Raw genomic sequence first — 57,671 nt, forward strand, 5'->3', positions numbered from 1 at the left:
GTAACACAGAATAAAAGCCTAGTTTGATTCCAGCCATTGTTAATAGAATCAGAAACGACGCACCAATAATAACATCGGGACTCACAATTAACACGTTATTTAACGATAACAATGTATTTTGTGTTTGTCTTTGTTTAATAGAATGAATCCAAATTGCCCCAAGCACACCAATAATGGTTGAAATAAGCGCAGAAAGCAAGGCAATAACGATTGTATTTAACACAATGATTAATAGCCTAGTGTCTCCGAATAGTTCTTTGTACCAATCCAAGGTAAATCCATCAAAATTACTCATTGTCCCACCACTATTAAATGAGTAATAAATTAAATAGAAAATCGGCGCATATAAAATGAAGAAAATGACAAATAGATATGCTTTAGATGACAGAGCAAGTTTATCTCTCATTTTTAGCACCTCGTTTCTTGCGGTTTCCTGTTAAGACCATAATGATTACCATGAAGATTATCAGGAAGACGGCAATTGTGGAACCCATGCCCCAATCCTGAGTGACGAGAAATTGTTGTTCAATAGCTGTACCAAGCGTAATGACTTTGTTCCCCGCAATTAACCTTGTTAGCATGAACAACGAAAGTGCAGGAATAAATACAACCTGGCAGCCCGATCTTACCCCTTGAATCGTTAGTGGAAAAATCACACGACGAAATGTAGTCCATTTTGATGCTCCAAGATCACGTGCTGCATCGAGTAGACTAGGGTTGAGTTCGTTTAATGAGTTGAAAATCGGTAATATCATAAAAGGAATAAATATATAAACAGATACAAACACAAAGCTAAAGTCTGTGAATAGTAATTGTTTAGAGCCGATTCCGAACACTTCAAGAAGTGCGTTTGCAGCTCCATGTGCCCCAAAGATACCAATAAAGGCATAGGCTTTTAATAATAGATTGATCCAAGAAGGAGCAATAATGAGCAGCAACCAAAGATGTTTATGCTTCGTTCTTGTAATCAAGTATGCTGTTGGGTAAGCAACTAATAGAGTAAAAGCAGTTATTAGAAACGCATACCAAAACGAACTCAACGTCATCTTTAAGTAAATCGGTGTAAAGAACGTCTTGTAGTTTACAAGTGATAAATTACCCTCGATATCAAAAAACGAATAATAGAGGACAAGAGTAATCGGTGCAATAACAAAAACAAGAATCCATAAAGCATAAGGGATAAATAGTAGATTTCGAGATAGCTTATTTTCCATGGCTTTCCCCGTCCACATAAGCCTCTAAGCGACGATCATATTCCTCTTCTGTTTCACCAAGACGCATAACATGAATTGCTTCTGGATCAAAGTAAAGCCCAATCTCATCTCCAACTTTTGCTTTTTTAGTGGAGTGTACGAGCCATTCGTTTCCGTCCTTGTCAAAGCCACAAATCTCATAGTGTACGCCTCTAAATAGTTGTGAATCCACAACCACCTGAAGTTTTCCATTTTCAGTAGAAGTAATTTGTAAATCTTCAGGACGGATGACAATTTCAACAGGCTCATTATCCGAAAAACCTTGGTCAACACATTCGAATGTTTTCCCAACAAACTCAACTAAGAAGTCATGGTGCATTTTTCCTTTAACAATATTGGACTCCCCAATAAAATCTGCAACAAATCGGTTAATTGGTTCATCGTAAATATCAATAGGTGTACCACTTTGTTGAATTTTTCCTTCATTAAGCACAAAAATCTCATCCGACATTGCAAGAGCTTCCTCTTGGTCATGTGTGACAAATATAAATGTAATACCAAGACGTTTCTGAAGGTCGCGCAGCTCATACTGCATTTCTGTACGAAGTTTTAAATCGAGTGCAGATAATGGCTCATCTAATAAAATGATTTCAGGTTCATTTACAATGGCACGCGCAATCGCAACCCGTTGTCTTTGACCACCTGACATTTCTTTGATTTCGCGACTTTCATAGCCTGAAAGATTAACGAAGCTCAAGGCTTCCTTTACTTTTTTATCTATTTCAAGTTGCTTCATTTTCTTAATCCGTAAACCGAAGGCAACATTTTCGAATACATTTAGATGTGGAAACAAGGCGTAATCTTGAAACACAGTATTAACCTGCCGTTTGTTGGCAGGAGTCGTGTTTACTTTTTTACCATTAAAATAAACCTCTCCATTTGAAGGTTCAATAAACCCTGCAATCAAACGTAATATCGTCGTTTTTCCACAACCTGAAGGACCGAGAAGGGTATAAAACTTTCCTCTTTCAATTTCAAAGCTAACGTTGTCAAGGACAGCTGGGTCATTGTCATATTGCTTTGTGACATTTTTAAATTGGATGATAGGTGTACTGTTCATAGCAACCCCCTTCTTTCTATATAAGGTAGAGTTTTAGTGCAATCCGGCATAATTATACACGAAACGGTAAAAATTTCAATAAAATTTGTAAGCTGCTAAACTAGAAAATTATACAAATTGAATTCAAAAACAGTCTAGGTAAAAAGAATTAGGTAAAAATTCACATTTTTAGAAAAAAGGATATGTTATTTGATTGACCTAAAAGATAAATAGAAATATAATTGAATTATAATTTAAAATTTTCGCTTTAGCGGAACAACTGAATAAAGTAAGAGCAAATTCATTGAAAGATGAAGACGCAAAACTATAGGGGCTAAAGTCCATAAATAAGTGTTCAAAGTGTCATTTTCGACTGACTATTGAAACATCCTTTAGGACATGCCAGCCAGTTGCCGAGTATAACTCGTATCGTAAAGAACGTAGATTAATCGGTGTTGATTAGTCTTTTTTTTGTACCTATTTGTCATATTTGTTGCTACTAAATAACTAGATTTTTGGAAGTGATTATATGGAAAAAACGATCCAGAATCTGAACGTACTGAAAAAATTAAGTGAACTAATAGAGATGGTTGGTTCTGAAAAAAATTTAATTTCTGATGAAGTTCGTGATTATTGTATAACAGCTTTTCAGGATACAGAAGAACAAAAAATAACGAGTACACTTTTAAATCAACTTCAACAAATGAATGAACAAATGGAAAACATGTCTTGGATGAACAAGCATTATCGAATCCTTCATGAATTTGCCCAAATCTGCAGTAAAACCTTAAATGAAAGTATTCTTCTCCAAAAGTCATATGAGATGGTTTCACGAGTTATGCCAACAGATGCTTTTTACATTGCTTTGCATAACCCTGGTGATTCTCACATTCAATTCATTTTTATCATGGACAATGGTGAACAGGCTCCGCCAAGTTTGGTGGAATTCGGTGAAAATTACACTTCTAAGGTTATTAAAACGAGAGAGATTGTCCATCTTAAACATTTAAATCAGAATATTGAATATGATACGAAGATGGGAGAAGGGGACGAGGATACAAGCTCGTGTCTATTTGTGCCAGTTGTCATTGATGATCAGGTAAAAGGTGTTATCTCGACTCAGAGCTTTAGGGACTTCGCCTATAGGAAAGAGCATGAGGAACTATTACAAATGATTGGGGCACAAGTAATTAATTCAATTCAAACAGCCAGATTATATGAAAAAATTTATACGATGTCTCGTACAGATGAATTAACTGGATTAAAGAACCATCGCGCTTTCCATGAGGAATTAGCGAGGTTAATCCATGATAAAAGTAATAAAATTACGGTCATGATGATTGATTCTGATGATTTAAAACAAGTTAATGATCGCTATGGACATGACATTGGCGATCAATATTTGAAGGTGCTTGCAGAAGGTATTAAATCGGTTTGTAACGACGAAATCGAAGGGTATCGATATGCAGGAGACGAGTTCATGCTCCTTATTAAAACCGATATTAAGAAGAGTGTTAAGGACATATATGCGACGCTAAAAGCCTACTACAATGAACATCATGTCTTAATTGAAAATGAAAAGGTTACCGTTTCTATTAGTACAGGTGTTGGTGTCTACCCTCAAAACGGGACAACCGTAGACTCTTTAAAAAAGGCTGCAGACAAGGCCCTTTATGTTGCTAAGGAAAGTGGAAAAAACAAGATGGTCATATCGAATTAAGAAAAGCTCATCCAATGGATGAGCTTTTTAAGTTGGGCTGGAAACTCGTTAACCTTAGTTAATATGAGCGATAATACCTTCTTCTTCATCTAATACCAGCTTTATTCCGGCGTAAGGATCTCTATTAAGAAATTCGCCAAGCCATAAGCGAATCGCTTCAATTAAATTCGCCATGATGAGGACCTGCTTTCTGTCGTTTACATAGACCTCTGCAGAAAAGCCGTAATCATCGTCATACATAAGCTCCACTTCAACTTCCTCAGGCTTTACCTGTTTTTTTAAGCCAATGTAGACACATACTGCATTAATAATTTCTTGTTCGGAAAGAATTAGCGTTGCCATGGATCAGCCTCATTTTTCTTGCGGTCCCGAATCATAACGAATACTTTTCGGATAATAACAATTAGAACATAAATTGCTATAACATTAATCATTAAGCCAAGAAATGAACCAAGCATACCCATTCCGCCTAATAGACCTCCGAATAAGAATCCTGCTAGACCCCCAAGCATGAGACCTTTCATAAGCCCACCTGACATAAGTCCGCCCTTAGGAGTAGTAGTCGTAGTGGATTTGTTTGTCACATTGTTATCATCTTTTTTCTGCTGTTGGAAGTTTGATTTATTCGTGTTTCCAATATTATTGTTGAATCCTTTTTTACCTGATTTATATCCTTTTGCTTCTACCGTTGTAAGGTTATCTTGGAAAACGAAGCTTCCAAGTGGTGAAAGAAGTAACGAAAGTGCAAGTAGCGCAGCGAAAACTTTTTTCATAAATGTAAGTACCTCCATAAGTTTATATTTATTTTTATATTATACCTTAATTTCCTTAAAAAGCTCTTTTAAACCACCTTCCTAATCTTACTACTTTATATACGATGAAACGGAGGATAGGTTTCGATTTATAAGAAAAATTATGTTGGTAAATTATTACTATATTATGAGAATTTGTAGGTAAAAAGTGGTTTCCTTATCCTAATGACTTTAAAAATGGTATAGTATATTTGAAGTATATTGAGTAACTCTATTTTAGCAACAAGTTCCAACCGTACTTAATGGTGGGATTCTTATTTTATGAATATACAATCTAGTTAATTGATTGAATAGAAGGCAGGAGAGAGGATACGAATGAAAACAGCAGTACATCTACAAAAAACATCCCTCATAGCTGATCTTAAATCTCTTTTTAAGGCAGGAGTTTTACTCGCGAATGTTCTACCTGTGTTTTCAGGATTTTGGTTAGCAATATATTTTACGGGTGCATCTTTCCAAGACAACTTAGGTTTGTTTTTATATACATTCATTGGCAGCACACTTGTTATGGCGGGGGCTCTCATCATTAACAACTGGTATGATGTAGACATAGATACAGTCATGGATCGGACAAAGAAACGTCCAACTGTGACTGGACACTTTTCGTTACAATTTGTATTGACCCTGGGAATAATCTGTACAGTATTAGGATTCTTTTTTCTGTTTTTCACAACCTTTGAAGCTGTCTTTTTTACATTTGTAGGCTGGTTTACGTATGTTGTGTTGTACACAATGTGGTCAAAGCGTAGGTTTACTATTAACACAGTGATTGGGAGTGTATCGGGTGCAGTTTCGCCGTTAATGGGATGGGCCGCGGTGGCACCAATTCAACATACAGTTCCAATTGTTCTCTTTTTAATTTTGTTTGTTTTTCAAATGCCCCATACGTATGCTATTGCGATAAGAAAGTATGATGAATATAAGGCTGCTGGAGTTGCGATGCTACCTGTTGTTCGCGGTTTTGAGGTGACCAAAAAGCACTTTTTATTCTGGGTCATCTGTCTGTTTCCATTACCTTTCTTTTTGTGGGATCTAGGAACGGTGTTTGTTGTACTGGCAACTTTGCTTAATGTTGGATGGATTATAGTAAGCATTAAAGGGTTTTCTGTCAAAGATGATATGAAATGGGCTCGATTGAATTTTCTTTATTCCGTTAATTATATTTTGCTAATCTTTCTGCTAATGGTGGTTGTTACACTGCCTAAATATCTCGGATAGAAATTGATTAACCTCGCTACTTTTATAGTGGCGGGTTTTTTTATCTTCAAACTTAATGTCACAAATTTCAACCCTCAATCGTCTTGATTATAAATAGATTGGTGGGAGTGAAATGTATGCAAAATACTGAACAGAATTGGGATTGTGTCATTATCGGAGGTGGCATTGCTGGCCTAATTGCGTCCATCTATTTAGCGCGAGCTGAAAAGTCTGTCCTTATTTTAGAAAAAGCAAAAACACTTGGGGGCAGGGGAAGAACAACGGTTAAAATGGATTCCTATTTGAACTTAGGGCCACATGCCCTATATTCTAAAGGATTAGCAATCGAAACACTACGTGAATTAGGCATTGAATTGGAGGGTGGCATTGTGCCGACGAGGGGGAAAATGATCCATAATGGCGAAATTTTTGATATACCTGCTTCGCCGTTTATACTGGTAACGAGCACTTTATTAAATTGGAATGCTAAAAAAGAGTTACTCTCTTTCTTCCTTAAATATAAGAAGATGAAAACAGATGGATTTAAAAATGTACCATTAGCTCAGTGGTTGCAGCATAGAATTAAGGATAAATTGGCAAGAAATCTTATTCTAATGCTTTCTCGGCTATCCTCTTACTCGGATGAGTCAGACCGGCTAAGTGCTGGTGCAGCAATAAAACAACTGCAATTAGGAAATGCGATGTACCTTAATAAGGGCTGGCAAAGTATGATAGATGCTTTAATAAATAAGGCGGTTGAGTTTGGAGTTCAGTTCCAAACTGTAAAGCATGTAAATAAAGTTACTGGCTCCTTTCCAGACCTATCGGTGCAAACAAATAAAGAAATAATTTATGCTAAAAATGTACTATCCACATCAAGTCCGCAGGAAACTTCAAAATTACTCAAAGAATATAAATGTACACCAGAGTTTATCAAGAAAGACTACATTCCTGTTCATGCAGCCTGCTTAGATCTCGTATTATCAAAGGTACCCAATCCGAATATTGACTTTGCAATGGGGGTAGAGGACCCCTTTTATTTCTCAAATCACTCGAAAATAGCAAAGCTGAGTAACCAAGATCACCAGGTAATACATGTTATGAAATATGGTATTTCCAATCAAGAAACTGAAAAGGAATTAGAAGAGTTTATGGAAATAGTTCAGCCTGGTTGGGAGGAGTTCGTAATCTATAAACGATATCTTCCTAGAATGACTGTTTCAAATCGGTTGGTTCTAGCCAGTAATGACGATGAGGTGTCTCCTTTGGTTAGTCAAATCCCAGGATTTTATATTGCGGGGGACTGGGTGGGAGATGCAATGCTTGCTGAAGCTTCATTTCAAAGTGGAAGAAAGGCTGCTCAGTTTATTCTTGAAAAATTTTCTATAAAGGTGGTGTAGCAATTTGTTGGATGAAGCGTTTTACAAGGAGTATAAGCCCCTCTTGTTTTCAATTGCCTATCGAATGATCGGGACTATTTCCGAGGCTGAGGATATCATCCACGATGTCCTCATAGATTTTGAGAAAACGAATTCTGATCAAATAATAAACATAAAAGCGTTTCTTTGCAAAATGGTAACAAATCGTTCAATCGATTATTTAAAATCAGCTCAAAAGCAAAGAGAAGTATATATAGGGCCATGGTTGCCAGAACCAATGATTATCGATGATTCCAATCCGGTGTACGCAATGGTTATACAAGATAATATTTCATATGCCCTACTTACGTTACTGGAACAACTTAGCCCTGTTGAACGAGCGGTATTTGTACTAAGAGAAGCGTTTGGATATGAATTTGATGAAATTGCTTCTTTTATTAACAAAGACGTAGTAAACTGTAGAAAAATTCTAAGTAGAGCAAGGAAGAAGATAGATTATAAGGATAATAGAAATAATAGGCATGTGGAAGAAGCAAAGCTGCAGCAATTGGTTCAGACATTTTTACTTGCCGCGACTACTGGAAATATGGAGAGGTTACTTCAGATTCTCTCAAATGATGCTATCCTCTATTCAGATGGCGGAGGTAGGGTGAAGGCTGCAGTAGTACCAATAAAAACGAAAGAGAGAGTTGCGCAGTTTATTACTGGACTTATCCGTAAGTTTGGTAGTGATGATGAATTGGATATCGGATTAGTCACTGTGAACGGACAATGCGGGATTATGATCAAGAGAAATAATCAACCTGAAAATGTGGTATGCTTTGAGGTAGAAGAAAGTCAAATAAAGTATATCTTTTCAATTCGTAATCCTGAAAAGCTTCCTAAATCATAAATTGATTCTATACTCATTAGCGCTAAGGAGATTACCAATGGATGACAAGTACTACGATGCATTATTACACGTGAAGACTGGTGGGGGGCAGAAGGGATTTAGCTCTTCTGTCCACTATCATCGCTATGAACCAACACCGTATGAAGGCCTCGATGCTCTGTTTAGGCATTATCAATTAAAGAAATCGGATAGGGTTGTGGACTTTGGTTGTGGAAAAGGAAGACTCCTTTTTTATATTCATCATTATTTTGGTTCAGCTGTGGTAGGTGTTGAGATTGACAAATCTTTATATCATGAAGCGAACGAAAATAAAGTACGCTATTTGAAAAAAACTGCTACACCAAAAGATGAGATTGAAATTTACCATTGTGCGGCGCAGGATTATGAGATTCATCCTCGAGATAATCGCTTCTACTTTTTCAACCCTTTCTCAATTCAGGTTTTCAAGCATACGATTTCAAATATTCTTCGTTCATTCGAACAGAATCCACGAGAAATAGAAATCATCCTTTATTATGGTTCAACAGATTACACGTATTTCTTGGAAAACCATACACCATTTCAACTTTTAAAAGAGATTACCATTCCGGTGATGTTTGAGAAAAACACATATGAGCGATTTTTAATGTATCGCCTGAGATAGGTAGCTTCCAACGAGCGGAGCTGCCTTTTTTGTATTGGAAAGGATGTTCACCAATTTGTCAATTTTCTTTTTTAAAGGGGTGGATTTTAATATAGGGAGGTTAAAATCCTTGCTGTATCAAGCCTTAGATGAGTTTTTTGTCATTTTTAAAGGATGAGATAATGAAAAATTTCTCGTCTTTTTTTAGTTGGTGTATCAAAAATTACACTCTATGTGTGATTCAGTTCACAACATTGAGAATGGTTCCTAATTATGATGTAAGTAAGAAGAACATAAGGAGGTTGAGTTGGATGGGAGCTTCAAAGGTTAACCGCAATAAAAACACAGTTGGGGAACAACAAGGACCACTAGTTGGAACTTGGATTTCAGTTGGTGTTGTTGGAGCAGTCATTCTTGCTACGTATATATTACTATTCGGCTTATTTATGGCTAGATTTTAGGAGGGGTAATAAATGAAAATGCATCGTGATGAAAAAGTATGGCTAACCATAAGCTTCGGTTTAATTATTGGATTCATGCTATTAACAGGTTATCAAACATTTGCATTGGAAATGGGACCACCAAGTGAAATGCAAACAATCGATCCACAAAAGGTTGATGAAACAGCTCCATTTGACAAACCAGGTGTTTACCAAGTTGGAGAAAATGAATATGAAGTGGTTATGACATTAGAAATCTTTAGCTTTAACCCTGGTAATATCGAAGTGCCAGCTGGCGCAAAAGTTAAATTTATCATGACATCTAAAGACGTTGTTCACGGATTCCAAGTGGCAGGTACAAATTTAAACGCAATGGTAATGCCAGGACATGTTCAAACAATTACTCAAACATTTGATGAACCTGGTGAGTATTTGATTTTATGTAATGAATATTGTGGTGCGGGTCACCAATTAATGGCTACAACAATTACGGTGAAATAAAGGAGGGGAGACCAATGGCAACAGTATTAAACAATTCAGATTTAACAATTAAAGAAAAAGCAAAGAGAGCCTTAGGTGTAAATCCAGAAGATGCAAAAATCTCAAAATCTTATTTATCAGTAGCATTTATCGCATTATTATTAGGTGGACTATTTGGGTTATTTCAAGGATTAAACCGTGCAGGTCTTCTAGAATTACCAAGTTGGCTTAACTACTACCAAGTATTAACAGCACACGGTCTACTGTTAGTAGTAGTATTTTCAGCATTCGTTACAATCGGTTATTTCTACGCAGCTCTTTCACATGATTTAGGTGGACTGCTACCTAAGGTTAAAAAAATGGCATGGGTTGGTTTCTGGACGAAGATAGTTGGTATTGTCCTCGTTGTAATTCCAGTTCTTATGAATGAAGCATCTGTAATGTATACTTTCTACCCACCAATGGCAGCACACCCAGTATTCTATATCGGGTTAGCATTAGTTGTAGTTGGTATTTGGATCCTAGCAGCTGGCGCATTTATTCAAGTAGCAACCTGGAGAAAAAATCATAAAGGTCAACATCTTCCAATTCTCTCTTTCTTTGCAACAGGCGTATTCATTTTACTAGTTGGTGCTACTTCATTCGTTGCAGTTGAGGTATTATTCTTAATTCTACCTTGGTCACTTGGCTGGGTGGACACAATTAATGTAATGGTTTCTCGTACATTATTCTGGGCATTTGGACACACAGCGGTTAACATTTGGTATTTAACAGCGGTATCTGCTTGGTATGTTATCATACCAAAAATCATCGGCGGAAAACGCTGGAGTGACACACTTACTCGTGTAGTTGTTATCGCATTAGTTATCATGAATATTACTGGTGGCTTCCATCACCAAATCATTGACCCTGGTATTAATCTATCAGTAAAATTCCTACACGTATTTATGAGTTTAGCAATTGGTTTCCCTTCATTAATGACAGCTTGGGCTATGTTCGCAGTATTTGAGCGTACTGGAAGAGCAAAAGGTGGAAAAGGTGCATTAGGTTGGCTTAAAAAGTTACCTTGGGGAGATGTTCGTTTCCTATCACCATTTATCGCAATGGCAGCGTTCATTCCAGCAGGTGCTGGTGGTATTGCGCAAACAACTAACCAACTGGATCAAGTTGTACACAATACAATGTGGGTTGTAGGACATTTCCATTTAACACTAGGTATGGCGGTAGTAATGACTTTCTTCGGAATTATGTACTGGTTAATACCACATCTTTCAGGGCGTGTATTAACAAAAGGAATGAATAAACTCGGTGTTATTCAAACGATAATTTGGACAGCTGGTATGGTTATCATGGCGATTACAATGCACTGGGTTGGACTTCTTGGCTCTCCAAGACGAACATCTTTCACAGACTACTTTGGAAGTGCACAAGCAGCAGGTTGGGAGCCATTCATGATGGTAATCGGTATTGGTGCAACATTATTACTAATCGGCGTAATTATCCAAGTATATGCAGTATTTAACATGATGTTCTTTGCACCAAAAGGTGAAACAGAATTCCCAGTCGCAGAAGTAGAAGAAAATGCTTCAAAAACTCCGTTCTGGACAGAACGTTGGGGACTATGGGTTGTGCTAATGGTTCTAGTAGTTGCAATGGCATATGTATTACCATTAACAGAAATGATTGTAAACGCACCTCCAGGATCACCACCATTCAAAACATGGTAATTAGAAAAGCGGAGGCGAGCGTTAAGCGACGTACGGACTGAGGCCCATACGAAGTGGGTCACACAGACGTTGCCACAGGACGTGGCGAACTTAGTCTGTGTTCCTTCAAGGAATAAAGGAAACACGGAGAGCGGAGCGAACCGATGTTGACCTTATCGTACGAAGGGTGAGGGAAGTCTCGCTAGTCGCTGCGAGCCGAAGCTGGACAAAAGGAAAAGCGGAGGCGCCTTGCCCAGAAACGAGAAAACTGGAGATTCCGACAAAGAGGCGTACTTAGCCTCTGCAGGAGGAATAGAAGTTTCTCGAGTTTCTAGGCGCCGAAGCTGGACAAAAGGAAAAGCGGAGGCGAGCGTTGAAGTAGGCATTTTGAGAGATAGCGAAAAAATGCTATCTCTTTCAACCATTAACATGTGAAAACTAGAAATAGGATGTGATTAGCGTGATCAAAAAAAATCGCACAACATTCGCTAACATCTTCATTTTATTATTTGGATGTGCGCTGTTCTATATGGGGACTGACGGGCTACAAGCATTTACTGCAGAAACAGCAAGAGTAAACCAGCTAATAGAAGAGAAGCCCACATTTCCAGATGTAACTTTGGAGGACAGTGAGGGGCGGACATATCCTATTTCTGAGTTTGAAGATAAATATGTATTCATCACATTTATCTATACAGCCTGTACAACAGTTTGTCCTCAGCTGGAAATGAATATGGCTCAGGTTTATGAGCAAATTCCTCAAGAATACATTGGGGAAGAAATTGTCTTTTTAAGTATTAGTTTTGACCCAACAAGGGATGACCCAGCAACTTTAGATCAATATCGAAACTATTTCGGGTCAGACGGTGAAACATGGAGAATGGCTAGGATTTCAAACGAGACTGAATTGCAGTCCCTTCTTGAATCATTTGGTGTAATTGTCATACCTGATGGAAAAGGGAATTTTGCCCATAACTCTGCTTTTTATTTGGTAGATCCGAATGGTTCCTTGATTGATGTTATGGACTATCGTGAAATTGATCAAGCGGCTTCCAAGGTTATTAGCATCTTAGATACTGAAAAGGGGGAATAGGCTTTGAAACAATTTTTGATCGGACTAGGACTATTAATCGTATTAGCACTACCCCCAGTTGCTAATTTACTTGAATCCATCATGATTATCCATATGCATATGCAAATGCCTTCGATTGTGATTGCTGGTTTCTTAATGGGAAAACTCTTTCAACAAAGGTTTCCGACGCTTTTTGAAAAATGGAACGAAAATGGAGTGCCTGGAATTTTGTTATTTACCGTCATTATGGTGTACTGGACAATCCCAAAAACAATGGATGAAACGTTAACCATTACAAGCATGGAAGTATTTAAATTTTTTAGTTTATCTTTATTAGCGGGTGTTCCATTACGAGATAGCTGGAAGAAACTAAGTGATCGAGCAAAGAATTTAGTTTTTATTTTTTTCACAGTGAAGTATTTGGGTATGGGAGTGTTATATATTAATACAAACATGCAACTATGTAATAACTACCTGGTAATCGATCAAATCACTCTGGGCTGGGGATTTATTACAACAGCAATTTGTATTGCCATCTATTTGGTATATAACAATTTTACAGATCAATCGATATATAAGGAATAGAGTAGAGAAGCTGCAACCTGCGGCTTCTCTTTTTTAAAAACTGGTAGTGTTCCAATTGACAACCAAAAAAATAAAGTTCAGAATAATAACAATACAAAAAAAGAAGGTGGAAAAGTTGGCAAAAAGGTTTGAAACGAAATTAATACATAGTACTGAAAAGGGCAAGATCCCAATTAGAAGTAAGGTAACACCAATCTATCAAACATCCGCCTTTACCTTTGATAGCCTTGAAGATTTAGAGGGTTACTTCCAAGGGGAAGGAAATTATTTATATTCTCGTACGGGAAATCCAAATCCAGATGAGCTTGGCCAAATGGTAGCTGCAATTGAAGGTGCACCAGCTGGGATTGCTACATCTTCAGGACTTTCTGCTATTTTTGCTGGTGTCCTATCAGTTGCCAAAAGTGGAGATCATATTGTTGCAGCAGAGGATGTATATGGAGGAAGTTTTCATCTATTACGAGAAGAATTGCATCAACTAGGCATTGAAACGACATTTGTTTCATTCACAAATCTTGAATTAGTAGAAAAGGCAATCCAACCTAATACTAAACTACTCTATACAGAGTCTATTACAAATCCACTTTTACGAGTAGAAAACCTACAAGCTGTAGTTGGACTTGCGAAACGGCATAACCTGGTGACTGTAGTAGATAATACATTTGCAACACCTTATCATTGTAACCCATATGACCTTGGCGTCGAGTTGGTTGTTCATAGTGCGACTAAATACATTGGGGGACATAGTGATGTTACAGCCGGTGTAGTTGTGGGAAGAGAGGACTTGGTTGCAAAAGCACGTGAGAAGGTGGTTAATATTGGTGCGAATGTGAGTCCTTTTGAAGCCTGGCTTACCACTCGAGGATTAAAAACGTTAGCAGTTCGTATGCAGGTACAGTCTTCAAATGCACGAAAGCTTGCCGACGCATTTAAGAATAACTCACATATTTCAAGAGTTTACTATCCTTTTGAGGAAGACGTTACTGGTTACGGCGCAATGGTTACTGTTGAACTTGCGCAGACTGTTGATGTGGAAGGATTTTTTAAGTCATTAGGATGGGTGAAAATAGTTCCTACTTTAGCGGGGGTAGAAACGACGGTATCACACCCTCTAAAGACATCCCATCGTTCACTACCACCTGAAGCGCAGGATGCTTTAGGGATTACAAACCATCTTGTTCGAATCTCAGTCGGAATTGAACATTCTGAAGATATCATTTCAGTGTTTGAACAAGCCGTTGAAAACTCTATTAAATAATCCAATTAGAAAGAGTATCCATGAAAGTGGATACTCTTTTGTTAGAATTTAAATAAGAGATTTTGTTTAAACAAACGTTTGATTGAAAGGTAAACCTGTCATCTTTATTCGGTGATTCGACCTATTTCTACTCATTTCCCGAGCAATAATTGTTTCCTAGTGTTGTAATTTGAAAATGAATGTAGAAATATAGATTTAGTGAAAAATTTTTTAGGAGCCAGGAGAACCGTCAAAGTAATGTTTACCTTGGTTTTTGAATTCCGTATTTTTTTAGTCTATATTGTAGGTTTTGGCGACTCATACCAAGAGCTTTCGCAGACTTTGTTATATTATATGAATAGCGTTCAAGCACATTTTTTAAGTATAGTGTCTCAGCGTCCTCCATATATTTGTCTAATGGCTGAATTTCGGTTAATTCAATTGCATGTGAGTTTAATTGTGTAATGCTGGAGTTTGAACTTATCTTCTTTCGGAAATGCATAGGGAGATGATTGTATGAAATCGCATCTTCATATGTAATAGCGTTTAATGCGCCCTCAATCATATGTTCTAACTCGCGAACATTTCCAGGCCAGTCGTATTCCAAAAAAGTCAGTAGGACCTTGTCATCAATCCTTTTTACATCCATACCAAATAGATAATTATATTTTTGCATAAAAGCATATGCGAGATCTTTTATATCTTCCTTACGTTTACGTAGTGGAGGTATAAAAAGGGTTACAACACTTAATCTGTAGAACAGGTCCTTACGAAGTCTACCTTCTGAAATGGCATCAACAGGGTCCTCGTTCATCGTGGCAATAATTCGGACATTCACTTTTTTATCCTTCGTATCACCGACTCTTCGAACGACCTTCTCCTGGATTACACGCAGTAGCTTGGCTTGAAGCGAAGGGTTTACTGAATTAATTTCGTCTAGTAGCAAAGTGCCTCCTTCAGCTTGTTCAAATAGTCCAGGACGGTCAACTGCTCCCGTAAATCCACCTTTCTTCGTACCAAATAAGATACCTTCGATTAGACCATCTGGTAATGCCGCACAATTTTGAGAGATAAAAGGTGCAGAAGACCTGCTGCTTTCATAATGTATACTTTGGGCAAAAAGCTCCTTTCCAGTTCCGGTATCTCCAATAATGAGAACCGAGGAACTTGTACGAGTAGCACGTTTGCTGGCCTCAATGACCTCTGAAATTACGGTGCTATCTCCTATAATGCTATCGAACGTGTAATGTGTATCACCTCTGCGATTTATATTATCACGCATTAATTTCTCAATTTTAGTAATATCACGAGCAATTTCCATCGCCCCAATCTGTTTATGGCCGTCCATTATCGGGGTTGTATTATTGATGGTAGTGATTTCTAGTCCGCGATTATTGTAATAGGTCTGTTTTTCGTTTTTTAAGGGATCTCCTGTTTTAAGAACTTGAAGTAAGGTGCTATCTTCATTTTTATGAAAGGAAAATACATCTACAAGTCTTTTGTAGAGAACGTCATTTTGATTCATACCCTCTATTTGTGCCATTTTTTGATTGTAGATAATTGTTGTACCTTCAGAGTCTACAACATGTATTCCAACGTCAACCTCATTTACAACCTGTTTTGCTGCTACGATTTCGACTAATTCTCGTTGTGTCAAAGTATCACCGCCATTTTTTACTTTCATTATAAGAGAAATAAGGAGTAAAGCAAAATATTTTTGCCTCCAAAATTAGTTGGTGAAAATATTTTTTGCTATTTTACGCAAAAAAATTTTGCTCATTTTAAAAAATATGGGGAAAAACTCAGATGTAATCAGGCATTAAGGTAAAAAAACAACAAAAGGGCAGCTTTCAAGAAGCTTGGCATGATTCTTGCATAATATAGTAATAAAGAAGCAATTCTTATAAAAGGTTTAAATAGGATTTGGAGGTTGTTTAAATGAATCAGGCTAAAACCAGTTCGACAACAATAATTCAGCAGACGGAAAAGTTTGGTGCAAATAATTATCATCCGCTACCGATTGTGATTTCAAAGGCTGAAGGTGCATGGGTGGAGGATCCCGAGGGTAATAAATACATGGACATGTTGAGTGCATATTCAGCGGTTAATCAGGGTCACCGCCATCCGAAGATTATTCAAGCCTTAAAAGACCAAGCGGATCGGGTAACATTAACTTCACGTGCTTTTCACAATGATCAGCTTGGGCCTTGGTATGAATTAATATGCAAAATTACCAATAAAGAGATGGCTCTACCAATGAACACAGGAGCCGAGGCTGTAGAAACAGCAATTAAGGCAGCACGTAGGTGGGCTTACGATGTAAAGGGCGTAAAAGAAAACCAAGCAGAAATCATCGCGTGTGTAGGAAACTTTCATGGTCGTACGATGACTGCAGTTTCTTTATCTTCTGAAGACGAATATAAGCGTGGTTTTGGTCCAATGTTGCCTGGAATTAAGCTGGTACCGTATGGTGACATTGCTGCACTAAGAAATGCAATAACTGAACATACAGCAGCTTTTCTTTTTGAACCCATTCAAGGTGAGGCAGGAATTATCATTCCACCAAAAGGCTATCTGAAACAAGCTTTTGAGACATGTAAGCAAAACAATGTCCTGTTTATTGCGGATGAAATCCAAGCGGGTCTTTGCAGATCTGGTAAGATGTTAGCGTGTGATTGGGAAGAAGTAGAGCCTGATATGTATATTTTAGGAAAAGCATTAGGCGGTGGGGTGTTCCCGATTTCTTGTGTCGTAGCCAACAAGAATGTGTTAGGTGTATTTAATCCTGGTTCACATGGTTCTACTTTCGGTGGTAATCCAATGGCTTGTGCTGTATCGATTGCGTCTTTACAGGTGTTAATCGATGAAGATTTGGCACAACGTTCTCTGGAACTCGGGGACTACTTTTTAAATCGATTAAAAGAGATTAAGAATCCAATTATTAAAGAGGTTCGTGGTCGTGGTTTGTTTATTGGTGTAGAGTTAACAGAGGCAGCTAGACCTTATTGTGAGGCATTAAAGCAAGAGGGACTGCTATGTAAAGAAACACATGAGACTGTGATTCGATTTGCTCCACCCTTAATCGTAACAAAAGAGGAATTGGACTGGGCAATTGAACGAATTGTGAAGGTTTTAAGCTAAAGTTTCTAAAAAAGGATCAATAGCTGATCCTTTTTTGCCTTACTTATGGCTAGACTGGCTCACGAGTCAGTGGAAGTGTTAGACAGTGAATGCCGCCACCTAATTTATAGAATTCAGAGATATCAACAGGAATAATTTCAATTCCGTTTGCTTTAAGTAATTCCATCGTTTTCACTCCAGAGGAGGGGAAAATAAGTCTTCCAGGTGAAACCGGTAAGACATTTATGGTCAAGGGGGGATCTTCTGGGTGAACATGGAATAATTCAATTTTTCTTTTATGAAGTTCATCTATAAACCAATATGGAAGTAGAGCTTTATTTATTAGTGCTTTATCACGGTCAATAAGGAGAAATGCTTCATCAAGATGAATGATAGTTGATGGCAAGTCTACGGTTATAAGTTCAATATTTTGTAGTGAGAGTATGTACTGCAATTGCTCAATCCCACTAGGACTTACACGTTCAGAACGACCGATAATGGCCGTATGTTCATTTAGCATCGTAAAACTTCCACCTTCAACAAATCCATTACCTTGAATGCATCCTAAAATGGGTATTCCTACTTTAGCAAACGTTTGTGAGGCTAGACGTGTTTCACCATATCGAATATAAATAGCTAGTCTGGATAGAATGACGCCACTTGGTATAACCATTCCTAAATCTCTAGTGAAGGTCCTTTCTGGAAGGTCTTCCTGATTTCCCTCAAGATAAATAACCTCTATGCCTTCGTGCTCTAATGCTTTAACTAGCTTGTCGTGTTGATCTTGTAAAACAATTAGATCTACTTTTTGGTTTTTTTCAAGGTCTTCTGGTTGTGTACCCTTGATATATTTTACCAATAATGGACCAGATTCAATATCCTTTGGATTCTGTTTTAGGTTTAGTACTTCTTTTCCAGGCCGATGCATCACAACCTTGGTTAATTTTCCTACATCATTGGTAACGCCCCATGACTCTCTCCATACATCTTTAATAAGGGTATAGTCGTGAAAGGGCTCCTGCACAAGGTTGCGGGTGTGTTTTTGATTTGCTTCTTTCATTTAATTCCTCCTTACTTCAATCCATTATTTAAAAAAGCCCCATAGATTCAATCATGGGGGCTTTATCGGTTGTTTACTAATTTAAGGCATTTCATCTTCTTTTACTCTATTTTTAAAAGCTTCATGTGAGACAATCCCTTCCATTTGTTCGAATTGACGACTGTGATCTTTTTCTTCACTAGTGCTGTTCTTTGGGAAATTGCCAGGATGGCCTTTTTCTTTGTGGTTAAAGTTTTTTCCGCGTCCCATATTCATGTCTCCTTTCAGATTCATTCCTCCGTAGTTTTTGCATTCCTATGGTTTGTATGTATTCCGTCTTATTTGGTAAATCGAGGAAGGGTCAAGAAAAACCATGCAACTCCTTTTCATCGATGTGTGAAGAGGGGTTATGTCCCCAATCTAGCACAGAAAATCCAAACAATCCCTATATGTCCTAGGGGGATTTTTAAGTACAGGTTCTCATTGAAATAGGTTAGACTAGTAATAATGTTTTAATGTGAGGAGTTTTAAAATTGAACCAAAAAAATGCACAATACTACATATCAAATCTTGGACTTGAACCACACCCCGAAGGTGGCTTTTATAAGCAAACTTTTATATCAGATATGGTGACCCATACGGAACAAGACAAGGAGAGAAGACTCTACACGAGTATCTATTTTCTGCTGAGATCTCAAGATGTTTCCCATCTACATAGATTACAATCTGATGAACTCTGGTATTACCATGGTGGCAGTTCTTTAACAGTCCATATTATCGATGAAAAAGGAGACTATAAAGAGGTGAATCTTGGTCTGCAACTTGATCAAGGAGAGGTCCCACAAATTCTCGTACCAAAACACTCCATTTTTGGATCATCAGTTAAGGATAAAAATACTTTTTCTCTTGTTGGCTGTATGGTCTCTCCAGGTTTTGAATTTGAGGACTTTGAATTATTTACTCAGGAAGAATTACTGCAGGAATATCCTCAACATGAGGAGGTTATTCGTAAACTTGCGTATAAGAAAAAGTAGATGCGAATACTAAAATTATCGTTCCTCGATATATAACAGCAACGATTTCAGAGCAAATTTCCAATTCAAACAAACGCTTGAATGAAATTTGAATTGCCTATTGGCATTGAGATAGAACGCTAAACAAACGTTTGATTGAATTAATTAGTGTAAAATGAAACAGATTTTTTAAAAATTATATCCAAATACTATTAAAAATTGCCTTTTCCACTGATGTTGGTAGGGCATTTTTTAATGATTTAATGCGTTTATCATGTAATGGGAATTCTTGAGAAAAAAGCCGAACTTATTTTACATTAGATATAGAGTGAATTTTCTAAAAGATGGAGGGGTTCGGATGAAGAGGAGAACGGCAGAACCATATAAAATTAAGGCGGTAGAACCATTAGCAATGCTGACCTATGAGGAAAGAAAAGAAGCTTTGAAGCGAGCAGGGTACAACACATTTCTCATTGACTCAGAGGACGTGTATATCGATCTATTGACAGACAGTGGAACAAGTGCAATGAGTGACCGCCAATGGGGAGCATTAATGGTTGGCGATGAAGCCTATGCAGGGAGTAGAAGCTGGAAAAAACTAGAGCAGGCAGTCAGGGAGATATATGGATACAAGTTTGTGTTGCCAACCCACCAAGGACGTGGTGCAGAAAATATATTATCACAATTAAAAATAAAACATGGTGATGTGGTACCTGGGAATATGTATTTTACAACAACGCGTGCACATCAGGAAATGAATGGGGCAAGGTTTGTCGACATCATAATTGATGAAGCGCATGATTCAACGATAGCACATCCTTTTAAAGGGAATGTAGACTTATCCAAATTACAGGCTCTTATTAATGATGTAGGGGCTGAACGAATACCTTATGTTTGTGTGGCAGTGACGGTTAACATGGCTGGTGGTCAGCCGGTTAGTATGGAGAACATGAGGGAGATTTATACCCTTTGTAGAAGCCATGGGATTGACGTAATGCTTGATGCCACACGTTGTGTAGAGAATGCGTATTTTATAAAAGAAAGAGAATCTGGCTACGAAAACCATCGAATTAAGGACATTTTAAAAGAGATGTTATCGTATTCAGATGGCTGTACGATGAGTGGTAAAAAGGACTGCTTAGTGAATATTGGTGGCTTCCTTGCAATGAATGATGAGGAGCTTTACGCAAAGTCACGTGAATTGGTGGTCGTATATGAAGGGATGCCGTCATATGGTGGCATGGCTGGTCGTGATATGGAAGCGATGGCACAGGGTATCTATGAATCGGTCGATGACCATTATATTCATCACCGAATTCAGCAGGTCAGATACCTAGGTGATCAGTTAATCGAAGCGGGTGTTCCGGTTGTTCAGCCGATTGGCGGTCACGCTGTATATCTAGACGCTAGACAATTTTTATCTCACTTACAACAAGAGGAATTTCCTGCACAAGCACTGGCTGCTGCTCTTTATCTCGATTCAGGAGTTAGGGCAATGGAGAGAGGAATTGTTTCAGCAGGAAGAAATAATATAACCGGAGAACATAACAAACCAAAGCTCGAGCTTGTTCGCTTAACGATACCAAGGAGAGTATACACGAATAATCATATGGATGTTGTTGCTGATTCAGTGATAGCCCTATATGAGAAGAGGGACGAAATTGGGGGTTTGAGAATGGACTACGAGCCACCAACACTTCGATTTTTCAATGCAAGATTTTCACCATTATCGAATGGTTCAAAAACTACTATCTGAGGCTTAGAAGAAAGCCAGCTCTTTTTTTAGAGGGCTGGCTAATGTTTACTTGTTCTTTACTAGATAAGGACGATCGTTTTCCCAACGAACATGAACAGGGATATTAAAATAGTTCGTTAGAATCTCACTAGTAATAATCTGGTTCGTTTGTCCCGAAGCATATACTTCACCGCTTTTTAGGAGCATGGTTTTACTAAAGACCGGAAGAATCTCTTCAATATGATGAGTTACATAAATAATGGTGGGTGAGTTTGCTTTGTTAGCGAGTTTTTCAATAGAATCTAGTAATTGTTCTCTTGCAATAAAATCTAGCCCATTAGTGGGTTCATCTAGAATGAGAATAGACGGATCTGCCATTAATGCTCGTGCAATCAATACTCGTTGTCTTTCTCCTTGAGAAAGAGTGCCGTATTCTCTGTTCGCATAACCGATACAACCGAGTTCTTCAAGAAGTCCACTTGCCTTTTCTCTCATTTCATCAGTAGGGGTTTGGTATAAGCCGATTGATGCAAATGCGCCGCTCAGTACAACTTCAAATGCGTTGTCTGTCTGATAGATTTTCCCCTGTAATGAGGCAGAAACGAAGCCGATTCTCTTCCGAAGCTCCTCTCCTAAATACACTTTTCCAAATGTGAGCCCTAAAACAGTAGCTTTACCACTCGTAGGGAAATTATAGGCATTGATTATGTCTAGTAATGCAGTTTTTCCAGACCCATTAAGCCCATAGAGCACCCAATGCTCTCCTTGTTCTATCTGCCAATTAATATTCTGCAGAATTTGTACATCATCACGCTTAAGTGTCACATTCTCCAAATCTAAAACCATTAGAATCCCTCCTATAATATAGATTAATAATATCAAATTATTCAGATAAAAGTGAAGAACGTGACTTAATGAGTTACATATCTGCATTTAAAAACGGGGGATTGAGGCCACACTACATAATCCCTTTACATAATCTTAATAGGGAATTTACATTGCTTGTTTATAATTTTCGTTATATAGGTTAAAAGTCTTGGATGGGGGTTTGTGTTCGTGAGAAAAAAGTTGGGTAAAAGTATAGATAAAGAGAATAGTGGTAGGAATAGATTTTTTGATAGGTTTTTCAAGAAATTAAATTTAAGTGCCCGACTATTTATCCTGTTTGTTTCATTGTTAGTCATATCTGTTGTGACAGTAGGAACCATTTCGTACATAAAAGCAAAAGAAATAACAATTGAAACGATTGAACAAAGGTTAGTCAGTGAAGCAGAATTAATGGGTTACATTGCAGAAGGATTAAAATTCGTTTACGTCAGTTCAGACGACTATTTTATGCAACAGCTAAATGGAAATGTCCGTATACAACAGAATAAGCTTGAGGCAGATGGAATAGAGGCGGAGTTTTTCTATATTCAAAATCAAAAAATAGTTCCATTCAAGGTGAGTAAAGATGCTATTCCATCTTTACCAAAACAGACTGTGGAGACATTACTTAATCAGAAAAACGGTGTAATTCATGAGCGAATCAACGGAGAGGATTTTACAGTATCATTCCATACCATAGAAGAAATAGATGGAATTTATGGAATTCTCATACCCACGAAGTCGTATACAGGTCCAGTTGACCAATTGGCCTATTTTACATTACTCGTGATTGCAATTAGCATTATCGTTATGACGATTGTGATTGTCCTATTTGTTCGGACTATAGTGAAGCCATTAAGTGCATTAAGTAAAACGATGAAAGAAGTAAGAGATGGTAATCTTCAGCACTCTGTTGATATTCGAACAACTATCCCTGAAATTACTTCATTACATAAGAGTTATAATGCAATGATAGATCAAATGAGGAATATGATAAATGAATTACTAACGTCAACGAAAGAATTGGAAAAAACCGGTGATGAATTGACGGTTTCATCGCAGGAAGCCCTAGAGTCCAGTCATCAATTAATTTCAGCTATTGATACGGTAAGACTAGGCGCAGAACATACAGCAACTAGTTCGGAGGAAAGTGCTTTAGGCTTTAGAACAATGTCCAACCGGATAGAGGATATTACACTCAATATGAAAACGGTGATTGCAAGCTCAAAAAATATGAATCTCTCAGCGGTACGAGGTGAGAAGAATATAGGTCAAATGATTTCAACAATAGAATCGTTCGAGAGTGATTTCGCTCGTCTAACAAAAACAATTAAAGAAGTAAAAGATTATTCAGTTGAAATTACTTCACTTGTTGAATTAGTAACGGAAATTGCGAAACAAACGAAACTATTAGCTTTAAATGCTACCATTGAAGCCGCACGTGCTGGGGACGCTGGAAAAGGGTTTGCGGTCGTTGCCCAAGAGGTACAAAAGCTTGCAGAGCAGTCAACGAAAGCGACTGATGAAATTACAAACGCAATTACAAATATGGAATCTATTACATTGTTGGCTTCAACTGAATTTGAACAAATGTTGATTGATATTAAATCCAATCTTCAATTGGCGAATGAGTCAAAGGTATCCATTAACGAGTTAATGAGTGGAATATTTGAGGTAAGTAAGAATATTGAACGTATGCAAAGTGAACTTACGGGGTTAGAAGGTATTGTTCCAGATTTACAGCAATCTGTAACACAATTCTCTTCAGTGTCTCAGGAGACATTAGCAAGTGCCGAAGAAATGTTAGCATATAGTGAAAATCAAATCGAGCAAATGGAAAGCACAAACGGTGTAGGAAAAAGACTTCATAATCTGTCCAAGTCTTTATCGAAACTGACTCGGAAATTTACTATTAATTAATAAATTAGAGCGAAAGGCCATTTCACATAGACTTTATGTAGAATGGCCTTTTGTTATTGCAGAACTATTTAAGGTATAATCTATCTACATAATTGGTACAGGGGGAGTTTACAGATGACATATGATAAAGTTCGCTGGGGTATTATTGGTTGTGGAAATGTAACAGAGGTAAAGAGTGGTCCAGCATTTCAGAAAATCACAAATTCCGAATTGGTTGCAGTGATGCGAAGATCTGGTGAATTAGCAAAAGACTATGCCAAAAGGCATAATGTGCCTAAATGGTATGACAATGCAGATGAGCTTATTCAAGATCCTGATGTGGATGCTATCTATATTGCGACACCGCCAGGGCCTCACAAAGATTATACACTAAAAGCCGCAGAAGCTGGAAAACCAGTCTATGTTGAAAAGCCAATGGCACGTAATTATGAGGAATGTAAAGCGATGATTGAAGCGTGCAAGAAGGCAGGTGTACCTTTGTATGTTGCTTATTATCGACGGGCACAGGAGAGGTTTCTAAAAGTTAAAGAGTTGCTCGAGAATGAGGCGATTGGGGATGTTCGATTTGTTTCTACAACACAATACCGCAAGGCGACTGAAGATCCAAACAATCTATCATGGAGGGTTAAACCAGAAACTGCAGGCGGTGGACTGTTTTTTGATTTAGCTAGTCACACGCTAGATATTTTGGACTTCTTAATAGGCCCTATTAAAGAAGTACAAGGTTTTGCTTCTAATCACAGTGGTATTTATGAGGCGGAAGATATTGTAACGGGTACTTATCGATTTGAATCTGGCATTCATGGTGTAGGTAACTGGTGTTTTACCGCATTCAAAAATGAAGATATAAATGAAATCGTCGGTAGTAACGGAAAGATTACATTCTCAACATTTGGAAATGAACCAATTAAATTAACAACAGAGACTGGAACAGAAGAATGGAGTTTTACTCGCCCTCAACACGTACACCAACCTTTAGTAGAGACGATTGTTGCTGAATTAACAGGTCAGGACAGTGTTTGTCCAAGTAACGGAGAATCTGGAGCGCGAACGAACTGGGTAATGGGTGAAATGGTAAAAGGGTATTATTCAACTAAAACGAAAAAATAGGGCGTTCATATAGGCGCCTTTCTTCCTTTTAAAAAAATAATTCAGATTACCAAGGTTAAATACACTTTTTTTAGAAATATTGTGATAAAATAGTTGATAATATTATCAGAATAATATAAGATTTCCGTTATTAAGAATTAAAATTTGTTCGATATCCGGGCGTAAAAATTCGCCAGGACGGCATTTACTAGGATTTATATTTAAACGAAAGCTGGGATTAACATGACGACAGATTTTGCACTTGACATCACGCTTACCACTCAGAAGAAGGAAATTCCTCCATTCGACCAATTGGTGTTTGGAACGAACTTTACCGACCATATGTTTATTTGGGATTATACAGAAGGAAAGGGTTGGCATGATGCACGAATTGTTCCGTACCAACCAATTCTATTGGACCCTGCGGCCACTGTTTTTCATTATGGTCAATCGGTATTTGAAGGGCTAAAAGCCTATCGTACGAATGATGAAGAGATACTATTGTTCAGACCAGATCAAAATATGAAGAGATTCAATAAATCCAACCAGCGTCTGGTTATGCCACAGTTTGATGAAGAGTTTGCTCTCCATGCCTTGAAGAAGCTAATCGAGATTGATAGAGAATGGGTTCCAAATCTACCGGGAACTTCTTTATATATCCGCCCATTTATGATAGCTACGGAGGCACATCTTGGCGTTGATCCGGCTAATAACTATAAATTTATGATTATATTATCCCCAGTGGGTTCTTACTATAAAGAGGGGATTAATCCTGTAAAAATTGCTGTGGAAAATAAATATGTTCGTGCGGTATCAGGTGGAACAGGTGACGCAAAAACGGCTGGTAACTACGCAGCAAGTTTACTTGCATCAGAAATCGCTAGTGAAAATGGATACTCACAAGTATTGTGGCTTGATGGTAGAGAGAGAAAGTACATTGAAGAGGTAGGAAGCATGAATATCTTCTTCAAAATCAATGGTGAAGTGATTACTCCAGAATTAAATGGTAGTATCCTAGACGGAATCACACGTAAGTCGATTATCGAGCTATTAAAGTATTGGAACATTCCTGTTACTGAAAGAAGAATTTCTATTCATGAAATTCAACAAGCTTATAACGACGGTGTTCTTGAAGAGGTTTTTGGTACTGGAACGGCTGCTGTTATTTCACCAGTTGGAGAGCTTTTCTACAATAATGAAAAATTAACCATTAATAATTGTGAAACAGGCGCTTTATCGAAAAAACTATACGATACCATTACAAGTATACAAAACGGTACAGAAGAAGATCCGTTTGGCTGGACTGTTAAACTATAGGAAAATAGAGCGAATGTTAGTGTTTACCTTAGCGGGTAAGCACTATTTTTTTTAGCATAATTTAGATGGTAATAGATTTACACATCTTAGCACATTTGGTTGTGGGTGGGAAATTGATGCCATAACTATGTGATAAGGCAACGCATTCGGATAAATGTGGAAAATGATGTGCCATAACCATGTGTTAAGGCAATGCGTTTGGATAAAGGTGGAAAATGGTGTGTCATAACTATGTGATAAGGCAATGTGTTTGGATAAAAACGGAAAATAATGTGTCATAACTATGTAATAAGGTAATGCGTTTGGATAAGGGCGGAAAATATTAAGATCATCGAAAACAACAACATAAAAAGCAGGGCCAGCCCAATTCGGGCTAGCCTGTTGTTCGGGACACAGGGACAGGTCCACTGTCCCGACAAAATCGGATGACTCTTATTCTATGTCCTTCTATAAGATGATAATCCAATAGATGTAGGCGGTTATTAGTAAACCAATATAAACCCAAGATAGCTTACGTTGCCAAGTCTGTGCCTGGAAAGTCGTAAATAATAATGCGATAGGAACTAGGGTCCAGGGTAGTAGAAGTAATAGACTAAGTACGAATAATCCGATAGAGACCCCAATAGAACCAACCCCAACGGATACTTGCGCTAAGTAAGCTGATGCTCCTAATCCAAAAGGAGAAAGTAGTAGTAAAAAGTAGCATTTTAATCTGAAGGTTACAAAAAAAGTACGTAGAGATTCAGTATCAAATACATTAAATCTGAAATGTAAGCGTAGTTCACGAAATTTATCAGGAACTAATTGCATTTTCAACACTCCTTTTAGAATGGTATCCGTTTCTAGTAAAAAGAGATTTTATATATCATATTATACGTGAATAAAAGTAAAAAGTTTTACAATTGTTCCATATTATTCAATTTTAGCAGAGTTTATGTTAGAGTTGTGGATTTAGATGCAGTCTTGCTCGGTTTTTAGCCGGCAGTTCCTAAAATTTGATTCTGTTTCAGTATTAATAAATAATAGATGTAGGTTGAAAATAGGAACTATCCATCCAGACTATTAGGGGGTACATACTTTGGAAATAGGAATAAGTACTTTTGTTGAAACAACGCCAGACCCGCGCACAGGTGAGGTCATCAGTCATGCTGAGCGAATACGCAATGTTGTCGAAGAAATTGTTTTAGCTGACCAAGTTGGATTAGATGTATTTGGTGTCGGGGAACACCACCGTGAAGATTACGCGGCATCAGCACCAGCTGTGGTGCTAGCGGCGGCTGCATCACAAACAAAGAGAATTAGATTAACAAGTGCAGTTACTGTGCTTTCCTCTGCTGACCCAGTTCGTGTGTTCCAAGATTTTGCAACCCTTGATGCAATTTCAAATGGCCGTGCTGAAATCATGGCGGGAAGAGGTTCTTTTATCGAGTCATTCCCACTCTTTGGTTATGATTTAAAAGACTATGATGAGCTTTTTGAAGAAAAATTAGATCTCTTACTTCATATTCAAAAGTCAGAGAAAGTAACGTGGCAAGGAAAGCATCGACCTTCTATCAATAATCGTGGTATCTACCCAAGACCAGTTCAAGATCCGCTACCGATTTGGATAGGTAGTGGAGGGAACCAAGAATCAGTGGTTCGAGCTGGTTTATTAGGATTGCCACTAGTACTAGCTATCATTGGTGGAAGACCCGCACAATTTGCACCTTTGGTTGAATTATATAAAAGAGCGGTTGCTCATGCGGGGCACGATATTTCGAAATTAGCTGTAGCTTCTCACTCTCACGGGTTTGTAGGTGAAACCACGGCAGAAGCAGCGGATAAATTCTTCCCTTCCACACAGCAGGCAATGAGTAAATTAGGACAAGAGCGTGGCTGGGGCCCATATACTCGCGAGACCTTTGATTTTGCTCGTAGCGTTGAAGGTGCCTTATATGTAGGTGACTCAGAATATGTAGCAAATAAAATCATCGACCTACGTAAGAATGTAGGTGTCACACGTTTCATGCTTCATTGTCCGGTTGGTACAATGCCACATGAAGATGTTATGCGTTCCATCGAGCTATTAGGGAAAGAAGTAGCCCCTCGTGTTAGAGAAGAAGTCGCAAAATGGGAAGCTGAAAACGAAAAAAAATAAATCGTAGCGTTAATCCTCAAATAATGGATTAACGCTTTTTTATATTGAATTCTTAACTAAAGGAATAATTCTCTAATTTTAAGAATAGTTACTTAAATATTGGTGTACCTACAAAGGAGGGGAAAAAGTGACGATTCGGAAAGCAACGAACGATGAGACACAAAAAATCCTAAGGCATTCACTGGAAGTACTTAAAGAGGCAACGATGGGTCACGTTAAGCCGAGGAAACGAAAAGCTTTGGAGTTGATTTCACCATTGCTATCAAATGGCGGCTATTATCTAGTCTATATAGAAGATAAGAAGATTGCTGGGTGGATAGGAGTCGGCAGTATAATGGATATAAACACAGATGAGATGGTAGGTGTTTTACCTGAAGTATACGTATTACCTAAATATAGACATCGCGGAATCGCAAAAAAACTTTGTAATGAGGCATTTACTTATTTGAAGAGAGATGGCTATCAAAAAGTACAGCTTAATATCTTTTCAGGCAATGCTGCAAAAAAAATCTACGAGGATCTTGGGTTTAAAGAGATATCTACAACAATGGAAAAAAACATTACGTAAAAAGTTGAAAAAATTTCAGTGATGAGATTTTATGAAATCGCATTCACCAGTTACTTTATGTATTATGGTAGTAGTGAAGGAACATATCTACGGAAAAGCTGATTTAATTGCTTTTCCGTAGTTAGGTGATAAACAATTTACCGGATATTTTTTCAAAGATAGTCTATTGTTCGTTAATCAGTGCCATTATTCACGGTTTGTTTAAACAATTGCTGCCCCAATACGGCCAATCCAGCTACAATGAATCCATTGTAAACGGCCTCTGTAGTAAATCCGTAAACCAATGCACCTACAATTAATGAAACTCCTAACAGAATCCATGTAATAGTTCGATTCGGTATGGAAGCTGTTCGTCTTAAGAAATAACTAACCACCCAAAGAGCAGGAACTACCCAATAAAAATTTTCACTTAAAAACTCAAGAAAGTTCATGGTTGTCACCTCCTTTGACTCATCGTATGAGAGGTGGGAACAAAGTGCTTGTTCAAATCAACCAATTTTTCAAAAATGATAATAATGTACATAGAATCTGGTTCAAGCTAAAATCCTGATTGTGTAGGTTTGGTTTTTTTTAGATAAGTCCATTTTAAGTATATCTAGCCATTCTTTCCTAGTTACAGTTCTTGTGGTTGATCTGAAGTATCCTGAACCCTAGTAATACAAACCAGTGCTAAAATAAGACTTCCGGAGGCGGCTAGGAACAACACACTAAACCCAAACAGGTCAATCAAGTATCCTAAAACCGGGGGAGAGGTGATGGCTGCTAGAGAGGAAACTAAATAATACAGTCCCGTTCTTGTTCCGTAGCTTTTTTCGCTTCCGGTTGAAACAATAAAGGGATAGGCATTTATGTTTACAAAAGCCCAAAACACCCCTCCTAAAAATAAGATAGTCCTCAAATAAACAACGGATTCTACCCAATTAAGAAGTAAAAAAGAAACAATTAGACCAATAACACCGATTACGATTACCTTCTTTTTGCCAATTCTAGCGCCTAAGAGACCGCTTGGAATCGCAGAAATCACAAAGCTTAATGAAAAGAAAGTTAGCGAAAAAGCGGAGGCACTTCTAGAAAGGCCTAACTCATTAACCCCGTATAGTGTAAACAAAGCTTCCATTCCTTGTATTGCAATAAACCAAAAGAAGATGGCTGCTAATAAATAGATTGTTGGAGAATTCAACTCTTCCTTATAGTTAATCTTTGGCAAGATAGTTTCCGTGTAGGAAATTGCATCACGCTGTTCGTTAATGTTTTTAAAAACAATCCAAAGGGTCAATAAAAAAATCACTGAAACCGCAAGAAACGGTAGGGTTTCATCAATACTGAATAAGAAAGAGCCAATGCTAAATGCAAGGATTGCACCACAGCCACCCATAAAATTAATAATTCCATTTGCTTTTGTTCGCTGGGGTTCAGGTGTGATATCTGGCATCAATGCGATAGTAGGGGAACGGAAAATGGCCATTGATAGATTCATACACAACATACAAATGAGTAAAGTCGTTATGCCAGTGTGAAGGGGAATGAGTGTATAAAATAAAGATGCAAGAGGAACGCCAATTAATAAATAAGGCATTCGCCGACCGAAACGAGTTCGGGTTCTGTCACTAAGTTGCCCAATATAAGGCTGTAAAAAGAGGGCGATATAATTATCAATGGTCATCAAGAAACCAATTAAAGCTGTACTCGAGATAAAATTGTCGAGGAAAAAAGGAACAAATCCATTATATAACGACCATCCAAGACTTATGCTAAAAAAGCCGAACCCTAACAACCAAGTTTTTCTCATGCTAGCTCTCCCTATGTTGAATTCAATCCGTCTTGGGTTCCGACGAAATAGAAATTAGACGTACTTCCAATTTATGCGCATGGGTAGTACTTTTTGCTTGTATTACTTATATTCACGAGAAACTAATTTATTTGTTTAAAGTGTGAAAATAATGTATCGTATGTAATATATTAATTTCGATCACCTAAGGGTCGAACTGAACACAAAAGGTATAAGAAGACAGAAAGTAGGTAAATGAAATGAAAGAACGAAGTCTTATTTTTTTTGACATAGATGGAACACTATTGAATCATAAAAAACAATTACCAGCTTCAGCAAAGGAAGCTGTCTTTAAGTTAAAGGAACAGGGTCATGAGGTAGCAATAGCAACAGGTCGTGCTCCTTTCATGTTTGAAGACTTGCGTGAGGAACTTGGAATTGGTACATTCGTAAGCTATAACGGGCAGTACGTTGTACTAAACGGAGAAGAAATCTATACAAATCCCTTACATATTACATCCCTTTCTCAATTAACGGAAAAGGCTCTTGCTAATAATCATCCTGTTGTCTACATGGACCATGAGGATATGAAAGCAAATGTGCCAGAGCATCATTTTATTACCGAAAGTATTGCGACCTTAAAAATCAATAGCTTTCCAGCTTATGATCCGACTTATCACGAAGGCCGTAATTTATACCAAACACTTCTTTTCTGTCCGGAAGGTGAGGAAACACAATACGAGGTCGAGTTTAAAGACTTTGACTTTATCCGTTGGCATCCTGTATCTGTAGATGTGATTCCAAGTGGTGGTTCAAAAGCAAATGGGATTGGAAAAATCGTTGAGAGATTAGGCATCTCAACAGAACATATCTATGCCTTTGGCGATGGATTAAATGATATCGAAATGCTTACTACTGTTCATAATAGCGTCGCGATGGGGAACGCTCTTGACGAAGTAAAAGAGGTAGCCAAGCATGTAACAACGTCGGTTGAAGAGGACGGTATTCTTCATGGGCTTAAAATGGTAGGGTTACTTTAGAGACGAGAGAAGATCGAGATATTCTTGATCTTCTCTTTTTATATTTTAAAAAATTCTAGATTGACCATTCTCATAACAGAATGTTTAATTTATAATAGAAGTATATTATTTCGGATATCGAAATATTTGGTTTAGACGCACCATTACTTATACTTGAAAGGGGATTAAAAAATGACCTTATTGCGGTCGGAGGTACCTGTTGAACAGACATGGAACTTACATGATTTATTTGAAACAGACGAAGCGTGGGAAAAAGAGCTTAAGTCTGTTGAGAAACATATCCAATCAGTCACACACTTTAAGGGACGTGTAGGGGAAAGTGCAACTAGCTTGTTAAACTGCTTGAAGGCGAAGGATGAACTACTAGAAAGACTTATACGTGTTATGAGCTATGCTGATTTACATATGTCAGTTGATGGGACGAGCTCTGTTTATCAAGCAAATGCTGCCCGTGCCTCATCCTTGGTTTCGGAAGTAAGTGCAAGCTTGTCTTTTATAAAATCGGAGCTACTTGAACTGGATGGCAAAACGCTTGAATTATACTTACAAGAAGAACAAGGGTTAGCTGAATTTCAAAAAACCTTATCCGATATTTTGGAGGCAAAGCAATATACGCTATCACAGGATGCTGAGGAGATGTTGGCTGCATTTGGAGAGGTTCTGAGTTCACCATATATGATTTATCAAAGAAGTAAGACCTCGGATATGCAGTTTCCAACATTTAGGACGGATGATGGGGTAGAACATCCACTTACATTTAACTCATTCCCAAAATATGAGGATTCAGCAGATACAAATATACGTCGCAAGGCATCTGAAGCTTTTGCTGCAACTCTTGATAAGTATAAAAACACCTATGGGGCAACGTATGCGACTGAGATAAAGAAACAAGTCATAGAAGCGCGTTTACGCGGATTTGACTCTGTTACTGACATGTTATTGGAAGAACAACAGGTCACGAAGGAAATGTACCAAAACCAATTACACACAATACAAACCGAATTAGCACCACACATGCGTCGCCTAGCTAAACTAAAACAACGCGTATTAGGGTTAGATACTATGTACTACAGTGATTTAAAGGCACCACTTGATCCGGATTTCAACCCTGCGGTAACGTATGAGGAAGCATCAAAGCTTGTTCTAGATGCCGTACAGGTGATGGGAACGGAATACATTGAAATTATGCAGGAAGGCATACATAATCGCTGGGTTGACTTAGCGGACAACGTTGGCAAACGGTCTGGTGCGTTTTGTTCGAGTCCATATGGTGCCCACCCATACATTTTGATGACATGGAATAACTCAATGCGAAACACATATACCCTTGCACACGAATTGGGACATGCAGGACACTTTGTACTTGCGGGTCGAAATCAACGCCTATCCAATACTCGACCTTCACGATATTTTGTGGAAGCACCTTCGACCATGAATGAAATGCTCTTGAGTAGACATATTCTTTCTCAGTCAAATGATGAACGAATGAAACGATGGGTTATTCTGCAATCATTAGGTACTTATTATCATAATTTCGTAACTCATATTCTTGAAGGTGAACTCCAGCGTCGCATTTATGACTTAGCGGATAAAGGGACCCCGTTGACAGCTAAAATAATAAGTGAACAGAAGGTAGAAGCGCTATCTGCATTCTGGGGTGAAGATGTGCAAATGGATAAACTAGCCGAACTAACCTGGATGCGTCAGCCTCATTACTATATGGGCTTATATCCATATACATACTCCGCTGGTTTAACAGCTTCAACCATTGCCTCACAAATGATTTTAGAGGATGGCCAGCCAGCAGTAGATCGTTGGTTAACTGCATTAAAAGCAGGTGGAACATTGAAACCACTGGAGTTAATGAAACTTGCTGGGGTGGATATGTCAACAACAGAACCAATTAAAAAAGCTGTTGCATATGTTGGTACCTTGGTTGATGAGCTTGAAAAGAGTTTCCTATAACAGTAAAACTACCCTTAGTCAGCTGACTAGGGGGTTTTTGTGTAAAAAAAACTTCGATGTTAAAACTAAGAAAGGTGAAATTTTAAAGTATGTTTACTGATTCATTTGCTAGGTCTCTGTAGTACAATAAGAGTAAATGAGACAGATAATGTAAAATGGAGGATAATAATGGACGAAATGGAAAAGCATTATTCCGAAGATCGATTTTGGGAAAAACTGAAAAAGTTTGCGTTAAAAGCGGGTCATTCTGTTGTATACACAGCTTTGTTACTTTACTATGTACTTCAAAAGCCTGATTTGCCAGCAAAAGCAAGGGTGACAATTCTTGCTGCCTTAGGATATTTTATTTTTCCGCTCGACCTTATTCCGGATCTTGCTGCAGGCATTGGATATACAGATGACCTAGGTGCACTGGGTGTTGCTCTTTTCCAAGTAGCCATTCATATTGATGAAAATGTAAAGTCAAAGGCTAGAGCAAAGCTTGTTGATTGGTTTGGCGACGATATTGATACCTCGGATGTGGATGAAAAACTTTAATTCTATTTCAAAGAACTCCCCTTTATTTAGCCAAGGGTAGTTCTTTTTTTAAGGCAATCGACCGTGGTTTTTTGGGTTCATAATGTATAATCCCTTTATCTTTGAGGCGATCAAGGTATGCTTTGATTGTGCTCGTTGAACTCACTGAAGTACAAAGTCTTGAAAGCTCACGCATTGTAGGGGCTTTACGGTGTTTCGCCATATACCTTTCGATTTGTTCGAGAATTTCTTGTTCCGTATGCTCCATACGCATCTGTAGTGTTCTAATTTGCAAATTTAACAACTCCTTTATTCCTCGGTACAGCTGCTGAAAGTATGCTATCTATTTTAAAGGTTCGTTTTTTACCTCGAAGTAGGCAGTAGGCTCTTATTGTATTTTCTTGGATGTCTAGGATTTGAATTTGGCGTTGTGTCAATAGCCCATTTTGTGACATATAGATGATTTCGATTGGTGTGTGTTGTAGCAATGCACGCTGTAATATCCCGCGCATATCATCATCTCCTTTTTTACATTATATACGAACGTATATTCTATTATCAACTAAAATAGGAACGTTCATTCGTGTTTATTGTAGTTTTTTTATGTAGGGTGGTTTTTACGGTGCCAGAAAACAATCAAATAAGCCCACCAAAAGAATGGGTGGGCTGAGATTGCAATCCAATTACCAGCGATAGTACCTTTTATACCAAGTTACGAACTTAGTGAGTCCCTCCTCAATTGAGGTTTTAGGTTTAAAACCAATTGCTTCATATAGATCAGTAATGTCAGCATAGGTTTCTTTTACATCGCCGAGTTGCATCGGATAAAGTTGGATATTGGCCTGTTTGCCTATTATATTTTCTAAAGTCCGGATGAAATTGATTAAGCTTACAGGATTGTTGTTGCCGATGTTGTAGATTTTATAAGGGGCCTTACTTGTGCTTGGGTCCGGGTCTGATGGATTCCATCCAGCATTAATTGCGGGAGGCTGATCGAGTAAACCGATGATTCCTTCCACAATATCATCAATATACGTAAAGTCCCTACGCATATCGCCATTATTAAAAACTTTGATCGTTCTCCCTTCTAGAATGTCCCGTGTGAAGGTATAATACGCCATATCCGGACGGCCCCATGGACCGTACACAGTAAAAAAGCGAAGTCCGGTAATTGGAATATTGAAAAGATGGCTATAGGTGTGAGCCATAAGTTCGTTCGATTTTTTTGTTGCAGCATACAAGCTTACCGGATGATCAACAGAGTCCTTAGTAGAAAAAGGGACACTAGTGTTTGCACCATATACAGAGCTTGAAGAGGCGAACAACAGGTGATCAACAGGGTGATGGCGGCAGGCTTCAAGGATATTAAGAAAACCAACTAAGTTTGAATGGATATAGGTATGGGGATGCTGAAGACTATAGCGCACCCCAGCCTGTGCGGCCAGATTGATTACAATATTGATTTTCTCCATTTTAAATAAATCTTTCAGTTCATCATAATCCCCGAGATCAAATTGATAGAATGTGAAGTTATTGTGTTGCTTTAATTGAGTGAGACGATCCTTTTTTAAACGCACATCATAATAGTTGTTGAGGTTATCAACGCCGATGACATGGTACCCCTTTGCTAATAAACGCGAGGATAAGTGAAAGCCAATGAAGCCGGCAGCACCTGTTACAAGAATACTCATATCTTTTACCCTTCCTCTGTTAAAGGAATAGGGGTTTTGGTCCAGTCCTCATAGGTTTTCGGGTCTAGTATTTTTACTTGCTCGAGAAATGCTTCAAAGAATCCTCTTTCACGAAGGTCTTTAAAAAGTTCAAGTGGCCGGTTTTGATCACGAGTAAATGAATAGACATGGTCGACCATTTTAAAACCATTGTTAGTAATAATAACATGGCGTAGAGGGGTATCAATTTGCTTAAAGCCATTCTTTTTCATCTTAGTAAGAATGTCTAGTAGGTTTCTAGTTATTTCCACAGGTAGTTTTGATTGTTTTTTAAGATACGTATTTAAATCTGGTCCAGACAAATACTCCATTACAACATAGTTCTTTTTTGCTTCATGAACTTTGGGTATGAAGGACAAATGCTGACAAGATAATAAAACGTCTTGTTCCTGCTTGGCATGTGTTTCTTTTCCGTAGACTTTTACACAAAGGTCATCTGATAAGCGATATACAGCCCCTTGATGTCCTTTGCCAATCAGTAGTTGAGAGAGAGAGCTATCGACCTTAACACTTTTTCCTTTTTCAGGCATAACCAACATTTTTTTAATACTGATTTTCTTTGTGAAGTATTTTTCCCACTCCTGGTAGGTATCAGGTTCAAGCTTTTGTACCTGCATAAGAAAGGAATCCTTTAAAAGGAGTAGCTTCAAGTCGCGAATTAACTTAATGGGAACGGGGTGAATTCGTTTAAAGGCGTTCACATGGTCTACGACTTTTAATTTATTATCAACAATAAAAATGTGACGAAGTGGTGCATCTAGCATGGTGAATTTTGCTTTTTTAAATGATTTTAGCAACTGTAATAACATTCTAGTTATGTCTTCTGGCATATACATGCAACCTAATAGATAATCTTTTAATGAGGGACCATTAAGGTATTCCATCACGATATAATTTTTCCCTGTGTCATAAATCTTTGGCATGAAAGGATTCTTCTTTGCTGCTTTTAGCGCTTCTTGCTCCATTTTGGCTTGTAGAGGATCGACATATATTTTTACACACTTGTCGTCAGAGAGTTTGAAAACAGCACCTTGAGAGCCCTTTCCAATTAAAGGATAGGATGTGGGGTTATGAATTTCTAGTAGTTTTTCAGGCTTAGTAACCTTTATTGAAGTAAAGTCCTTCATTTCAATCCTCCTAACAATTCATCATAGAAACGGGCCTGCTGTTGAAGTTGAGCAGATAATTCGAAATTTTGTTCGACCCTTTCACGTGCTGCAGTAGCGAATGGAAGCCATAAAGATTGATTGATTAGCATGTGTTCAATTGCAAGCGCTAGTTCATCAATATTGTTCTCAGGCACTAAGAAGCCATCAACATTATGTGTAACGAGTTCTGGGATTCCTGCATGTGTCGTTGAGATAACTGGAAGACCGGTAGCCATTGCTTCTTTTACTGTATTTGGAATTCCTTCAACATCCCCATTTGTTGCAGTAAGACTTGCGGCACAGAATAGATCTGCGTTTTTCATTTGTTCATGTACCTGAGACTTTGGTAAATGCTGCAGCAATTGAAAAGAATCACCTAAATTTAATTGGGTTGCTAGACTTTTGAGTGAATCCTCCATTGGTCCTCGCCCGATGATCGTTAAGGTAGCGTGGGGGAATTTTGTGCGAATTTTAGCAAAGGCCTCCATTAAAACATGGTGTCCCTTTTTTTCTACTAATCTTCCGATGGAGAGTATATTTTGGGTTCCGGTGATTTCGGGTGAACGATATTGAAACTGATTGGTGTCGACACCTCCGTATAATACTCGGATTTTCTCCGACGGGCAGCCCCACTCCATCATTCTTTCAGCTAAGAAGTTACATACTGGGAAAATTAATTCTGTTCGATCAAATAACATTCTCATATTATCTAAATAAGTGAAATGCTGATCTGCGAATGTCCCATCTCGTCCTCGAATACTCGTTACCATAGGTAAACCAGATTGTTCCTTAAAGGGAAGCAATAAGATACCTAGTTGACCATGATGTGCATGGATAAGGTCTAATTTCTGTTTTTTACTAAATTTCTTAGGTGAGTTAATTTCATTTAAATAATGGACCTTTTCATTTAATAGAGACAAATCTACCATATATTTAGGCTGTCTAACTACGTGAATATAATCGTATCCAGGCACATTTCGAATTTGTGGAATGTACTGAGTGGGGTCTACTCGAAGGTTTAAGTGCATAGCAGTAGGCAAATCTATCGACTCCTTCCTGATTGTGGTAGTCTTTTCAATTACTTTATGCATAACTGCACTTACTAGTTTGGACAATTCCCCTAAATAGATAGGGTACAGGAGTGGAAAATCAGAAATTGCTTGTTCTTTTACCCCGGAGATTAGTTGAAGGAGACGTTTAAAAGGAATGAAAAAAACGCCTTCTTGGCTAAAAAGGCGTTCGTGGATTATGGGTGAATGATTACTGGAGTACCAATTGGAATTAAACGAGCCAATTCTTCAACATCTTGGTTATACATTCTAATGCATCCTCTAGATACGGATTTGCCGATCGAACTAGGGTCATTTGTTCCATGAATTCCATAATGTTCTTTTGATAAACTCATCCACATTGTACCGAAAGGACCACCAGGATTTGGTGCTTTATTAATGATGATAAAGTTGCCAATTGGTGTGGCATGAAGCATTCGCCCAACAGCTATAGGGTATTGTTTTTGAAGAGCACCCTGTTTCAGTAATCGCAACCAACGATTATTGATAGAAACCTCGATTTGATAAGGAAGAGTAGTGGGGTCTGGAAAGCCTGGAATCGTAAGCGATTGGCCAGGATAAATCAAATTAGGATTGATGGAAGGATTTGCTTGAATGATTATATAAAGTGGTTTTCGATAGTCCCTAGCAATTTGATTAAGTGTTTCGCCGGGTCTTACAGTATGAATCAAAGTGAATACCTCCTTTAAACGTATTGTTTATCATATTTAACAAACCTAAGAAAAGAGCCTGGGCTATTCATGTATACATTTAAGAGGATTAAAAAAAACACCAGGTCAATGACCTTGGTGTCTTGTGTAGTTTACAGCTTGGTTGAAACCTTGGGTGAGGATTGGTGAGTGGAATCTGGTTTTCTCGTACCCGTAACACCATTCATTTCTAATATATCAATAATTTTATTAAGGTGATCTTCATTTTCAACGGCAACGTAGTTGACCAATGGAAAAAAGCCTTTCACCTTGACCGTTAACTTGTAGCTGAAATTAAGGCGGTCTTCAAGGCCGTACAAATCGTGCCAGCGTACAATTTGTTCGACCTCATATTCCTTCACGCGGTTATAGGAAAAGTATCTCCCTTGTAGAATGATGCCATCTGGCAATAAAAAGAGGTTCCCACGGTGCCGTACAGCAGTTATAATGGCGAAAAAGAAGTAGGACAACGAAAAGATAGAAGATCTAAGATAATCAGTTGTGAATACTACTATTAGTAGCCCAATAAGGATAAAGATGGCTGCAACGGTTCCCCATTTGACAATTTTATATGACTTTGTTGATTTAGAAAGAGGTTCCATTTCCTTAAACTCAGTGGGAATTAGAATGCTCTGGAATTCCTGTTTTGTTTGTGGGAATATAGCTTGTTTAGAGAGGTCTACTGCTTTTTCAATGCTATTCCTATATTGAATCAAATAATACACACCTAGTATGAAAACAATTGTGAAAAATATATTGACAAACAAATCATCACCACCATAGTTTTACATTATTTTCTATATACCTATTTTTACATACAATAAATCTTTTTTAAAGTAAAAAAAGCCACAACATTGTGGCTTCTATTCTGCTCGTTTTGCATCTTCAACAATATGATAAAGCAGGTGGGCCAGGTGATGAATTGGACCATATTCCTGCTCTTCGTCCTCTGATTCCTCATCTGAAAACTCAAGATCATTAAGGTACAACGCCATAAATTCATAAAAATCTTTTAGTTCAAATGAAAAACAGTATGTAGGTTCTTCACTTTCCTCTTCATATTGCAGGGCCAGATAATGTATATTTCCTTGGGCATCTGCTCCATCAAAGAAAACAAAAAAACCAATATTCGTATCAAGTTCAAATAAGTGTCGTGTGCCACCTTCTGTTACTCGATTAAAGTCTTCTTCTCCGAGAATATTAACCTTCATCGCTTCAACCGCATCTTCTTTATGAAACGAAACTGTAATTGATTTCATAAAATACACCTCCTTGGTTACATCTATAGAATGTACAGGAAAAGGTAAACTAAATCAAATTTCGGTTGGAAAAATCAGAAATAATATTCCGGTATAGTTGTTAAATTATTCGTAATTTAGTAGAATTTAACTATATTTCAAACGTTGAACGGAGCTACTTATGAAAATTTCAATAGTAAGAGGAGTTAGTAAACAGCTCGGATTATGGTGCATTACAACAATTCTTTTGTTAATTATTATCTTTATACCTAGGGATGTCATATATGAAACTAGTAAATATGGAGATATACAAAAAGTTATATATGAATATAATATAGAAAAGCATTTTTCGAACATAAAGGACTTTTTCGTGTTTCTCAAAGATAACCATAGTTTAGGGCCATATACAGATGGAAATTCGGTTGAATCCCATGTGTTAAAAACATCAGGAAGAAGTCTTCTGCTCATTATCCCAGCCATTTTAATCGGGTTCTTTTTAGGAGTCATAAAAGGCGTTTTTGATTATTTTACAAAGAATAAACGAGTTGGTATAGGAAAGGGTATGACTTGGTTTATGCTATCCGTTCCAGATCTCTTTTTTATGATTGTTCTCCAACTTTTACTTATGTATTTATATGAAATTGGATTGTTTCCGCATATTGATTTATACGGTCATGAGAAGCTTGAGAATATCCTTGTATGTATCCTGTTTTTAGCGATTTATCCAATGTTTCTGATTGCTAATATTACGTATTCGAGCATGCTTGAAGAGGAAACAAAGGATTATATAACGACTGCAAAGTCTAAAGGGATTTCACGCTTTAAAACAGTAGTGCTGCATATGTTAAAGAATGCCTTACAAAAGATTAATGTGAATAGTAATACGATGACTTTATATGTGCTATCCAATTTATTCATCGTGGAATTCCTCACGAATTATCGTGGAGCTGCCTTTTATTTTTATCAGGCAATCGCATCCCCTAGCAGATTTATAGAGGGAACAAATTTTGATATGAACACAAATAGTGCAGTGGGATTTGTACTAGTATTTACTTTTATAATCCTGCTCTCGAATCTATTGTTTCTGTTATTAAGTCATTTTGTTTTACCGAAAGGAAAAGAAGCATGAAGAATCCATCCCTTTTTTTTGGAACGCTCATTTTAAGTTTTATTATACTAATAGGGATTATTGGCCCAAATCTTCCTTTTGTGGATAAGGATTTAACAGAGCATTTATATCTGAAACATGAGGATGGATCAATGGTCATGCCGCCATTTCCACCATCAGAGGATTTTCTATTGGGGAGTGATCGACAAGGTGTAGACTTGTTCAGTAGACTTATTATCGGAACTCGCGAAACACTTCTCATTATCTTTAGTATTGTCCTTATTCGGATGCTAGTTGGGATTTTATTAGGGGTGGGAGCCTTTTATTCACGTTTCCTAAAGCTGGTTTTGAACGTTTGGCATCAGCTGTTTTCATATATCCCATCTATTTTTCTCCTTGTGATGATCGTGGGAATCCCATTCTTTCTCTATTCCCCTAATCGCCCATTTTGGTTCATTCTTGTGTTGGCTTTAATAGAGGTGGGGAGAGTAGGAGACGTTATCTTCAAATATGTGAGTGAAATTGCATCTAAGCCATATTATGAGGCAGGCATTGTAGCGGGAGGGACTCCATTTAATTTAACTAGGCGCTATTTATACCCAAACATGAGAACGCAAATGATTACGCTTATTGCGAATGAGTTAGGAAGAACTTTGTTTCTCATTGCTCAACTAGGAGTTGTTGGCATCTTTATTAGTGTTACGTTCGAAAATGATGCATCGGGAGCATATTATGCCGTAAATACATCGGATTCCTGGCCATTGGTACTTTCTACAATCTTAAAGGATATGTGGGGGGTAAAAATCATACCATTCAGTGCAATCTTCTTAATTTCCATAACGATTCTTTCGTTCTATTTAATTGGGAATGGACTGGTGAAAAAGTTAGATAAGAAATGAAGAAAGTGGATATCCGTCTTTTGAAAGATTAATAGCTTTTTAGGTATAGAAATAAAATACCTTGGCTATCCTTGTTAAAGAGGTGAGGGACGGATGAAGATGACAATTGCATTTATCTTATCATTTGGAATTTTGGCAGGCTTTTTTTCAAATAATGAGGTTGTTGAAAAGAATGACCTTGAAGATATAAAGAAACTCGCAGATCAAAATGATGTTGAAATTATTTCATGGATGGCCTTGTCGCGAGGGAAGATTGGACAGGCAAATGATGCAAAGGATATGTTAAACCAAGTAGAAGTATTCATGAAGAATAGCGACTCATATAGCTGGGAAACGTTACTTGAAGAAAAAGATAGCCACTACGTGTGGACTGGTCAAAAGTTGAATGAGCAGGGTATTTCGGAGTCAATTAAGTTGAAAGCATATAAAATGGGCGAAAAATACGAAATTGCAATCACGAATGAGGCAAAAGGCAATCAGCTTACTGTTGATCAGCTAGAGTGGGTTAGTAAACATTTTAATGATAGCAAAACTTTTTATACAGTTTCGGGTGTGATGGAATCTACTGAAATTCAATTGGACGAGGTTGCATCTAAGTTTGTCAGTGATGCGCAGGCGAAAACTGTTGAACAGCTAAAGGAAAGAAGCTTTGTTTCGGTATCAGCATATACGACTATCTTTGATTCAGAATTGTTGACTGCCAAGCAAGAGAAAATGAATTTGCAAATCGGATTACGCATGGGTGAAGATAGAACGAAGATTGATGTAACGATTGGAACGCCGATTATTACAACGGAGTACTAGAGGAGGAAAAGGCGGACTTTGGGGGACCAGGGTCTGTTTTTTGTATACGAATGCTTTTATTTGATTTTTTACTTAGAAATGATGAGCAAGTGGAAAAAAGTTGAAATTCGAGTCGGTTTTTGAGTTAATTCTTCCTGTTTCTGGGTATTGTGCATGTTTTTCAACTGTCAATCTAGATAAAAGCATGTGCAAATCTAATTTCCGCATGGTTTTTCCGAACTTTTACTTAGAAATGATACGCAAGTGGAAAAATATTGAAATTCAAGTCGATTCTCGAGCTTGTATTCCCTTTTTCTGGGTGTTGCGCATATTTTTCAGCTGTCAATTAAGATAAAAGTATGTGCAATCTAATCTCCACATGGCTTTACCGTGCATTAACTTAGAATGATGCACGAGTAGAAAAATATGACATACCAGTCGGCCATTGAGTTGATTTTTTTGACTCTTTTAAATTATATGCTAAATTAATAAGATAAACTTCGAAGAGAGGATGAATAAGATGTCACTTGAGAGTGTAAAAGAGCATTTTAAAAGATGGAACCGAGAACAAGATGTAATGGAATTTGATTCAGTGAGTGCTACAGTTGAACAGGCAGCAGAAACTATCGGTGTTGCTCCTGAACGAATTGCGAAGACGCTTTCCTTTCGAGGAGAAGGGGACACGGCCATTTTAGTTGTGGCAGCAGGCGATGCAAAGATAGATAATAAGAAATTTCGACATACGTTTGGCTTTAAGGCAAGAATGCTGTCAGCAGATGAGGTAGTTGAGCAAACTGGGCATGTGATAGGCGGGGTATGCCCGTTTGGATTAGCAAATAAATTGGATGTTTACTTGGACGAGTCTTTACTACGTTTTTCAACTGTATATCCAGCATGCGGAAGTGTGAATTCCGCAATCGAATTATCCTGTGAAGAACTATTCCAGTACTCCGAAGCCCAAAAGTGGATCGATGTATGTAAAGGGTGGCAGACAGAGGAAACAGAAGAGAAAGTGGCGGCACATAACAAATAGCGGGTCAGAAGGACAGGTGCATCGTCCTATCATACTTGCACAGGGACAATAAACCTGTCCCTGTATCCAGTTATTTCTTCTTGTTGTATCCTTGGTCCTCATATGGTTGAAGGTGGTCCAACCATTTATCCTCAAGTTCTTGTAAAGCTTCTTTTTCATTGAAATATCCTTCTTTTTTCTTTTTGAGTGTTTCAAGAATCTCAAAGCTGAAAGCATCCTTACCGTAATGATTCCAATCTTCTTGAAGCAGTCTGTTCGTAGGTGAAGCTGTACCTGCCTCTAGACTAAATCGCAGCCCATTTAATGTTTTAAAATTTTTTGTACTTCCAATATAAACTTTTCCATTTTGATTATTTTTTATTTGAAAAACGCCAGCTTCAATTGGCGTTTCTTTAAATTGCTGTTTCAAAACCTTTTTTCGATCCATAATGTCCACTCACTTTCATTATTGTTTAAGCCAATATTGACTTCCGTCTGACTTTCTTTCTAGGAAGCCATAGCTGATCAGATATCTTCGAATCAATACGTAATCTTCATATATGCCCTTTAAAATTTGGTTGATTTCTTTTTCTGTATAGATTTTCCTACTGTTAAAGCTTTTTGCAATCTCTCGTAAAACGATCAGTCTTTGTTTTTCTTTAGGTGGAAAATTTATTAACTGACCAACTATTCCATTAGGTAAAAACTTTTGGAGAATTTCAAGTTGTTCATCCTCCGTTACAGCATACCGATCATCCACCATTGTTGCAGTTTTATGTGGTGGTACAAATGCAGGTGCGTGTCGGTCCTTTTCTTTCAATAGCTCCATAATGGCTAAGAAGGTCTTGGCCTGGCGTTCCTTTTCTTTCAGTGCAAATCGATGATGTCTGATTGTTGAGGTACTTCCAATACCCATTTCAGATTGAACCTCTTTATCGCTTTTTCCTTGGTAAAATAGTCGAAGTAAGTAATTTTGATGGTCAGTAAGCCCAGTTAGCTTCTTATCAAGCCCGGTTAAATAATCAAACACAGATTGATGACTAGATTCGATATGATAGCGGACATACCTCTTTGCTTCATAATAAACTCCTTCATGCGGGTAGATGATTCCTTTTTCGATTCTTTCACCACATAGAAGGCATGTAAATGATTCTGAATCTTGTATATACCCTCGTTTAAGTTCCTCTAAAGAGGCATTCCAGAAATTTTCACCCATCTTTTTACACGTCCATTCAGAAGTTGATGTTTAACAAACAATTCATTTGAACGTTTGTTGTATTACAAATATATTATAATGTTGTTTATGTATTGTCAAACGATATTGAAGTTTGTTTGTTCATTATTAAACAGTTTTAAGATAGGTTTATCTAAAAAACAAAAAGACTAGGACATATATATCCTAGTCTTGTAACTGTATATCATTTAATCAACTAGCTCAATGGATTTTAACCCGTTGTAGACGCCGGCATTTTCAACATCGGTTGTTCGATAGCTTGCATAGGAAAATAAATCGGGGTTAGCATTGCCCATTGCGAATCCAAATCCTACCGATGACAGCATTTCTTTATCGTTCATGCCATCTCCAAATGCAACTGCTTGTTGAGGAGAAATTTCTAGCTCAGCTAACACGGCACTTACTGCGACTCCTTTGTTCACTTTATCGCGAATAACGTCACGGCAATTTTTCATTCCCTCTACATTTACAGAAGAGAGATGAATTTCAGCTATATGCTCAAACCTCTTCTCGGCATGAGCCTCAGTCGTGATAATTGATGAGCCCAGAATCTCCTTAGTTTTAGAGTCATCAAAAATCGCGTTCTTCCTGAGATGGAAAGTCTTAATAAAGTCTTTTGTAATCTCAGATTCCATGCTCAAAAACAAGTTTTGATGTTGAGAATAAAGTACAATATCAAAATTATTTTCTTTTGTAGTATTTACTAATTCCTCAACTAACTCACCAGGTAGTGGTTCATTAAAGAGCGTCTTCCCCTGATGAGTGGCGAACGCCCCATTGTATGCGATATAGGAAGTAATGGAGAGTTCATCACCAATATCTGTTATTTCGTGAAGCGGTCTACCGGTTGCTAAAAATACTTCAATTCCCTTCCTCTGAAGTTGAGAAACTGCTTGTTTAGTTGATTCCTCGATTGTATCATCTGGTCGCAAAATCGTTCCATCTATATCTAGAAAGACAATTTTTATATCAGGCATTCCTTTTCTCCTTTTTTAGACTAGTATACCATGTTAAAACGATTGAAACCTGAATGGGGGTAGATTCGTATATATACGTATGAAGGAGGAGTCGGACATGCGAACGAAGATTGGTGGCTTTATTTTTTTTCTAGCGCTACTTGTTTTATTTCCAGTGCAGAGTTTTGCGGTAGACTATTGGATTAATGATGTAAAAATAGACGCCTATTTAAACAATGATGGTCATGTAAGTGTTACTGAAGTACATACCTATGAATTTGACGGAGAGTTCAATGGTATCACTCGGACTGTTATACCAAAGCAGGATAGTGCAATAAAAAAATTTAGTGCAGCCGAAAATGGTACAGAGCTACGAGTCGAAAGGGAAGATGACCTTTATAAAATTCATCGTAAGGGGGAGGATGAGACAATTACAGTCACACTCACTTATACAATTGAAAAAGGTCTAGAGATCTACCAAGATGTAGCCCAATTTTATTGGCCATTTTTTGATAATCGGAATGAATCGACTTACGAAAATCTCGTGATTACAGTTCATCCACCCAAAACTACCAGTGATGTGGTCGCATTTGGATATGATGAGGCATTTCAAAAGGAAACTGTAAAGTCTGATGGCTCTGTTGTCTATCATTATGGAGAGGTTCCTAGTGAAACCAATGGAGACATTCGTATTGCTTATGACGTTGATTTGTTTTCGGGGGCATCGTACGTAACCTCCGATAAGCCAATGAAAAGTGAAATTTTAAGTGCCAAAAATGAACTACTTGCAAATGCAAAGGAGCGATCGGAGACAAAAGAAGTTCTCTCTAAAATCGCGATGGTATTAGTACCAATTTTTGCTTTAATCTTCTTTATAATTATGATTCGAAATCTAATGGAAGGTAAGGAAAAGGCAGCGTTAGTAAAACGCGAACTGGTGAATCCAGGCGGACTGCCTAAGGAAGATCTTAGTTTACCAGCAACGATCTTTTTTACAAAATCAGGTTATTTACCACAGGGAGATTCAATGGCTGCCGCTTTGTTAGATTTAGTAAGGAAAAAGATGGTAAGGCAAGTTTCAGAGGAAAAGTTTGAATTTGTGAACCAATCAGGTGCTTTACCACATGAGAGTATATTAATTGAATGGTTATTTGAAAAGATAGGTCGGAATGGGGAGTTTAGTTTTAAGGATTTAGAAGCCTATTCAGGAAATACAAATAACTCAGACAAGTATTCGAGCTTCCAAATGAAATGGGTAGAGGCGGTTCGTAACGAGGTAAAAGGGCGTCAATTTTATAAGGATAAGTCAAAATTTAAATTGTTCCTCGGTTTATCAAGCATTGTGTTAGTGCCGTTTCTATTTTTGTTTCCAATATATGAGTTATTTATGTGGTTTGTCATAACCCTCTTATTATTTGGGACTATTCTTGTGTATTTAATTGCCTACCGCCCCAAAAATGTTGAAGGCTTGCGGATTTACCATGAATGGCTAATGTTTAAACAAAACTATAAAACTTTGTTACCTGATGAATGGCATAAGTGGCCTGAAGATGACCAGATGAGAGCCTATATTTATGGGCTAGGTTCAGGTGATAAAGAAATGAAGAAACAGAATGAAAAGTTAATCTCAGCTTTTGCCACACCATATTACAACCCTACTTCAGGATTTTATCCACATTCAATCTATTCTTTTGGATATGTAGGACCAAACGCTTCTGCTCAATTCGAAACAGCGAATGAATCGATTGGAACTGGAAGTAGCAGTAGTGGAGGAAGTTCAGGTGGAGGAACCGGTGGCGGTGGCGGAGGTTCAGGTGCGTTTTAAAACAGATACAAGAGGGACAACGTACCTGTCCCTCTGTCCCACTGAAAAAGCGGCAGCTTCGGCTGCCGCTTTATTAAAAAAGATAAGAAAGTATATAATTCTTCATTTAGTTTTCAATGTCTAGCTCTAGGCGCCATGCGCTTTCTTAATATAATTTTCCCTGACGATATAGAACCGTTGATAGTCTCGTAACTGACTGGATATAGCAATTTTGTCTTAATGTAAATGAATCTCCGAAGAAAACTGGTAAGATACTATCTAATGTTCCCTTCATTTTCTTGAATAGTTGACTAAATACCTCTTCTTCGCTGTAAAATTGAGTTTCCCGTCCTTGTAGCCACTCCAAATAAGAAACAATAACGCCACCAGCATTCGCAAGGATATCAGGTATGATAATAACACCTTTTTGACTTAAGTATTCATCTGCATCCTTTGTAACAGGTGCGTTGGCACCTTCAACAATAATCGGCGCCTTAATTTTCTCCATATTGTCTGTACGTATTTGATCCTCCAAAGCAGCAAGAATTAAACTGTCTACATTAAGATAAAGAATGTCTTCCCGATTTAAGACATCCGCCTTTACACCAGCAACAGCCAATTCTTCAGCAGAAACAGGTAGGTCACCCTTGTTGTCCTTTGTGTATTTTACAAGTGAAGGAATGTTTAATCCGTCCTCGTTGTATAATGTGACATTCCGATCACTTACCGCCACAACCTTATTTTGTAGAAACGTACATTGATAAGCTTCTAAGGCTGCTATAGAACCAACATTTCCAAAGCCTTGGATAGCAAGTTTCATTGGCTTGTTTTCAAATTCTGCAACTGTCTTCGCATAGGAATTATCCGTTTTTGTAAGAAGGCTTTTTTGATTTTGAAGAAAATCGTGGAACAGATAACGGAAGGTGAAATAAACCCCTTTCCCTGTTGCCTCGCGTCGTCCAAGTGAGCCACCGTTGACTACACTTTTACCTGTAAAACTACCTCTGTAAGGAGTACCGGGACGAATGCTTTTGTATTCGGCCATCATCCAATCCATCTCACGCTCGCCTGAGCCTACATCCGGTGCTGGAATATCTTTATCTGGACCAAGACTATCACTAAAATAACGAACATATTTTTTACAAATCAAATGGAGTTCTTTTTCAGAGAGTGTTCTCGGATTGATAACCAGTCCTCCTTTTCCTCCACCAAACGGAACATCATGCAGCGCATTTTTTAATGTCATTAGAGAGGCAAGGTTAATCACTTCATCTTCATTAACTGTTTCATGAAAACGAATCCCGCCTTTATAAGGACCTAATGCATTATTATGCTGAACGCGGTAGGCTGGTATCCGGACTACCTGGCCATTTTCTAATGGAATTCGTAAAAAGGACTTATGTACATGATTCGGAGTTGATAATATGGAGGCTAACGAGGTAAAAGCTTGCGCTCGGGTTTCCCCAGTCAATTCAGGAATAAACGTATCATCTTTCATTAATGCATCTAAAGAATTCTGTACAATTTGCTTAGTTTTATTCAATTCTCTTCCCCCTTGTTGTAAGCGTTACTATTTTTAATTGTAACATAATAAAGGTGAAAATGTGGGGTGGGCTTATTCGTCCAGAAGTAATCGGATTAAAAAATGTTTAAAAGTACCGAAAGTAAGGAAAATAATGACATGGAGGGATAAGTATGAAGTTCATAATTATTGGTGGAGATGCAGCTGGAATGAGCGCCGCTATGCAAATTGTTCGGAATAGTTCTGGGCATTCAATTACCGTACTTGAAAAAGGGGGTATATACTCATATGGGCAATGCGGGTTACCTTATGTAATCGGAGGGAAAATAAATTCAACAGATAAGGTGATTGCCAGAACCCAACAGGAATTCAAAGAAAAATATAACATTGATGCCAGGGTTTTTCATGAGGTGAAGAGTATTGATTCAGAACAAAAGCTAGTGATGGGAATTGACCATTCTACTGGAGAATCATTTGAGCTGTCCTTTGATAGATTGCTTATTGCAACTGGTGCCAGTCCGGTTATACCAAAATGGGAAGGAAGTTCATTGCAAGGTATCTTTACATTAAAAACAATCCCGGATACAGAAGAGATATTAGATTATTTATATAAAGGATTTCGTGATGTTCAAGAGGTCACGATAATTGGTGGCGGTTATATCGGTATTGAAATGGCTGAAAGTTTTGTTGAAATTGGGAAAAGTGTCACGATTATCGAAAGGAACAACCAGCTTGTAAAGATTTTTGATAAGGAATTATCTGACCTTATTCATGATGAAGCAAAAAGGCATAAGATAACTTTAAAACTTGGAGAATCTGTAGAAGGCTTTATAGGAGATGGGCAAGTAGAGTACGTCAGAACGGATAAAGCGGAGATAAAGACAGATTTAGTCTTAGTAGCTGTTGGGGTTAAACCTAATACGGCTTTTAGTAAGGACGCGGGAATTGTGACTGGTGTGAAGGGAGCCATTCAGGTGAATTCCTATATGCAAACAAATGTTGAAGACATTTTTGCTGCAGGGGATTGTGCGACCCAGTATCACCGAATTAAAGAACGTGATGATTATATTCCTCTTGGTACCCATGCGAATAAGCAAGGGCAGATTGCAGGTCTTAATATGGTAAATCTACATAAAACATTTAAAGGTGTAGTTGGGACGTCCATTATCAAATTTTTTGATTTAACACTAGGGCGAACGGGCCTTTCAGAGAAAGAGGCGGAAGGGTTAAATATGCCTGTTTCATCGGTCACTATCCAGGCAAGAAACATTGCGGGTTATTATCCAGATGCTAAGAAGATGACTGTAAAATTAGTCTATCATAAAGAGAACCATAAACTTCTAGGGGGCCAAATAATTGGAGAAAGTGGTGTCGATAAACGAATAGACGTACTAGCAACAGCCTTGTTCCACTCAATGACGATTGAAGACCTACTAGATCTAGATTTAGCGTATGCACCCCCATACAACAGTGTTTGGGATCCTATTCAACAGGCGGCAAGGAAAGCGACGTAGATCCTTGTCCCTCGTTTTTATAGCACAGTAAACCTCCCCACACTTGACGTTTTGGGGAGATTCTTATAAGATATGGTTTGGATACCCGAATTTCATCGGGAGAGGTTCATAGCTGAAAACCCTCTATAAAAAACTATGGATACATGACATTATGCCATGTCCATATCGGACGTGGCTTTTTTTGTATTTTTATCCATCCTAGTTTTTGCAGTAGATTGGTAGAAGATGAATCTCTCTTTAAGATGTTGGGACAACATTTTACAGGGAGGTTTTTTCATGTCAGGAAGAAGTCATGAAGAAGGATTGAAAGATCTAACATTACTTGGGAATCAAAACACGAAGTATAGCATGGAATATGCACCAGAAGTTCTGGAGTCGGTTGATAATTTACATAAGGACCGTGATTATTTTGTGAAATTTAACTGTCCAGAGTTTACAAGTCTGTGCCCAATTACGCATCAGCCGGACTTTGCAACAATGTATATCTCTTACATTCCGGATAAGAAAATTGTAGAAAGTAAGTCCCTAAAGTTGTATTTATTTAGTTTCCGCAACCATGGCGATTTTCATGAGGATTGCGTAAATATTATTATGAATGATCTTATTAAACTATTAGATCCTCGTTATATCGAGGTATGGGGGAAATTCACACCACGTGGAGGAATTTCGATTGATCCATGGTGTAACTATGGAAAGCCTGGTACGAAATATGAGGAAATGGCACAATTTCGTTTAATGAACCACGACCTTTATCCAGAAAAAGTAGATAACCGATAAGGAAAGGGATCATTATGATATTATATTTGAATGGAATGTTTGTAGGGTTATTAATTTTAGCGAATATCGTGGCAGTGAAGCTTTTTAGTGTGGGGACTTTTGCGATGCTTCCGGCCGCTGTAATTGTATATATTTTCACCTATCCCATTATCGATGTCATTGTGGAAGTATACGGGAGAGATGAGGCAAGACGCACGGTTAAAGCCGGTCTGTTTACTCAAGTGCTTGCCCTGATTTTTATTACAATTACAATTCAATTACCGGCTGCACCTGTATTTGGCGCACAGGATTCATTTGAAACTATCCTAGGTGGAAGCTTCCGCGTCATTCTAGCAAGCCTGATTTCATATGCAATCAGTCAGAACCTTGATGTGTTTGTGTTTAATAAGCTGAAGAAAAAGCATGGTGCAAAAAAACTATGGCTACGTAACAATGCTTCAACCATGCTTAGTCAATTAGTCGATACGAGTATTTTCATTACAATCGCATTTGTTGGAACAATGCCAGTTAGTGCACTAATTGGTTTAATATTCACCCAATACATTTTTAAATTTTTTGCTGCTATACTTACAACCCCACTCGTGTATCTATTGGTAGGACTTATACGAAAAAAAGAAGCTCCAGCAGCTTTTCAGGGGTAAATCTGTGGAACCGTTTATACGGTTCTTTTTATTTGCACTTCCTTCGTTTATAAAATATCATAATACATATATGATTAATGGGAATTGAGGGACGTCGAATGTCTAAAAAACTATATATTATCCATGAAAATGATGAGTGGACGGCTCATTTAACGAAGCGGTTAGATGAATTGAATTTGCCATATGAGGAATGGCATCTTGATAAAGGAATTATCGATTTAACGTCTGAGCCACCCGAGGGCGTATTCTATAACCGGATGAGTGCATCCTCACATACAAGAGGTCACCGATTTGCACCCGAGTTGACAGGTGGAATTTTGGATTGGCTCGAATTCCACAATCGTACAGTATTTAATGGAAGTAATGCATTACGTCTAGAGCTAAGCAAAATAAGACAATACACAGCACTTGAAGCAAACGGAGTCCGCACTCCAAAAACAATTGGGGCAGTTGGTCGTGAGCAAATTATTGAAGCTGCCGAAAAACTAGGCACAGCTCCTTTTATTACGAAACATAACCGGGCAGGTAAGGGCCTAGGAGTTCAATTGTTCCAAACAGTTGAGTCGTTGAAGGCATATGTGAATAGTCAAGCATTTGAAGAGCCTGTTGATGGGATTACATTAATTCAGGAGTATATTCAATCTCCAGATTCGTCTATTACAAGGGCTGAGTTCGTTGGAGGTAAATTCGTGTATGCCGTCCGAGTTGATACCTCAGAAGGGTTCGAACTTTGTCCAGCAGACGCATGTCAAATAGGCGATCTCTTTTGTCCGGTTGGCGAAGAGGTAGAAGTGCGACCTAAATTTGAGATTATAGAAGATATCGATTCAGAACTAATTGCGCGATATGAAGCCTTTCTGAAGACTGTAAAAATTGATGTGGCAGGTATCGAATTTATAAAAAATGAAAAAGGTGAAATATTCACCTATGATGTTAACACAAATACAAACTATAATTCCGATGCCGAAGCGATAGCAGAAAAATATGGGATGCTTGAGCTCGCAAAGTTTCTCGGAGAAGCATTGGAAAGAATATAGGTAACTATTCGTAGTGAGTCTGTGCTTACAATTCTNTCTGGAGTCGGTTGATAATTTACATAAGGACCGTGATTATTTTGTGAAATTTAACTGTCCAGAGTTTACAAGTCTGTGCCCAATTACGCATCAGCCGGACTTTGCAACAATGTATATCTCTTACATTCCGGATAAGAAAATTGTAGAAAGTAAGTCCCTAAAGTTGTATTTATTTAGTTTCCGCAACCATGGCGATTTTCATGAGGATTGCGTAAATATTATTATGAATGATCTTATTAAACTATTAGATCCTCGTTATATCGAGGTATGGGGGAAATTCACACCACGTGGAGGAATTTCGATTGATCCATGGTGTAACTATGGAAAGCCTGGTACGAAATATGAGGAAATGGCACAATTTCGTTTAATGAACCACGACCTTTATCCAGAAAAAGTAGATAACCGATAAGGAAAGGGATCATTATGATATTATATTTGAATGGAATGTTTGTAGGGTTATTAATTTTAGCGAATATCGTGGCAGTGAAGCTTTTTAGTGTGGGGACTTTTGCGATGCTTCCGGCCGCTGTAATTGTATATATTTTCACCTATCCCATTATCGATGTCATTGTGGAAGTATACGGGAGAGATGAGGCAAGACGCACGGTTAAAGCCGGTCTGTTTACTCAAGTGCTTGCCCTGATTTTTATTACAATTACAATTCAATTACCGGCTGCACCTGTATTTGGCGCACAGGATTCATTTGAAACTATCCTAGGTGGAAGCTTCCGCGTCATTCTAGCAAGCCTGATTTCATATGCAATCAGTCAGAACCTTGATGTGTTTGTGTTTAATAAGCTGAAGAAAAAGCATGGTGCAAAAAAACTATGGCTACGTAACAATGCTTCAACCATGCTTAGTCAATTAGTCGATACGAGTATTTTCATTACAATCGCATTTGTTGGAACAATGCCAGTTAGTGCACTAATTGGTTTAATATTCACCCAATACATTTTTAAATTTTTTGCTGCTATACTTACAACCCCACTCGTGTATCTATTGGTAGGACTTATACGAAAAAAAGAAGCTCCAGCAGCTTTTCAGGGGTAAATCTGTGGAACCGTTTATACGGTTCTTTTTATTTGCACTTCCTTCGTTTATAAAATATCATAATACATATATGATTAATGGGAATTGAGGGACGTCGAATGTCTAAAAAACTATATATTATCCATGAAAATGATGAGTGGACGGCTCATTTAACGAAGCGGTTAGATGAATTGAATTTGCCATATGAGGAATGGCATCTTGATAAAGGAATTATCGATTTAACGTCTGAGCCACCCGAGGGCGTATTCTATAACCGGATGAGTGCATCCTCACATACAAGAGGTCACCGATTTGCACCCGAGTTGACAGGTGGAATTTTGGATTGGCTCGAATTCCACAATCGTACAGTATTTAATGGAAGTAATGCATTACGTCTAGAGCTAAGCAAAATAAGACAATACACAGCACTTGAAGCAAACGGAGTCCGCACTCCAAAAACAATTGGGGCAGTTGGTCGTGAGCAAATTATTGAAGCTGCCGAAAAACTAGGCACAGCTCCTTTTATTACGAAACATAACCGGGCAGGTAAGGGCCTAGGAGTTCAATTGTTCCAAACAGTTGAGTCGTTGAAGGCATATGTGAATAGTCAAGCATTTGAAGAGCCTGTTGATGGGATTACATTAATTCAGGAGTATATTCAATCTCCAGATTCGTCTATTACAAGGGCTGAGTTCGTTGGAGGTAAATTCGTGTATGCCGTCCGAGTTGATACCTCAGAAGGGTTCGAACTTTGTCCAGCAGACGCATGTCAAATAGGCGATCTCTTTTGTCCGGTTGGCGAAGAGGTAGAAGTGCGACCTAAATTTGAGATTATAGAAGATATCGATTCAGAACTAATTGCGCGATATGAAGCCTTTCTGAAGACTGTAAAAATTGATGTGGCAGGTATCGAATTTATAAAAAATGAAAAAGGTGAAATATTCACCTATGATGTTAACACAAATACAAACTATAATTCCGATGCCGAAGCGATAGCAGAAAAATATGGGATGCTTGAGCTCGCAAAGTTTCTCGGAGAAGCATTGGAAAGAATATAGGTAACTATTCGTAGTGAGTCTGTGCTTACAATTCTCTGAATAGAAAAAGAGGGGTTGTCCTCAAAAGTCGATTCAATGACTTTTTTGGACAGCCCCTTGGCTTGTCTTTGCCGAATACATTTTAAATAATATAAACGCAACTACCGATAAGACTATACCTGAAATATAAGGTAATCCACTTGCAATGGAGAAGAGCAAACCACCTAATATAGGTCCAAGAATTCTTCCTAAAGAATCAAAGGAAGATAATAGACCGGTTACACTGCCATGCCCAGTGTTGGCTCGTTTAGTTAATAACGCTGAAACAGAAGGTCGGATGACGCCATTTCCTACTCCAAAAATGGTTATGAAAATTGCAGCTGTAAGAAAGTCCTTCGTAAATAAAATTAAGAAGAAACCTATAGCTGACACAAGAATGCCGATTTTAATAACAAACCCTTCACCGTGCCGTTTTGTCAATCTCCCTACAAGTCCACCTTGTACAATTGCACCAGCTAGACCCATTATCATGAAAATATATCCAAGCTCTGTTGTTCCCAAACCAGCCTTTTCAGCGGCAAAATAAGCAAATGAAGCTTCAAGTCCAGCTAGTGATAATGTAACAAAAAAAGATAGGAAAAACAAAACAGATTCGGGACCATTAAGTGCCTTTAAAAGGCTGGGTCTTTTACGATCTGTAGGATGTCTATCCTCTTTTGCAAGAGACTCTTTTAGGATAAATATGACGAGTAAGAAGGTAATAAAAGATGAGATTCCAGCTACGTAAAAAGGCATCTGTAGATCGGTCTTTGAAAAGATACCGCCAATCGCCGGTCCAAAAGTAAATCCTAGACCGATAGAAGCACCAATTACTCCCATCCCTTTTCCACGATTCTCAGGAGTGGTAATATCGGCAGCATAGGCCATAACGGTCGGCATTGTAGCAGCTGAAAGAAATCCTCCAATAATTCTCGCAGCAAAGAGCATCCATAGCTCTGTAGATAAGGCCATTAAAAAGAAGGAAAGTGCAAGTCCGAATATTCCAATCATAATAACAGGCTTACGGCCAATGCGGTCTGAAACTCTACCCCACATCGGTGCGAAAAGGAATTGCATTAAAGAGTAAACCGCCATGAGAAATCCTAATTCAGTAGGTGAAGCACCAAGGTCTTCAGCATAAAAAGGTATAACGGGTATAATAATCCCAAACCCGACATAAACAAAAAACATAACTGCAAATAAGATAGGTAACGCTTTCTTTGTATCCAAAATGTATGTCACTCCAGTATGATAGCTTACTTTCCTATAATAAATTAAATGAAGGCAATTTGAAAGTCTCAAGGGATAGAGCCACAAAATATTCAACTTCATAAAGTTGATTAGGAATATACTGTGAGCCCTTTTAGGAACAAATGCACGCAAAACAAAAAAGCATCTTCATTTTCGAAGATGCTTGTAATAGGATTGTTTAATGAATGATACGCTTTACACGTCCATTGAATGTGTTTTTCCAGTAACCACTAGACATATTAGCAATGGCAACACCTGTAGAGCTTTGGGAACCAATAAATTTGCCTCCGCCAATGTAGATTCCTACGTGACCATCTGTTTTATATGTGTTAAAGAATACTAAATCGCCAGGTTTCATATCACTAACTGAAACAGCTGTGCCTTGATTCTTCAATGTATCTGTACTAGCACCAACACTTACACCAGCCTGAGCGAATGCCCAGTGTACGAAACCAGAACAGTCAAATAATCCGTTTGCGATATCGGATGCGTTTCGTCCACCACCGAATTTATATGCTGAGTTTCCAATATATTTATAACCCGCATTAATAACGGTGCTGATTGAACCGGTAACCTTAGGAGTAGAGGT

59 protein-coding genes, 1 pseudogene and 2 riboswitches (2 of these 62 only partly in view) are annotated in these 57,671 nt (G+C 38.0%); of the genes and pseudogenes, 34 read left to right on the plus strand and 26 right to left on the minus strand.

The features are described from left to right. The 3 genes in view from CZ490_RS19760 to CZ490_RS19770 are tightly spaced (each overlapping or abutting the next) and all read right to left on the minus strand, a layout consistent with a single transcriptional unit that may run on beyond the window. Positions 1 to 406, minus strand: partial view of an ABC transporter permease gene (locus CZ490_RS19760; protein ID WP_077620456.1) — the 5' portion only. 398 nt of this gene lie to the left of the window's left edge; only the first 406 of its 804 coding nucleotides appear in the window; the start codon lies at positions 404 to 406; the stop codon falls past the left edge of the window. Further along, a complete protein-coding gene (locus CZ490_RS19765; protein ID WP_077620457.1) occupies positions 396 to 1,214 on the minus strand; it encodes an ABC transporter permease in 819 nt (272 codons plus the stop codon). Before CZ490_RS19765 ends, CZ490_RS19760 begins: the two co-directional genes overlap by 11 nt. Next, positions 1,204 to 2,313, minus strand: a complete 1,110-nt coding sequence (locus CZ490_RS19770; RefSeq protein WP_077620458.1) for an ABC transporter ATP-binding protein — start codon at positions 2,311 to 2,313, stop codon at positions 1,204 to 1,206. Before CZ490_RS19770 ends, CZ490_RS19765 begins: the two co-directional genes overlap by 11 nt. A 263-nt stretch (positions 2,314 to 2,576) precedes the next feature. Further along, a riboswitch (cyclic di-GMP riboswitch) is annotated at positions 2,577 to 2,652 on the plus strand. Between the two features lie 169 nt (positions 2,653 to 2,821). On the opposite strand from CZ490_RS19770, the gene CZ490_RS19775 reads away from it, so the two are divergent. After that, complete coding sequence (locus CZ490_RS19775) at positions 2,822 to 4,012, plus strand: sensor domain-containing diguanylate cyclase (protein ID WP_077620459.1); 1,191 nt, start codon at positions 2,822 to 2,824, stop codon at positions 4,010 to 4,012. Between the two features lie 54 nt (positions 4,013 to 4,066). Here the strand turns inward: CZ490_RS19775 and CZ490_RS19780 are convergent, their stop codons facing one another. Further along, positions 4,067 to 4,354, minus strand: a complete 288-nt coding sequence (locus CZ490_RS19780) for a YxcD family protein (protein WP_077620460.1) — start codon at positions 4,352 to 4,354, stop codon at positions 4,067 to 4,069. Beyond that, positions 4,342 to 4,785: a hypothetical protein gene (locus tag CZ490_RS19785; RefSeq protein WP_077620461.1), complete on the minus strand. Its 444-nt coding sequence runs from the start codon at positions 4,783 to 4,785 to the stop codon at positions 4,342 to 4,344. The genes CZ490_RS19780 and CZ490_RS19785 overlap by 13 nt, the downstream gene beginning before the upstream one ends. Positions 4,786 to 5,139: 354 nt before the next feature. Here CZ490_RS19785 and cyoE point away from each other — a divergent pair, with 354 nt between their 5' ends. The 10 genes from cyoE (at position 5,140) to CZ490_RS19835 (ending at position 14,455) form a co-directional block, all read left to right on the plus strand. Beyond that, positions 5,140 to 6,042, plus strand: a complete 903-nt coding sequence (gene cyoE, locus CZ490_RS19790) for a heme o synthase (RefSeq protein ID WP_077620462.1) — start codon at positions 5,140 to 5,142, stop codon at positions 6,040 to 6,042. Positions 6,043 to 6,158: 116 nt separating this feature from the next. Further along, complete coding sequence (locus CZ490_RS19795) at positions 6,159 to 7,421, plus strand: phytoene desaturase family protein (protein ID WP_077620463.1); 1,263 nt, start codon at positions 6,159 to 6,161, stop codon at positions 7,419 to 7,421. 7 nt (positions 7,422 to 7,428) lie between these two features. Next, the gene (locus CZ490_RS19800) at positions 7,429 to 8,292 is read left to right on the plus strand and encodes an RNA polymerase sigma-70 factor (RefSeq protein WP_159439992.1); all 864 of its coding nucleotides are present in this window, start codon (positions 7,429 to 7,431) and stop codon (positions 8,290 to 8,292) included. Between the two features lie 37 nt (positions 8,293 to 8,329). Beyond that, the gene (locus tag CZ490_RS19805; RefSeq protein ID WP_077620465.1) at positions 8,330 to 8,935 is read left to right on the plus strand and encodes an SAM-dependent methyltransferase; all 606 of its coding nucleotides are present in this window, start codon (positions 8,330 to 8,332) and stop codon (positions 8,933 to 8,935) included. 290 nt (positions 8,936 to 9,225) lie between these two features. Next, positions 9,226 to 9,375: a cytochrome c oxidase subunit 2A gene (locus CZ490_RS22200; protein ID WP_142255406.1), complete on the plus strand. Its 150-nt coding sequence runs from the start codon at positions 9,226 to 9,228 to the stop codon at positions 9,373 to 9,375. Between the two features lie 12 nt (positions 9,376 to 9,387). Then, positions 9,388 to 9,855, plus strand: a complete 468-nt coding sequence (locus CZ490_RS19810) for a cytochrome c oxidase subunit II (RefSeq protein WP_077620466.1) — start codon at positions 9,388 to 9,390, stop codon at positions 9,853 to 9,855. A 14-nt stretch (positions 9,856 to 9,869) separates the two neighbouring features. Next, complete coding sequence (locus CZ490_RS19815; protein WP_077620467.1) at positions 9,870 to 11,561, plus strand: cbb3-type cytochrome c oxidase subunit I; 1,692 nt, start codon at positions 9,870 to 9,872, stop codon at positions 11,559 to 11,561. A 439-nt stretch (positions 11,562 to 12,000) separates the two neighbouring features. Further along, a complete protein-coding gene (locus tag CZ490_RS19825) occupies positions 12,001 to 12,633 on the plus strand; it encodes an SCO family protein (RefSeq protein WP_077620469.1) in 633 nt (210 codons plus the stop codon). 3 nt (positions 12,634 to 12,636) lie between these two features. Continuing rightward, positions 12,637 to 13,197 carry a hypothetical protein gene (locus CZ490_RS19830; RefSeq protein WP_077620470.1) on the plus strand — a complete coding sequence of 187 codons (561 nt, stop codon included), beginning with the start codon at positions 12,637 to 12,639 and terminating at the stop codon, positions 13,195 to 13,197. Positions 13,198 to 13,312: 115 nt separating this feature from the next. Continuing rightward, on the plus strand, positions 13,313 to 14,455 hold the full coding sequence (locus tag CZ490_RS19835; RefSeq protein ID WP_077620471.1) for a trans-sulfuration enzyme family protein: 1,143 nt from the start codon (positions 13,313 to 13,315) through the stop codon (positions 14,453 to 14,455). Positions 14,456 to 14,696: 241 nt separating this feature from the next. On the opposite strand, the gene CZ490_RS19840 is transcribed toward CZ490_RS19835, so the two are convergent. Continuing rightward, a complete protein-coding gene (locus CZ490_RS19840) occupies positions 14,697 to 16,118 on the minus strand; it encodes a sigma-54 interaction domain-containing protein (protein WP_077620472.1) in 1,422 nt (473 codons plus the stop codon). Positions 16,119 to 16,372: 254 nt separating this feature from the next. On the opposite strand from CZ490_RS19840, the gene CZ490_RS19845 reads away from it, so the two are divergent. Further along, a complete protein-coding gene (locus CZ490_RS19845) occupies positions 16,373 to 17,575 on the plus strand; it encodes an ornithine--oxo-acid transaminase (protein ID WP_077620473.1) in 1,203 nt (400 codons plus the stop codon). Between the two features lie 49 nt (positions 17,576 to 17,624). Here CZ490_RS19845 and CZ490_RS19850 read toward each other — a convergent pair whose 3' ends face one another. Both CZ490_RS19850 and CZ490_RS22575 read right to left on the minus strand, forming a co-directional pair. Continuing rightward, a complete protein-coding gene (locus tag CZ490_RS19850) occupies positions 17,625 to 18,614 on the minus strand; it encodes a dimethylarginine dimethylaminohydrolase family protein (RefSeq protein WP_077620474.1) in 990 nt (329 codons plus the stop codon). A gap of 81 nt (positions 18,615 to 18,695) precedes the next feature. After that, positions 18,696 to 18,863 (minus strand): hypothetical protein, encoded by a 168-nt coding sequence (locus CZ490_RS22575; RefSeq protein WP_200801610.1) that lies wholly within the window; start codon positions 18,861 to 18,863, stop codon positions 18,696 to 18,698. 263 nt (positions 18,864 to 19,126) lie between these two features. Between CZ490_RS22575 and CZ490_RS19855 the strand changes: the two genes are divergently transcribed. Both CZ490_RS19855 and CZ490_RS19860 read left to right on the plus strand, forming a co-directional pair. Further along, positions 19,127 to 19,627, plus strand: coding sequence for a cupin domain-containing protein (locus CZ490_RS19855; protein ID WP_077620475.1), 501 nt, complete (start codon positions 19,127 to 19,129; stop codon positions 19,625 to 19,627). 337 nt (positions 19,628 to 19,964) lie between these two features. Continuing rightward, positions 19,965 to 21,362: a tyrosine phenol-lyase gene (locus CZ490_RS19860; protein ID WP_077620476.1), complete on the plus strand. Its 1,398-nt coding sequence runs from the start codon at positions 19,965 to 19,967 to the stop codon at positions 21,360 to 21,362. 45 nt (positions 21,363 to 21,407) lie between these two features. Here CZ490_RS19860 and CZ490_RS19865 read toward each other — a convergent pair whose 3' ends face one another. Beyond that, positions 21,408 to 22,187: an ABC transporter ATP-binding protein gene (locus CZ490_RS19865; protein ID WP_077620477.1), complete on the minus strand. Its 780-nt coding sequence runs from the start codon at positions 22,185 to 22,187 to the stop codon at positions 21,408 to 21,410. A gap of 210 nt (positions 22,188 to 22,397) precedes the next feature. Between CZ490_RS19865 and CZ490_RS19870 the strand changes: the two genes are divergently transcribed. The 3 genes from CZ490_RS19870 (at position 22,398) to CZ490_RS19880 (ending at position 26,534) form a co-directional block, all read left to right on the plus strand. Then, positions 22,398 to 24,128 (plus strand): methyl-accepting chemotaxis protein, encoded by a 1,731-nt coding sequence (locus CZ490_RS19870; protein ID WP_077620478.1) that lies wholly within the window; start codon positions 22,398 to 22,400, stop codon positions 24,126 to 24,128. A 114-nt stretch (positions 24,129 to 24,242) separates the two neighbouring features. After that, positions 24,243 to 25,238 carry a Gfo/Idh/MocA family protein gene (locus tag CZ490_RS19875; RefSeq protein WP_077620479.1) on the plus strand — a complete coding sequence of 332 codons (996 nt, stop codon included), beginning with the start codon at positions 24,243 to 24,245 and terminating at the stop codon, positions 25,236 to 25,238. Between the two features lie 222 nt (positions 25,239 to 25,460). Next, positions 25,461 to 26,534, plus strand: coding sequence for a branched-chain amino acid aminotransferase (locus CZ490_RS19880; protein WP_077620480.1), 1,074 nt, complete (start codon positions 25,461 to 25,463; stop codon positions 26,532 to 26,534). Between the two features lie 447 nt (positions 26,535 to 26,981). Here the strand turns inward: CZ490_RS19880 and CZ490_RS19885 are convergent, their stop codons facing one another. After that, complete coding sequence (locus CZ490_RS19885) at positions 26,982 to 27,344, minus strand: hypothetical protein (RefSeq protein WP_077620481.1); 363 nt, start codon at positions 27,342 to 27,344, stop codon at positions 26,982 to 26,984. 268 nt (positions 27,345 to 27,612) lie between these two features. Between CZ490_RS19885 and CZ490_RS19890 the strand changes: the two genes are divergently transcribed. Both CZ490_RS19890 and CZ490_RS19895 read left to right on the plus strand, forming a co-directional pair. Continuing rightward, positions 27,613 to 28,671 (plus strand): LLM class flavin-dependent oxidoreductase, encoded by a 1,059-nt coding sequence (locus CZ490_RS19890; protein WP_077620482.1) that lies wholly within the window; start codon positions 27,613 to 27,615, stop codon positions 28,669 to 28,671. Positions 28,672 to 28,798: 127 nt separating this feature from the next. After that, positions 28,799 to 29,239 carry a GNAT family N-acetyltransferase gene (locus tag CZ490_RS19895; RefSeq protein ID WP_077620483.1) on the plus strand — a complete coding sequence of 147 codons (441 nt, stop codon included), beginning with the start codon at positions 28,799 to 28,801 and terminating at the stop codon, positions 29,237 to 29,239. A gap of 173 nt (positions 29,240 to 29,412) precedes the next feature. On the opposite strand, the gene CZ490_RS19900 is transcribed toward CZ490_RS19895, so the two are convergent. Together CZ490_RS19900 and CZ490_RS19905 are read right to left on the minus strand one after the other, a co-directional pair. Then, a complete protein-coding gene (locus CZ490_RS19900) occupies positions 29,413 to 29,670 on the minus strand; it encodes a phage holin family protein (RefSeq protein ID WP_077620484.1) in 258 nt (85 codons plus the stop codon). Positions 29,671 to 29,852: 182 nt separating this feature from the next. Further along, positions 29,853 to 31,028 (minus strand): SLC45 family MFS transporter, encoded by a 1,176-nt coding sequence (locus CZ490_RS19905; protein WP_077620485.1) that lies wholly within the window; start codon positions 31,026 to 31,028, stop codon positions 29,853 to 29,855. 239 nt (positions 31,029 to 31,267) lie between these two features. On the opposite strand from CZ490_RS19905, the gene CZ490_RS19910 reads away from it, so the two are divergent. The 3 genes from CZ490_RS19910 (at position 31,268) to CZ490_RS19920 (ending at position 34,549) form a co-directional block, all read left to right on the plus strand. Further along, positions 31,268 to 32,047, plus strand: a complete 780-nt coding sequence (locus CZ490_RS19910; RefSeq protein WP_077620486.1) for a Cof-type HAD-IIB family hydrolase — start codon at positions 31,268 to 31,270, stop codon at positions 32,045 to 32,047. Positions 32,048 to 32,218: 171 nt separating this feature from the next. Next, positions 32,219 to 34,012, plus strand: a complete 1,794-nt coding sequence (gene pepF / locus CZ490_RS19915) for an oligoendopeptidase F (RefSeq protein ID WP_077620487.1) — start codon at positions 32,219 to 32,221, stop codon at positions 34,010 to 34,012. A 168-nt stretch (positions 34,013 to 34,180) separates the two neighbouring features. Beyond that, complete coding sequence (locus CZ490_RS19920; RefSeq protein ID WP_200801611.1) at positions 34,181 to 34,549, plus strand: YkvA family protein; 369 nt, start codon at positions 34,181 to 34,183, stop codon at positions 34,547 to 34,549. 22 nt (positions 34,550 to 34,571) lie between these two features. Here the strand turns inward: CZ490_RS19920 and CZ490_RS19925 are convergent, their stop codons facing one another. The 8 genes from CZ490_RS19925 to CZ490_RS19960 all read right to left on the minus strand — a co-directional run bounded on the left by CZ490_RS19925 (position 34,572) and on the right by CZ490_RS19960 (position 40,424). Next, the gene (locus CZ490_RS19925; protein WP_077620488.1) at positions 34,572 to 34,823 is read right to left on the minus strand and encodes a LexA family protein; all 252 of its coding nucleotides are present in this window, start codon (positions 34,821 to 34,823) and stop codon (positions 34,572 to 34,574) included. Continuing rightward, positions 34,813 to 35,040 (minus strand): hypothetical protein, encoded by a 228-nt coding sequence (locus CZ490_RS19930; protein ID WP_077620489.1) that lies wholly within the window; start codon positions 35,038 to 35,040, stop codon positions 34,813 to 34,815. Before CZ490_RS19930 ends, CZ490_RS19925 begins: the two co-directional genes overlap by 11 nt. Positions 35,041 to 35,211: 171 nt before the next feature. Continuing rightward, complete coding sequence (locus tag CZ490_RS19935; RefSeq protein ID WP_077620490.1) at positions 35,212 to 36,219, minus strand: NAD-dependent epimerase; 1,008 nt, start codon at positions 36,217 to 36,219, stop codon at positions 35,212 to 35,214. A gap of 5 nt (positions 36,220 to 36,224) precedes the next feature. Continuing rightward, positions 36,225 to 37,385, minus strand: coding sequence for a hypothetical protein (locus CZ490_RS19940; protein ID WP_077620491.1), 1,161 nt, complete (start codon positions 37,383 to 37,385; stop codon positions 36,225 to 36,227). Next, positions 37,382 to 38,521 carry a glycosyltransferase gene (locus CZ490_RS19945; protein ID WP_234987265.1) on the minus strand — a complete coding sequence of 380 codons (1,140 nt, stop codon included), beginning with the start codon at positions 38,519 to 38,521 and terminating at the stop codon, positions 37,382 to 37,384. Before CZ490_RS19945 ends, CZ490_RS19940 begins: the two co-directional genes overlap by 4 nt. 131 nt (positions 38,522 to 38,652) lie before the next feature. Then, complete coding sequence (locus CZ490_RS19950; RefSeq protein WP_077620493.1) at positions 38,653 to 39,147, minus strand: L,D-transpeptidase family protein; 495 nt, start codon at positions 39,145 to 39,147, stop codon at positions 38,653 to 38,655. Between the two features lie 131 nt (positions 39,148 to 39,278). Further along, entirely contained in the window at positions 39,279 to 39,890 is a 612-nt protein-coding gene (locus CZ490_RS19955) for a hypothetical protein (protein ID WP_234987320.1), read from the minus strand. A 138-nt stretch (positions 39,891 to 40,028) separates the two neighbouring features. Beyond that, positions 40,029 to 40,424 (minus strand): cytosolic protein, encoded by a 396-nt coding sequence (locus tag CZ490_RS19960; protein ID WP_077620495.1) that lies wholly within the window; start codon positions 40,422 to 40,424, stop codon positions 40,029 to 40,031. A 160-nt stretch (positions 40,425 to 40,584) separates the two neighbouring features. Between CZ490_RS19960 and CZ490_RS19965 the strand changes: the two genes are divergently transcribed. The 4 genes from CZ490_RS19965 to CZ490_RS19980 all read left to right on the plus strand — a co-directional run bounded on the left by CZ490_RS19965 (position 40,585) and on the right by CZ490_RS19980 (position 44,226). Next, positions 40,585 to 41,532: an ABC transporter permease subunit gene (locus CZ490_RS19965; protein ID WP_077620496.1), complete on the plus strand. Its 948-nt coding sequence runs from the start codon at positions 40,585 to 40,587 to the stop codon at positions 41,530 to 41,532. Continuing rightward, on the plus strand, positions 41,529 to 42,410 hold the full coding sequence (locus CZ490_RS19970) for an ABC transporter permease subunit (RefSeq protein ID WP_077620497.1): 882 nt from the start codon (positions 41,529 to 41,531) through the stop codon (positions 42,408 to 42,410). Before CZ490_RS19965 ends, CZ490_RS19970 begins: the two co-directional genes overlap by 4 nt. A 93-nt stretch (positions 42,411 to 42,503) precedes the next feature. Further along, positions 42,504 to 43,214: a YwmB family TATA-box binding protein gene (locus CZ490_RS19975; protein ID WP_077620498.1), complete on the plus strand. Its 711-nt coding sequence runs from the start codon at positions 42,504 to 42,506 to the stop codon at positions 43,212 to 43,214. Between the two features lie 499 nt (positions 43,215 to 43,713). After that, complete coding sequence (locus tag CZ490_RS19980; RefSeq protein ID WP_077620499.1) at positions 43,714 to 44,226, plus strand: YbaK/EbsC family protein; 513 nt, start codon at positions 43,714 to 43,716, stop codon at positions 44,224 to 44,226. 70 nt (positions 44,227 to 44,296) lie between these two features. Here the strand turns inward: CZ490_RS19980 and CZ490_RS19985 are convergent, their stop codons facing one another. From CZ490_RS19985 to CZ490_RS19995, 3 genes are all read right to left on the minus strand, one after another. Next, positions 44,297 to 44,653 (minus strand): GIY-YIG nuclease family protein, encoded by a 357-nt coding sequence (locus tag CZ490_RS19985; protein WP_077620500.1) that lies wholly within the window; start codon positions 44,651 to 44,653, stop codon positions 44,297 to 44,299. 18 nt (positions 44,654 to 44,671) lie between these two features. Continuing rightward, the gene (locus CZ490_RS19990) at positions 44,672 to 45,421 is read right to left on the minus strand and encodes a DUF2087 domain-containing protein (protein ID WP_077620501.1); all 750 of its coding nucleotides are present in this window, start codon (positions 45,419 to 45,421) and stop codon (positions 44,672 to 44,674) included. Between the two features lie 206 nt (positions 45,422 to 45,627). After that, entirely contained in the window at positions 45,628 to 46,416 is a 789-nt protein-coding gene (locus tag CZ490_RS19995; RefSeq protein ID WP_077620502.1) for an HAD family hydrolase, read from the minus strand. A 97-nt stretch (positions 46,417 to 46,513) separates the two neighbouring features. Between CZ490_RS19995 and CZ490_RS20000 the strand changes: the two genes are divergently transcribed. Next, positions 46,514 to 48,220: a DUF2207 domain-containing protein gene (locus tag CZ490_RS20000; protein ID WP_159439993.1), complete on the plus strand. Its 1,707-nt coding sequence runs from the start codon at positions 46,514 to 46,516 to the stop codon at positions 48,218 to 48,220. 145 nt (positions 48,221 to 48,365) lie between these two features. On the opposite strand, the gene CZ490_RS20005 is transcribed toward CZ490_RS20000, so the two are convergent. After that, positions 48,366 to 49,742 carry a Glu/Leu/Phe/Val family dehydrogenase gene (locus CZ490_RS20005; protein ID WP_077620504.1) on the minus strand — a complete coding sequence of 459 codons (1,377 nt, stop codon included), beginning with the start codon at positions 49,740 to 49,742 and terminating at the stop codon, positions 48,366 to 48,368. Between the two features lie 152 nt (positions 49,743 to 49,894). Between CZ490_RS20005 and CZ490_RS20010 the strand changes: the two genes are divergently transcribed. From CZ490_RS20010 to CZ490_RS20040, 7 genes and pseudogenes are all read left to right on the plus strand, one after another. After that, positions 49,895 to 51,235, plus strand: coding sequence for an FAD-dependent oxidoreductase (locus CZ490_RS20010; protein WP_077620505.1), 1,341 nt, complete (start codon positions 49,895 to 49,897; stop codon positions 51,233 to 51,235). Positions 51,236 to 51,330: 95 nt separating this feature from the next. After that, positions 51,331 to 51,378: riboswitch (PreQ1 riboswitch) on the plus strand. Positions 51,379 to 51,511: 133 nt separating this feature from the next. Further along, on the plus strand, positions 51,512 to 52,012 hold the full coding sequence (gene queF / locus CZ490_RS20015) for a preQ(1) synthase (RefSeq protein ID WP_077620506.1): 501 nt from the start codon (positions 51,512 to 51,514) through the stop codon (positions 52,010 to 52,012). Positions 52,013 to 52,026: 14 nt separating this feature from the next. Then, the gene (locus CZ490_RS20020; RefSeq protein WP_077620507.1) at positions 52,027 to 52,653 is read left to right on the plus strand and encodes a queuosine precursor transporter; all 627 of its coding nucleotides are present in this window, start codon (positions 52,027 to 52,029) and stop codon (positions 52,651 to 52,653) included. A gap of 98 nt (positions 52,654 to 52,751) precedes the next feature. After that, on the plus strand, positions 52,752 to 53,690 hold the full coding sequence (locus CZ490_RS20025) for an ATP-grasp domain-containing protein (RefSeq protein WP_077620508.1): 939 nt from the start codon (positions 52,752 to 52,754) through the stop codon (positions 53,688 to 53,690). A gap of 37 nt (positions 53,691 to 53,727) precedes the next feature. After that, positions 53,728 to 54,135, plus strand: a pseudogene (gene queF, locus CZ490_RS20030) (preQ(1) synthase); the annotation flags it as partial. 14 nt (positions 54,136 to 54,149) lie between these two features. Then, the gene (locus tag CZ490_RS20035) at positions 54,150 to 54,776 is read left to right on the plus strand and encodes a queuosine precursor transporter (protein ID WP_077620507.1); all 627 of its coding nucleotides are present in this window, start codon (positions 54,150 to 54,152) and stop codon (positions 54,774 to 54,776) included. 98 nt (positions 54,777 to 54,874) lie between these two features. Next, complete coding sequence (locus CZ490_RS20040) at positions 54,875 to 55,813, plus strand: ATP-grasp domain-containing protein (protein ID WP_077620508.1); 939 nt, start codon at positions 54,875 to 54,877, stop codon at positions 55,811 to 55,813. 72 nt (positions 55,814 to 55,885) lie between these two features. On the opposite strand, the gene CZ490_RS20045 is transcribed toward CZ490_RS20040, so the two are convergent. Together CZ490_RS20045 and CZ490_RS20050 are read right to left on the minus strand one after the other, a co-directional pair. After that, positions 55,886 to 57,061 carry an MFS transporter gene (locus CZ490_RS20045; RefSeq protein WP_077620509.1) on the minus strand — a complete coding sequence of 392 codons (1,176 nt, stop codon included), beginning with the start codon at positions 57,059 to 57,061 and terminating at the stop codon, positions 55,886 to 55,888. A 199-nt stretch (positions 57,062 to 57,260) separates the two neighbouring features. Continuing rightward, positions 57,261 to 57,671: the 3' portion of a coiled-coil domain-containing protein gene (locus tag CZ490_RS20050; protein WP_077620510.1), read on the minus strand. Its footprint extends 738 nt past the window's final position; the window shows 411 of its 1,149 coding nt (coding positions 739-1,149); the start codon falls outside the window, past its right edge; its stop codon occupies positions 57,261 to 57,263.

This window comes from Litchfieldia sinesaloumensis (genome assembly GCF_900156865.1).
Taxonomy (GTDB): domain Bacteria; phylum Bacillota; class Bacilli; order Bacillales; family Bacillaceae_L; genus Ferdinandcohnia; species Ferdinandcohnia sinesaloumensis.

Excerpts from the sequence above, each read along its gene's own strand:
- CZ490_RS19970 (WP_077620497.1), top strand. The coding sequence starts at position 41,529 with ATGAAGAATCCATCCCTTTTTTTTGGAACGCTCATTTTAAGTTTTATT.
- CZ490_RS19815 (WP_077620467.1), top strand. The coding sequence starts at position 9,870 with ATGGCAACAGTATTAAACAATTCAGATTTAACAATTAAAGAAAAAGCA.
- CZ490_RS19780 (WP_077620460.1), bottom strand. The coding sequence starts at position 4,354 with ATGGCAACGCTAATTCTTTCCGAACAAGAAATTATTAATGCAGTATGT.
- CZ490_RS19940 (WP_077620491.1), bottom strand. The coding sequence starts at position 37,385 with ATGAAGGACTTTACTTCAATAAAGGTTACTAAGCCTGAAAAACTACTA.
- CZ490_RS19805 (WP_077620465.1), top strand. The coding sequence starts at position 8,330 with ATGGATGACAAGTACTACGATGCATTATTACACGTGAAGACTGGTGGG.
- CZ490_RS19910 (WP_077620486.1), top strand. The coding sequence starts at position 31,268 with ATGAAAGAACGAAGTCTTATTTTTTTTGACATAGATGGAACACTATTG.
- CZ490_RS19765 (WP_077620457.1), bottom strand. The coding sequence starts at position 1,214 with ATGGAAAATAAGCTATCTCGAAATCTACTATTTATCCCTTATGCTTTA.
- CZ490_RS19920 (WP_200801611.1), top strand. The coding sequence starts at position 34,181 with ATGGACGAAATGGAAAAGCATTATTCCGAAGATCGATTTTGGGAAAAA.
- CZ490_RS19975 (WP_077620498.1), top strand. The coding sequence starts at position 42,504 with ATGAAGATGACAATTGCATTTATCTTATCATTTGGAATTTTGGCAGGC.
- CZ490_RS20025 (WP_077620508.1), top strand. The coding sequence starts at position 52,752 with ATGTCTAAAAAACTATATATTATCCATGAAAATGATGAGTGGACGGCT.
- CZ490_RS19935 (WP_077620490.1), bottom strand. The coding sequence starts at position 36,219 with ATGAGTATTCTTGTAACAGGTGCTGCCGGCTTCATTGGCTTTCACTTA.
- CZ490_RS19850 (WP_077620474.1), bottom strand. The coding sequence starts at position 18,614 with ATGAAAGAAGCAAATCAAAAACACACCCGCAACCTTGTGCAGGAGCCC.
- CZ490_RS19845 (WP_077620473.1), top strand. The coding sequence starts at position 16,373 with ATGAATCAGGCTAAAACCAGTTCGACAACAATAATTCAGCAGACGGAA.
- CZ490_RS19840 (WP_077620472.1), bottom strand. The coding sequence starts at position 16,118 with ATGAAAGTAAAAAATGGCGGTGATACTTTGACACAACGAGAATTAGTC.
- CZ490_RS19905 (WP_077620485.1), bottom strand. The coding sequence starts at position 31,028 with ATGAGAAAAACTTGGTTGTTAGGGTTCGGCTTTTTTAGCATAAGTCTT.
- CZ490_RS19995 (WP_077620502.1), bottom strand. The coding sequence starts at position 46,416 with ATGCCTGATATAAAAATTGTCTTTCTAGATATAGATGGAACGATTTTG.
- CZ490_RS22575 (WP_200801610.1), bottom strand. The coding sequence starts at position 18,863 with ATGGGACGCGGAAAAAACTTTAACCACAAAGAAAAAGGCCATCCTGGC.
- CZ490_RS19930 (WP_077620489.1), bottom strand. The coding sequence starts at position 35,040 with ATGCGCGGGATATTACAGCGTGCATTGCTACAACACACACCAATCGAA.
- cyoE (WP_077620462.1), top strand. The coding sequence starts at position 5,140 with ATGAAAACAGCAGTACATCTACAAAAAACATCCCTCATAGCTGATCTT.
- CZ490_RS19965 (WP_077620496.1), top strand. The coding sequence starts at position 40,585 with ATGAAAATTTCAATAGTAAGAGGAGTTAGTAAACAGCTCGGATTATGG.
- CZ490_RS19795 (WP_077620463.1), top strand. The coding sequence starts at position 6,159 with ATGCAAAATACTGAACAGAATTGGGATTGTGTCATTATCGGAGGTGGC.
- CZ490_RS20010 (WP_077620505.1), top strand. The coding sequence starts at position 49,895 with ATGAAGTTCATAATTATTGGTGGAGATGCAGCTGGAATGAGCGCCGCT.
- CZ490_RS19885 (WP_077620481.1), bottom strand. The coding sequence starts at position 27,344 with ATGCAATTAGTTCCTGATAAATTTCGTGAACTACGCTTACATTTCAGA.
- CZ490_RS19960 (WP_077620495.1), bottom strand. The coding sequence starts at position 40,424 with ATGAAATCAATTACAGTTTCGTTTCATAAAGAAGATGCGGTTGAAGCG.
- CZ490_RS19865 (WP_077620477.1), bottom strand. The coding sequence starts at position 22,187 with ATGGTTTTAGATTTGGAGAATGTGACACTTAAGCGTGATGATGTACAA.
- CZ490_RS20020 (WP_077620507.1), top strand. The coding sequence starts at position 52,027 with ATGATATTATATTTGAATGGAATGTTTGTAGGGTTATTAATTTTAGCG.
- CZ490_RS19785 (WP_077620461.1), bottom strand. The coding sequence starts at position 4,785 with ATGAAAAAAGTTTTCGCTGCGCTACTTGCACTTTCGTTACTTCTTTCA.
- CZ490_RS20035 (WP_077620507.1), top strand. The coding sequence starts at position 54,150 with ATGATATTATATTTGAATGGAATGTTTGTAGGGTTATTAATTTTAGCG.
- pepF (WP_077620487.1), top strand. The coding sequence starts at position 32,219 with ATGACCTTATTGCGGTCGGAGGTACCTGTTGAACAGACATGGAACTTA.
- CZ490_RS20000 (WP_159439993.1), top strand. The coding sequence starts at position 46,514 with ATGCGAACGAAGATTGGTGGCTTTATTTTTTTTCTAGCGCTACTTGTT.
- CZ490_RS19810 (WP_077620466.1), top strand. The coding sequence starts at position 9,388 with ATGAAAATGCATCGTGATGAAAAAGTATGGCTAACCATAAGCTTCGGT.
- CZ490_RS19860 (WP_077620476.1), top strand. The coding sequence starts at position 19,965 with ATGAAGAGGAGAACGGCAGAACCATATAAAATTAAGGCGGTAGAACCA.
- CZ490_RS22200 (WP_142255406.1), top strand. The coding sequence starts at position 9,226 with ATGGGAGCTTCAAAGGTTAACCGCAATAAAAACACAGTTGGGGAACAA.
- CZ490_RS19980 (WP_077620499.1), top strand. The coding sequence starts at position 43,714 with ATGTCACTTGAGAGTGTAAAAGAGCATTTTAAAAGATGGAACCGAGAA.
- queF (WP_077620506.1), top strand. The coding sequence starts at position 51,512 with ATGTCAGGAAGAAGTCATGAAGAAGGATTGAAAGATCTAACATTACTT.
- CZ490_RS19985 (WP_077620500.1), bottom strand. The coding sequence starts at position 44,653 with ATGGATCGAAAAAAGGTTTTGAAACAGCAATTTAAAGAAACGCCAATT.
- CZ490_RS19880 (WP_077620480.1), top strand. The coding sequence starts at position 25,461 with ATGACGACAGATTTTGCACTTGACATCACGCTTACCACTCAGAAGAAG.
- CZ490_RS19990 (WP_077620501.1), bottom strand. The coding sequence starts at position 45,421 with ATGGGTGAAAATTTCTGGAATGCCTCTTTAGAGGAACTTAAACGAGGG.
- CZ490_RS19775 (WP_077620459.1), top strand. The coding sequence starts at position 2,822 with ATGGAAAAAACGATCCAGAATCTGAACGTACTGAAAAAATTAAGTGAA.
- CZ490_RS19770 (WP_077620458.1), bottom strand. The coding sequence starts at position 2,313 with ATGAACAGTACACCTATCATCCAATTTAAAAATGTCACAAAGCAATAT.
- CZ490_RS20040 (WP_077620508.1), top strand. The coding sequence starts at position 54,875 with ATGTCTAAAAAACTATATATTATCCATGAAAATGATGAGTGGACGGCT.
- CZ490_RS19875 (WP_077620479.1), top strand. The coding sequence starts at position 24,243 with ATGACATATGATAAAGTTCGCTGGGGTATTATTGGTTGTGGAAATGTA.
- CZ490_RS19900 (WP_077620484.1), bottom strand. The coding sequence starts at position 29,670 with ATGAACTTTCTTGAGTTTTTAAGTGAAAATTTTTATTGGGTAGTTCCT.